Source organism: Aeromonas sp. QDB20 (assembly GCF_027707805.1).
In the GTDB taxonomy this organism is placed as follows: Bacteria; Pseudomonadota; Gammaproteobacteria; order Enterobacterales; family Aeromonadaceae; genus Aeromonas; species Aeromonas dhakensis.
This window is the reverse complement of sequence record NZ_JAPCJC010000011.1, coordinates 1-57,068: the sequence shown is the minus strand read 5'-3', so window position 1 is coordinate 57,068 and position 57,068 is coordinate 1. Positions and strand designations below refer to the sequence as shown.

Genomic DNA, 57,068 nt, shown 5'->3' with positions numbered 1-57,068 from the left:
GCTGCGTCCCATCATCTTCACCCTCGGGCTGGTGCTCTCCAAACTGGCCCTGTTCATGTGGCTGCCCACCCTGCTGGCCCTGCTGACCGGCTCAGAGGGGTTCGTCGAGTTTCTCAAGTCGGTGCTGATCACCCACGGCGCGGCCCTGCTCTGCCTTCATTACGGCCGCAAGGCGGAGTTTCACCTCGGCGTGCGGGAGATGTTCCTGCTCACCACCTCGGTCTGGGTGGTGGCCTGCATCTTTGGCGCCCTGCCCTTCTTCTTCATCACCCACATCAACTTCACCGACGCCTACTTCGAAACCATGTCGGGGGTAACCACCACAGGCTCCACCGTGCTGTCCGGGCTCGACAACATGGCCCACAGCATCCTGTTGTGGCGTTCCATCCTGCAGTGGCTGGGCGGGGTGGGTTTCATCGTGATGGCGGTAGCGGTACTGCCCTACCTCAACGTAGGGGGCATGAAGCTGTTCCAGACCGAGAGCTCGGACTGGTCGGATAAAAGTGCCCCGCGCGCCAAGACGGTGGCCAACAACATAGTGCTGGTCTATCTGGTGCTCTCCATGCTCTGCTTCCTGGCCTACTGGGTGAGCGGCATGACCCTGTTCGAGGCGGTCAATCACGCCATGACCACCCTGAGTACCGGCGGCTACTCCACCTCCGATCAATCCATGTCCCACTTCTCCAACTCGGCGCACTGGATCGGCACCCTCTTCATGTTTCTCGGCGGCCTGCCCTTCCTGCTCTACGTGCAGAGCCTGAGCCGGCGCGATCACAGCCTGCTCAAGGATGCCCAGGTGCGGGGCTTCTTCTGGCTGGTGGTCTGGGTCACCCTGGTGGTCACCGTCTATCTCTGGTTGCGGGGCACCTACGACTTCACGGATGCCCTGCGCATCAGCAGCTTCAACATCGTCTCCGTGCTCACCACCACTGGCTATGGCCTCGGCGACTATGGCACCTGGGGCCCGCTCACCAGCATCATCTTCATCGTGCTGCTGGCGCTCGGCGCCTGCTCCGGCTCCACCGCCGGCGGTCTCAAGATCTTCCGGGTGCAGGTGGCGTTCGCCCTGTTCAAGAAGCAGATGCGCCAGCTGATGCACCCCTCCGGGGTCTTCCCGCAGAAGTACAACGGCCGGCCGGTCAACGACGCCATCATCCGCTCGATGATCTCGTTCGTGCTGGCCTACTTCGCCATCATCTTGCTGATCGCCGCCCTGCTCGGCGCCATCGGGCTGGATCCCCTGACCGCCATCTCTGGCTCCATCACCGCCGTGGCCAACGTAGGCCCGGGCATGGGCCCGGTCATCGGCCCCAGCGCCAACTTCGCCTCCCTGCCGGACTCGGCCAAGTGGATCCTGTCGTTCGGCATGCTGCTGGGGCGTCTCGAGATCCTGACCGTGGCGGTGATCTTCTTCCCCTCCTTCTGGCGGCAATAACCGACCAGGGCAACAACCCGCATGCCGGTGAGTTCACACGTTCGAAGAGCAAAGCCTGTGCGGACGCAGAAATACAAAAGGGCAGCCACTGGCTGCCCTTCTTGTTGCATGAAGCATGAGGCCCTGCCTCACTCGGCCGGGTCTTCCCGCTCCAGCGCCCGGTTGACCAGCGGCTCGGGCAAGGTCTTGGTCACCTCCACCCCCAGCTCGCGAAAGCGCTCCACCTGGGCGATCAGGTTGCCGCGCCCGTTGACCAGCCGCCCCATCGCCTTGTCGTAGCTCTCCTGTGCCTTGTGCAGGCTGCCCCCCAGTTGCTGCATCTCCTCCACGAACAGACGCAGCTTCTCGTAGAGGCGGCCGGCCCGCTCGGCGATCTGGCGGGCATTCTGGTTCTGCCGTTCGTAGCGCCACAGATTCTCTATGGTGCGCAGCGCCACCATCAGGTTGGTGGGGCTCACCAGCAGTATGTTGTTGTCGAGACCGTAGCGCACCAGCGAGGGGTCGGCCTCTACCGCGGTGAGGAAGGCAGGCTCCACCGCCACGAACATCAGCACGTAATCGAGGGTGCGCACCCCGGGCAGCTGCTGGTAATCCTTGCGGCCCAGCTCGCGGATGTGGTTGCGCACCGAGGCGACGTGCTCTTTCAGCGCGACCGCCTTCTCCAGCTCGTCAGCGGCGTTGTACCAGCGCTCGTAGGCGGTCAGCGACACCTTGGCATCGATGATGATGTCTTTGTCCTGCGGCAGGTGGACGATGACGTCGGGCTGATAGCGCTTGCCCTTGTCCACCTCGATGTTGACCTGGGTGTGGTACTCGTGACCCTCACGCAAGCCGCATTCGCTGAGGATGCGCGCCAGCACCACCTCGCCCCAGTTGCCCTGCTGCTTGCTGTCGCCCTTGAGGGCGCGAGTCAGCGCCGCCGCCTCCTCGGTCATGCGGGCGTTGAGTTCGGCGAGGCGCTCCAATTCGAACTTGAGGCTGTGGCGCTGGGCCGTCTCCTGGGCGTGGGTCTCCCCCACCTGACGGCGAAAGCCTTCCAGCTGCTCTTTCAGCGGGGTGAGCAGCAGATCCAGGCTGTTCTGGTTCAGTTCGCGGAAGTTGCCCGAGTTTTGCTCGAAGATGCGGTTGGCGAGGTTCTCGAACTGCTGGCTGAGGCGAGCCTCCGCCTCCTGTTGCAGTTGCAGCTTCTCGGCGGCGGCCAGCCGCTCGCTGCGCAGGGTGGCCTCGGCATCCTTGAGACGGGCGGTGAGCTTGATCAGCAGGGTCTGCTGCTGATCCAGCTTCTGCTGGCCCAGCAGCCGCTCATCCTGCAGCTCGTCATAACGTTCCTGCAGCGCCTGCAGGCGCTCCTGGCTCAGCAGCAATTCCCGGGCTTGCGCCGTACCGCTGCGCCGCCCGATCCCCCAACCAATGCCGATGGCCAGCAGCGCACCCGGCAGCAGCAGGGCCCAGAGCCCGGGCTCGATCATTTGCGACCCCGTTGGCGCAGGAACAGCTCGAGATAGCGGTTGAGCAGCAGCCAGATCAGCACGTAGAGCAGATAGGCGGCCAGCACCACCCACTTGTGGCTGTTAACCCCGGTGTCGAGCTCGACGAATTCGATCCCCTTGATGCGGCAGTAGCCCCACATCAGCAAGGGGAAGATATAGAGCAGAGAAGCACGCCACAGAAATAACCACATGAGTTCATTCAATCCTGCAAAAAGACCCGCCTAGCTTACACAAGGGCAACCCGGCTTGCGATCCTGGCCGGCGCTATTCTCTGGCTTGCAAAGGGAAACTTGGATAAAATTAACCCCTAATAGGTATCAGGGGTGGGCATGACGCATTTTTTCTGTCGCTGGCTGACGCAGGCATTGGGAGGCTCCCGCAAACCCGAGGTGGTTTGCCATGAAGCCCGTCCCCCCTGGGCCATCGAAGAGTCCCAGTTCCTCTCCCTATGCTCCCGCTGCGGCGAATGCTTCAAGGCCTGTCCCAACGGCCTGCTCAAGCCGGCCACCCAGCCCGAATACGATGGCACCCCCATCGCCGGCACGCCGCTGCTCGATCTCGCCTGCGGCCAGTGCAGCTACTGCGGCAGCTGCGCCAGAGCCTGTCCGACCGGCGCCCTCGACCTGCAACTTGGCCGTCAGGTGCAGACCCGGGTGCGGATCGAGGCAAGCTGTCAGGCCCGCCAGGGCTTCTACTGCCTGCTCTGTGAAGATGCCTGCCCCCAGCAGGCGATCAAGGCCTGCGCCGACGGCGTCAGCATCAACATGGCGGCCTGCGACGGTTGCGGCGCCTGCGGCCTCGCCTGCCTGCACGGCGCCATCACCCTGATCCCCCAACCCTGATCCCGCGTCCGGCGCAAACGACAAAGGGGCCCGCGGGCCCCTTTGTCGTGCTTACCTGGCTTATGCCATGGCCAGGATGGAATCCTGTTCGATGCCGAGCAGGTGGCAGAGCCGGGTCGGGTCGCGCACCGCATCGGCCAGGGTGTATTCACCCAGCACCTCGAGGAAGGCGTTCATGGCGCGACGCAAAATGCCCTGGATGCGGCAGCCACCGGAGAGGCGGCAGTTTTCACGCTTGCAGTCCACCGGGCAGAGCACGTGCTCCATGTCCATCACCACGTCGCGCAGGTTGATGGAGACGGCGGAGCGACCGAGCCGGATGCCGCCATGCTTGCCACGCACCGTCTCTATGTACCCCTTGATGCCGAGCTGGTGGACAATCTTGACCACATGGTTGCGGGAGATGCCAAAGGTATCGGCCACCTCTGTGATGGTCGACAGGCGATCTCCCGGCTGGACGGCCAGAAAGGTGAGGGTACGCAGGGCATAGTCGGTAAATCGTGTCAGTTGCATGGTCGCACTTGCCTCTTACTACAAGCCAGAAATCAGGACGACGACCTAAAGCTAAGAGGTAGGGGAACCCCTGCGCCCGCGCAGCGTCCGCCTCTTAATCTGAGTCGTGGAGGTCAAGGTTAAGAGCAGCTCAGGCGGGTGTCGATGAAGATGCACATAAATCGACACTTTCTTTGATTGATCGCAAACTTGCAGGGTTAGCCCAAGGTTTTGGCGGGTTTTGACGGTTAAATTCGCCGGTTTCCTCCCTCGCCCCCGCCGATGCTGCCATGTGTCATTCGCAACCGTTTTTGCCGATTCAATGGGGCTGCTTGAGCCAGTTCTTCAGAGCGCTGGAGGGGATGGAGCTCTCGGAGGCGACCGCAAAGGCGCCCCAGTCCACCGCGCACTGCAGCGCCTCCCGGATCGCCATGCCCCGCGCCAGTCCGTGGATCAGGCCGCCGGCGAAGGCATCCCCCGCCCCCGTGGTATCGACCACCGACACCGGCCGCGCCGCCACCCGGATCTGCTCCTCGCCATGAATGGCCACCGCCCCCGCCTTGCCTTCGGTCAGTACCAGCCAGGCCAGCTGCTCGCCGGCGATCTGGCGGGCATGCTGCCAGAGGTCGTCCACCTCGCCGAGATCGGAGCGGGAGGCCACCAGCACGTGGCAGGGGCGACGCGCCTGGCCGCCCTTGGGATACTGGGCCACCACGAAGCTCTTGCCGAGCATCTGGCGCATGTAGCCGATGATGGCGGTGCCGGGGTAGTTCACGTAGAGGCAGTCCACCCCCTCGCTCGGCAGATCCCCTGGCAGATCCGGACGCCGTGGCCGCCTGAGGATGGTGCGCTCGCCGGTGGAGTCCACCAGGATCAGCAGCTCGCCGGTCTCGCCGCCGAAGCGCTCCACATGGCTGCAGTCCAGGCCGTAGCCCGCCGCCTGCTCCAGCAGCCAGTCGCCGGTTTCGTCCAGCCCGATGCGCGACGCTATGGTCACCTGGTGGCCGGCCCACACCAGCCCGATGCCGGTGTTGGCGGCGCCACCGCCGAGCCGGCGGCCCTGATCCACGTATTGCAGGCGGGCACCGGCCACCAGGGGTTCGGAGAGGGAGAGCACGTGATCACAGTTGAGATTGGCGAGCAGCAGAATGCGGGACATGAAGAGACCTCACTGACAGGAGAGCCCAGTATATGAGAAAGGGCCACAGCGGCCCTCCCTGAAATCGCGGGGTTTGTGAGCCCGCTCGACGTTTGCCGGGCGGGCCCGCGACGGCTGCGTCAGTCCAGTACCGCCTCGGCGCTGACGTACTCGTAGCCGAGCGCCTGCGCCACCGCCGCCTGGGTGATCTTGCCCTTGAACACGTTCAGACCGGCCCGCAGGTGGCGATCCTCCTGCAACGCCCGGGCATAGCCCTTGTCGGCCAGCGCCAGCACGAACGGCAGGGTGGCGTTGGTCAGCGCGAAGGTGGAGGTGCGCGCCACCCCGCCCGGCATGTTGGCCACGCAGTAGTGGATGATGCCGTCCACCACGTAGGTGGGCTCCTCGTGGGTGGTCGGGTGGGAGGTCTCGAAACAGCCGCCCTGATCGATGGCCACGTCCACCAGCACCGAGCCCTTGCGCATCAGCTTGAGCATGTCGCGGGTCAGCAGCTTGGGCGCCGCCGCCCCCGGGATCAGCACGGCACCGATCACCAGGTCAGCCTGGGCGATGCAAGCCTCTATGTTGGTGCGGGTGGAGTAGAGGGTCTTGAGGGCCGGGCCGTAGAGGCTGTCCAGCTCCCGCAGTCGCGGCAGGGAGCGATCCAGGATGGTGACATCGGCCCCCAGTCCCAGCGCCATGCGCGCCGAGTTGACGCCGACCACCCCGCCCCCCAGCACCACCACCTTGGCGGGTGCCACCGCCGGCACCCCGCCCAGCAGGGTGCCGTTGCCCCCCTGAGCCTTCTCCAGGCTGTGGGCGCCGGCCTGGATCGCCATCCGCCCCGCCACCTCGGACATGGGCGCCAGCAGCGGCAGGCCGCCGCGATCGTCGGTCACCGTCTCGTAGGCGATGGCCACCGCCCCCGAGTGCACCAGCAGCTGGGTCTGCACCGGATCTGGCGCCAGGTGCAGGTAGGTGAACAGCAGCTGACCCGGTCTGAGCAGCTCGCACTCCTCCGGCTGGGGCTCCTTCACCTTCACTATCATCGCGGCCCGGGCGAAGATCTCCGCCGCGCTGGCCACCAGTTCGGCACCGGCTGCCTGGTACTCGGCGTCGGACAGCCCGATCGCCTCGCCTCCCTGCTGCTGCACCAGCACCTTGTGTCCCCGGGCCGTCAGCTCCTGCACTCCGGCGGGAGTCATGCCGACCCGGTATTCATGGTTTTTGATTTCCTTGGGTACGCCAATAATCATGCTCGCTCTCCTGCTGTGATCCCGCCGGCGGCCGTGTCGGCGCCGGGCAGGATGCCCAAAAATTGCAACAACCACTGCATCATGGTGGCCGAATCCACCTCTCCCTCCAACGAGGAGAGGCTGCGCTGATAGCGGTCATCGGACAGGAAATCCCGCCGCCGCTCGATCAGCGCCCGGTTGTACGCCACCGAGAATTCCGGATGTCCCTGGATGGCCACTATGTGGTCACCCTGCAAAAACATGAAATTGGGACAAAAATCATTGCCCGCCAGCCGGGTGGCTCCCGGCGGCAGCTGCTCCACCTGATCCTGGTGACTGGCCAGGATCCGGATGGTCTCGAGCCCCGGCTCCATCCAGGGTTGCCTGGCCAGCATGGGATGGACCGACACCCCCAGCCCCCAACCCTTGGTGGACTTCACCACCTCGCCCCCCAGCGCCTGGGCGATCACCTGGTGACCGAAGCAGACCCCCGCCAGCTTGACGTCGGCATCGTGGGCGCGCCGGATCCAGTCGCGCAGCGCCTGGATCCAGGGAATGTCGCTGTAGGCATCGTGGCGCGAGCCGGTGATGAGCCAGGCATCGCACTCGTGCAGATCGGCCGGCAGCTCGCCATCGAGCGCCGACCAAACCCGAAATTCCAGCCCGGGGGCCAGTGCCCGGAAGCCCTTGATAAACATCTCGGAGTAAACGGGGCCGAAGTCCCCCGCCAAATCGGGGTCCAGCCGGTCACAATCGAGAATTCCCAGTCGCATCTGTTACTCCTTCACAGTGATAGCGGCGAACGAAGGTGGATTCCTGCCACCGGGCCATGTCCGGGCTAGCTGCTGCATGGTTGATTACTTCATGGTCGGCATGGAGAACTCCGCGCCCGCCCGCAGGCTCTGGGGCCAGCGGGCAGTCACCGTCTTCATCCGGGTATAGAAGCGCACCCCATCCGGCCCGTGCATGTTGAGCGGCCCGAAGATGGACCGCTTCCAGCCGCCAAAGCTGTGAAACGCCATGGGCACCGGGATGGGAACGTTCACCCCTACCATACCGACCTGCACGCGAGCGGTGAAGTCCCGCGCGGTGTCGCCGTCACAGGTGAAGATGGCGGTGCCGTTGCCGTACTCGTGTTCGTTGATGAGCTTGAGCGCCGTCTCGTAGTCCGGCGCCCGCACGATGGCCAGCACCGGGCCGAAGATCTCCTCCCGGTAGATGCGCATCTCCGGGCTCACCCGGTCGAACAGGCTGCCGCCGATGAAGTAACCCTCGCCGTGGCTCAGGCCCCGGCCGTCCACCACCAGTTCGGCCCCCTCGGCCACCCCCTGATCCACATAGCCGCGCACCTTGGCCAGGTGCTCGCGGCTGATGAGGGGCCCCATCTCGTTCTCCGGGCTCTGGCCCAGCCCCGGGCCCACCCGCAGCGCCGCCACCAGCGGCGACAGCCTGGCCACCAGCGCATCGGCGGTGTCGTCACCCACCACCACGGCCACCGAAATGGCCATGCAGCGCTCGCCGGCGGCGCCGTAGGCCGCCCCCATCAGGGCGGAGACCGCCTGATCGAGATCCGCATCCGGCATCACCACCATGTGGTTCTTGGCGCCGCCCAGCGCCTGTACCCGCTTGCCGTGGGCCGAGGCGGTGGCATAGATGTACTGGGCGATGGGGGTGGAGCCGACGAACGACACGGCGCCGACCCGCGGGTCGGTCAACAGCACGTCCACCACCTCCTTGTCGCCGTTGACCACGTTGAGCACCCCGTCCGGCAGGCCGGCCTGCTTGAGCAGCTCGGCCATCCGCAGGGAGAGGGAGGGATCCTTCTCGGAGGGCTTGAGAATGAAGGTGTTGCCGCAGGCGATGGCCACCGGGAACATCCACAGCGGCACCATGGCCGGGAAGTTGAACGGGGTGATGCCGGCGCAGACGCCCACCGGCTGCATCATGGAGTGGCTGTCGACCCCGCGGCCCACGTTAAGGGAGTGTTCCCCCTTGAGCAGATGAGGAATGCCGCAGGCGAACTCCACCACCTCGAGACCGCGGGTCAGCTCGCCCTGGGCGTCAGAGAACACCTTGCCGTGCTCGCGGCTGATCAGCCGCGCCAGATCGTCCCTGTGCTGCTCCATCAGCTCCTTGAAGCGAAACAGCACCCGGGCCCGCACCAGCGGCGGGGTCTGCGCCCAGTCGGCCAGGGCGCGCTCGGCGCTGGCGATGGCATCCTGGCACTCGGCGGCGGTGCTGAGCACCACCTGGCCCTGCTGCTGGCCGGTGGCCGGGTTGAAGATGGCCCCGAAGCGCTCGCTGCGGCTCTCGGTCGTCTCGCCGTCGATGAAGTTGCTGACCCTGTATGTCATAAATCCTCCGTGATGGGTTATTCGTGCCTGCCCGCGCCGCCCGGGGAGCAGGCACGGGCAAGTGGCGCCGCGGCGGGCGCCATCAATCGGTTAAAAGTCAGTCCTGGGCCTGCAGGGCGTCCTGCAGCAGGGTGAAGAGGTCGTCGATCTGGCTGCGCTCTATGATGAGGGGCGGCGACAGGGCGATGATGTCGCCGGTGACGCGGATAAGCGCTCCCTTCTCGAAGCAGCGCACGAACACCTCGTAGGCGCGCTTGCCCGGCGCATCCGGCATGGACTCGAGCTCGATGCCCGCCACCAGCCCGTAGTTGCGCACGTCCTTCACGTGCTTGCAGCCCTTCAGCGAATGGGCCGCCTCCTCCCAGTAGCCCGCCAGATCGGCGGCGCGACTGAGCAGGTTCTCGTTGCGATAGATCTCGAGGGTCGCGAGGCCCGCGGCGGCGGCCACCGGGTGGCCGGAGTAGGTGTAGCCGTGGAACAGCTCGATGGCCCCCTTGCCGGCCGCCATCATGTCGTCATAGATGTGGTTCTGTACCAGCACGGCGCCCATGGGGATGGCCCCGTTGGTGAGCCCCTTGGCACAGGTGATCATGTCGGGGATGACGTCAAACTCCTGGGCGGCAAAGGGAGAGCCGAGGCGGCCGAAGCCGGTGATCACCTCGTCGAAGATCAGCAGGATGCCGTGTCTGGTGCAGATCTCCCGCAGGCGCTTGAGGTAGCCTTTGGGGGGCATCAGCACGCCGGTACTGCCGGCGATGGGCTCGACGATCACCGCCGCTATGTTGCTGGCATCGTGCAGGAAGACGATCTTCTCCAGCTCGTCAGCCAGGCTGAGATCTTCCTCCGGCAGCCCCTTGGTGAAGGCATTCTTGGCGATGTTGAGGGTGTGGGGCAGATGATCCACCCCGGTCAGCAGGGAGCCGAACCACTTGCGGTTGCCGGGAATACCACCCACCGAGATGCCGCCAAAACCGACTCCATGGTAGCCGCGCTCACGGCCGATGAGCCGGGTACGGGTACCCTGACCTCGCGCCCGCTGCCAGGCCAGCGCGATCTTGAGCGCGGTATCCACCGATTCCGAACCTGAGTTGGTATAGAAGACGTGGCCGAAGCCCTTGGGGGCGATCTCCACCAGCCGGTTGGCCAGCTCGAATGGCAGGGGGTGCCCCATCTGGAACGTGGGGGCAAAATCGAGGTGGGAAATCTGCTGGGAGACCGCCTCGGCAATCTCGCGCCGACCATGACCCGCGTTGCAACACCAGAGTCCGGCGGTGCCATCCAGTATCTTGCGGCCATCCTCTGAGTGATAATACATTCCCTCGGCCGACTTCAGGATGCGCGGCGCCGCCTTGAACTGCTGGTTGGCGGTAAACGGCATCCAGAAGGCGGACATGTCGGAGGGCGTATTGATGTCGCTGATCGGTTTCATGGTCACCTCATCCTTAAGGTGTTTAGTAACTGTCGGCCAATGCCTATTAAATTAAACACCTAAAATCTTAAAAAAGGGCTCAAACTTGCCCCATATGGTGTCACCCGGCTAGCTGCTCTGAGCGGGGTGGTATAAGATATTTAACACAAATTTAATAATAGTAAACAGTCAAGGAGTGTCTATCGATGGATATCGGTCACCGCCTCAAGGCGGTTCGCACCAAAGCCGCCCTCTCCCAGCGCGAGCTGGCCAAACGCTCCGGTGTGACCAACGGCTTTATCTCCCAGATCGAGAAAAATCAGGTGAGCCCCTCGGTCGCCTCCCTGCGCAAGGTGCTGGAAGGCATTCCCATGTCGCTGGCCACCTTCTTCACCGATGAAACGGAGATGGACTCCGAGGTGATCTTCCGCGCCGCCGACATGCCGGATCTCGGTACCCACCCCATCAGCTACCGCCTGGTGGGCCACAGCCGCGCCAACCGCGCCATCGGCATGATGCAGGAGATACTGCCACCGGGTGCCGACACCGGCGACGACATGTTGAGCCACGAAGGTGAAGAGTGCGGCATCGTCATCCAGGGCCAGGTGGAGGTCACCGTCGGCGAGCAGGTCTACCTGCTGGCGCCGGGGGACGGCTACTACTTCGACAGCCGCACCCCGCACCGTTTTCGCAATGTGGATGAGCACGAATGCGTGCTGATCTCGGCCAACACCCCCGCCAGCTTCTAAGCCATGAGAGGGGAGCTCCTCCCCTTTGGCGGACCCAGCAGCACGACCAGCCCCTTAGCGCCGGCCTCCGGTTTGGCAGGCGTCGACGGCCCGCACTTGCGGTGCGGTTTGCCCCGCCGGATACCCTCGCCGGGACGGATTCCGGATGAGGCCAAACCGGCAAAGTGTTTAACGAATTGTTACAGGATGGATTTACAAGCGGCAGGATGTTTAGCATATTGATACGCGGAAACTGACTTTTTGCCGGTTCAAGGAGTGAACATGAGTGACCTGACCCTGGCCCAGTGGCAACACAAGGCCTCCCACCTGACCCTGCCCTCGCAAGCCTTCATCGACGGCAGCTACCGGGACGCCATCAACGGCGCCACCTTCGACTGCATCAACCCGGCCAACGGCAAGCTGCTGACCAGGGTCGCCGCCTGCGACGCCGCCGATGCCGAACTGGCAGTGCAGGCTGCCCGCGCCGCCTTTGACGACAAACGCTGGAGCGGTCTGCCGCCCAAGCAGCGCAAGCAGATCCTGCAGCGCTTCGCCGAACTGATGCGGCTCAACAAGGTGGAGCTGGCGCTGCTGGAGTCCCTGGACATGGGCAAGCCCATCGGCGACGCCATGGGCTATGACGCCCCCGCCGCCGCCAACTGCATCGCCTGGAACGCCGAAGCCATCGACAAGATTTACGATCAGGTCGCCCCGGTCGAGGAGTCCGCCCTGGCGCTGGTGACCCGCGAACCGCTCGGGGTGGTCGCCGCCATCGTGCCGTGGAACTTCCCGCTGGTGATGGCCTGCTGGAAGCTGGGGCCGGCGCTCGCCACCGGCAACTCGGTGATCCTCAAACCCTCCGAGAAATCCCCCCTCACCGCCCTGCGCATCGCCGGTCTGGCCAAGGAGGCCGGCATCCCCGACGGCGTGTTCAACGTGCTGCCCGGCTTCGGCCACACGGTCGGTGAGGCGCTGGCCATGCACATGGACGTGGACTGCATCACCTTCACCGGCTCCACCAAGATCGGCAAGCATCTGGTGCAGTGCTCCGGCAAGTCCAACCTCAAGCGCGCCTTCATGGAGTGCGGCGGCAAGAGCCCCAACATCATACTGGCGGATGCGCCGGATCTGGACGCCGCCGCCCGCAGCGCGGCCGGTGCCATCTTCTACAACCAGGGCGAGGTGTGCACCGCAGCCTCCCGCCTGCTGGTGCAAAACAGCATCAAGCCACAGTTCATGGAGCGGCTGCTGGCCCATGCCCGCGAGTGGATCTCGGCCAACCCGCTCGACCCCACCACCCGCATCGGCGCCATGGTGGATCACATCCAGATGGAGCAGGTGCTCAACTACATCGCCATCGGCCAGCAGCAGGGTGCCAAGCTACTGCTGGGGGGCAAGCGCACCAATACCGAGAGCGGCGGCTTCTATATCGAGCCCACCATCTTCGATGAGGTGACCCCAGAGATGCGCATCTTCCGCGAGGAGATCTTCGGCCCTGTGCTGGCGGTGACCGGCTTCGATACCCTGGATGAGGCCATTGCGCTCGGCAACGACACCGACTACGGCCTGGCGGCCGCAATCTGGACGGCGGATCTCAACAAGGCGGTGAAGGGCTCCCGCGCCCTGCGCGCCGGTACCGTGTTCGTCAACAACTGGGATGGCGGCGACATGACCATGCCGTTCGGCGGTTTCAAACAGTCCGGCAACGGTCGCGACAAGTCACTGCATGCGCTGGAGAAGTACACCGAGCTGAAAAGCACCTGGATCCAGCTCGAATAGCATCAGAAATAACGCTCATTTATCGAAAAGGGGGAGAAATCCCCCTTTTTCATTTTTACCCTTTCATCGCCGGCCTCAATCGATATAATCATCAAATAGACAAGCCCTTAAATATAAAGATAAAAATGTTATTTTTTCTGGGAAGTGTACTGTTTCTGGTAATAGGACTGCCGCTGCTGTTCTACATACTGGGACACGGTGAGGCCTACGTGACCTGGGGTCCGTGGATCTCTGCCATCGCACTCATGCTGTGGCTGCTGCTGGACGTGGACAAGATCCGCCGCGGCGGAGGCCGCTGAGCCGGGCAGTACGCCGTTAAAATCCGCTGATCACCATTTATTCGCTTCTTTCCCCGCAAAAGGATCGCTACACTGATTTTTTGCGATGCGTTCCAGCATCCGCCTCTCCAGTGAAGGTTATCCGCATGCAGCAACACGTTCAGCGCCAGGGCGTCATCTACGCCTTGTGCGCCTATACCCTTTGGGGCCTGGCGCCCATCTACTTCAAGACCATCGCCGCCGTGCCGGCCGCCGAGATCCTGACCCATCGCATGATCTGGTCGTGCGCCCTGCTGCTGGTGCTGACCCTGCTCGGCCGCCAGTGGCACAAGGTGCAGGCGGTACTGCGCCAGCCGAAAGTGCTGCTCACCCTGGCCTTTACCTCCATCACGGTCGGCGGCAACTGGCTGCTGTTCATCTGGGCCATCAACAACGGCCACATGCTGGATGCCAGCCTCGGCTACTACATCAACCCGCTGTTCAACGTGCTGCTCGGCATGTTGTTCCTGAGCGAGAAGCTGCGCCGCCTGCAGTGGTGGGCGGTGGGACTGGCGGCGATCGGTGTCGCCATCCAGATCATCGCCTTCGGCTCCCTGCCGTGGATAGCGCTGGTGCTGGCGTCGAGCTTCGCCATCTATGGCCTGATCCGCAAGAAGCTGGCCCTCGACGCGCTGACCGGCCTCTTGATCGAGACCCTGATCATGCTGCCGCCGGCCGCCATCTATTTGTGGGGGGTTGCCGACAGCCCCACCAGCCATCTCACCCAGAATGACTGGCACCTCAACCTGCTGCTGATCGCCGCCGGTGCCGTCACCACGGCGCCGCTGCTCTGCTTCACCGCCGCCGCCACCCGGCTCAAGCTCTCCACCCTGGGTTTCTTCCAGTACATAGGGCCGAGCCTGATGTTCATCCTGGCGGTCACCCTCTATGGCGAGGCGCTGGCGCTGGACAAGATGATCACCTTCGCCTTCATCTGGAGCGCGCTGGTGCTGTTCAGTCTGGACGGGCTGCGCAGCGGCAAACGCCGGCAGGCTGCGGAGCAGGCTTGACGGGACGCCGCCCGGCGCTGCAATAATCTACAAGCCCATGCCCGGGTTTCAGGTTATCAATAGCCGATGAGCGCACCCCAATCCCGCATCCACTACTGGCAATCCCGGCTGCTGCCGGGAGTTGAACTCTCCCACTCCCACCACAGGGAGTTCAGCTATGGCCGCCATGTTCACCTGGACTACCACATAGGTCTGGTGCAGCAGGGCGGCCAGAAATTCATCCACAAGGGCAACAGCCACCACCTGGTGCGTGGCGAGCTCTCCACCGTCAACCCGGACGAGATGCACGACGGCCTCAGCCTGCGGCCGGAAGGGTACGAGGTGCGGGTGTTCGCCATCGCCCCCGAGCAGCTGGCCCGCTGGCTGCCAGACAGCCCGGAACCCTTCTTCGACAAGGGGTTGCAGAGCCGCCCCGACCTCTATCAGGGCTTTGCCCGGCTGCACATGTACCTGGACAACCCCAGCCCCGACGGCCTGCTGGCGGAGAGCCAGCTGCTGGCCCTGCTCGGCGAGCTGCTGCACATCGCCCCCGAGCGCCACGCCCTGGCCGACCCTCAGCTCAGGTACCTGCGCGACTATTTGATGGCCCGGCTGGATCAGCGCCACAGCCTGGAGGATCTGGCCGCCCTGTTCGGACTGGATCGCTTCGCCTTCCTGCGCCAGTTCAAGAAGAAGACCGGCATGACCCCCTATGCCTGGCTCAAGCGACTGCGACTCGAGCAGAGCAAGCGCCTGCTCGGCAGCGGCCTGCCGGTGAGCGAGGTGGCGCTGGCGGTCGGTTTCTTCGATCAGAGTCACTTCCACCACGGCTTTCGCCAGGCGTTCGGCCTCACCCCTGCCGACTTTCGCCAGCAGATGCTGGCCGCCAGCGGGCGCGTCGACTAACTCCGCACTGCAATCTTTTACAATCCGGCGACTCCACAATCCGCCATGCTGTGAACTCGATACTGTCCCAGAGGTTTCCATGTTCACCAGCCTGTTTCTGACCATAGGTCTCATCCATCTCATCGCCCTGGCGAGCCCGGGCCCGGATTTCGCGTTGATCCTGCGCACCAGCCTGCACAGGCCCACCGCACTGGGCGCAGCGCTCGGCATCGCGCTCGCCATCCTGGTGCATGCCACCCTCAGCCTCACCGGCATCAGCCTGCTGATTGCCGAACACCCCTGGCTATTCATCACGGTGAAGGTGGTCGGCGCCCTCTATCTGGGCTGGCTCGGCTGGGGAGCGCTGAAGGCGGCCTGGCACAGCTCGGCCGAGCTCGCCCTGCACGCCGGCGGTGAGGCGCAGGGCTGGCGCAAGGGGGTGCAGCGCGGCATTGCTACCAACCTGCTCAACCCCAAGGCACTGCTGTTCTTCATGGGGCTACTGGCCGCCATGGTGACGCCGCAGGTGGACGGCCTGACTCGCGGCCTGCTGGTGCTGGAGCTGTTCCTGCTCTCCCTGATCTGGTTCGGGGTGCTGGCCTGGAGCCTCTCCACCGTGCGGGCCCAGCGCCTGCTCGGCCGCGTGCAGCGTCCGCTCAACCTGGTCACCGGCCTGCTGTTTGGCGCGGTCAGCCTCTCCATCCTGACCGGCATGGCCGGCGAGGCCTATGCCCTGGTCCTGCACTGACACCCGTGTTCCTGCCATGAAAAAGAGGGATGGCCCGGGCCATCCCTCTTTGCGTTCATTGCTCCTGGCCGGGTAACCGGCCCTCTCACTCACCCTTCATCAGAACCACTGACCGTGGCGCTTGATGTAGAGGGTCTTGACGGTCTGGGTCAGCCCCATGTAGGCCAGCATGGTGATCACCAGCCACATGAAGTACTTGGGCCCATCCAGAGTGATGAAGCCGAAGTGCTCAGCCAGCGGCGAGAACGGCAGGTAGCAGCCGATGGCGATGGCGATCGAGGTGGAGAGCAGCACCGGCAGGGTAGCGGTACTCTGCAGGAAGGGGATCTTGCGGGTACGCAGCATATGCACCACTAGGGTCTGCGACACCAGCCCCTCGATGAACCAGCCTGAGTTCATGATGGCCTGACCGTTGACCAGCGGATCCATGCTGCCGTTGGCGGTGGCATAGAGGGCGCCGGCGCCGAACACGAACCACATCAGGCAGTAGGTGCTGATGTCGAACACCGAGGAGGTCGGGCCGAGCCACAGCATGAAACGCTTGATGTTGCTCGCCTCCCACTTGCGCGGGCGCTTGAGGAACTCGGGGTCCATCTTGTCCCACGGCAGCAGCATCTGGGAGACGTCGTACACCAGGTTCTGGATCAGCATCTGCATCGCCAGCATTGGCGCCCAGGGCAGCCAGGCGGAGGCCACCAGCACCGAGAATACGTTGCCGAAGTTGGAGCTGGCGGTCATGTTGAGGTACTTCAAGATGTTGCCAAAGGTCTCGCGCCCCTTGATCACCCCCTCCTCCAGCACCATCAGGCTCTTCTCCAGCAGGATGATGTCGGCGGTCTCCTTGGCGATGTCGGCACCGCTGTCCACCGAGATCCCCACGTCTGCATCCCGCAGCGCCGGCGCATCGTTGATGCCGTCACCGAGGAAACCGACGGTGTTGCCGTTGGCCTGCAGCGCCTTCACCACCCGCGACTTCTGCAACGGGGTCAGCTTGGCGAAGATGGTGGTCTGCTTGACCGCCTCGCACAGCGCCACGTCGTCCATCCCCTCGATATCCTTGCCGAGCAGCGGCACGCCGGGCGCCAGCCCCACATCACGGCACACCTTGCTGGTGATGATGGGGTTGTCGCCGGTCAGCACCTTGACCGCCACCCCGTACTCGTTCAGCGCACGGATGGCCGGTGCGGCCGAGTCCTTGGGCGGATCGAAGAAGGTGAGGAAGCCGCGCACCACCAGTTTGGCCTCGTCGCGGGTCTGATAGCTCTGCTTGCACTCGTCAGCCGGGATCTCGCGGGTCGCCACGATCAGCACCCGATAGCCCTCGGCGTTGAACTCCTCGCTCTGGCGCAGCAGAGCGCGGCGATCCGCGTCGGTCAGCTCCCTAACCTCCTGGCCATCGGCGATCTCGCTGGAAACGGCCAGCATCTCTTCCACCGCCCCCTTGGAGACCATCAGCTGCTGGCCCAGATCGTCCTGCACAATGACTGACAAGCGGCGGCGCACGAAGTCGAACGGCAGCTCGTCCACCTTGCGGTAGTTGGCCGGCTTGCAGCTCTCCCCCAGCGCATCGGCGTGCTCGACCACCGCGATGTCCATCAGGTTCTTCATGCCGCTCTGGTGAAAGCTGTTGAGCCAGGCCAGCTGCAGGATCCGGTCGTCCCGGTTGCCGCGCACATCGTAGTGGTGCTCGAGGATGATCTTGTCCTGGGTCAGGGTGCCGGTCTTGTCGGTGCAGAGCACATCCATGGCGCCGAAGTTCTGCACCGAGTTGAGCCGCTTCACCACCACCTTGCGCTTGGCCATGGCCACCGCGCCGCGCGCCAGGTTGGCGGAGACGATCATCGGCAGCATCTCGGGGGTGAGCCCCACCGCCACCGCCAGCGCGAAGGTGAGCGCCGACATCCAGTCGCCGCTGCTGACCCCGCTCAGCATAAAGACGATGGGCACCATCACCAGCATGAAGCGGATCAGCAGCCTGGTGACGCTGTTCACGCCGCGATCGAAGCTGGTCTCGATGCGCTTGTGGCTCACCACGTTGCGGGCCAGCGAACCGAAATAGGTGTCGCTGCCGGTGGCCACCACCACGGCGCGGGCGGTACCGCTCACCACGTTGGTGCCCATGAAGCAGATGTTGGGCAGATCGAGCAATCCTGCCTCCCCTGCGCCGGTACCGTCCGCCGATTTGCCGGCCACGGCGCCCAGGGTGTCGTACTTCTCCACCGGCAGCGCTTCGCCGGTCAGCACCGCCTGGCTGATGAAGAGATCGCGCGATTCGATCAGCTTGATGTCGGCCGGGATCATGTCTCCCGCCTGCAGGTGCACTATGTCACCAGCCACCAGCTCGGTCATCGCTACCTCCTTGCGCTGGGGGGCGACTCCCGGCGAGGGGCGACGCTGCACGGTGGCGGTGTTGCGCACCAGCGACTTGAGCGCCTCTGCCGCCTTGGCGGAGCGGTACTCCTGCCAGAAGCGCAGCAAGCCGCTCAGCCCCACCATGACGCCGAGGATGATCACCTTGACCCAGTCCTCGTCGCCCGGCTCGGCCATCAGCACGTCCATCACGTAGCTGACCAGCCCGAGCACGATCAGCACCATCACGAAAGGGTTCTTGAACGCCTGCAGCAGCTGGATCAGCGCGTGGGGCGGCTTGTCGTGGGTCACCTCGTTGGGACCAAACTGGATCAGGCGGTTGGCGGCCTCGGTCGCGGTGAGGCCGTCGATGTTGCCGCGCACGGCAGTGAGGGTGTACTCGAGGGATTTGTCGGCCTCGTCGAGCACCCGGGAGGAGAGCTTCTCCTTCTGGCTGCCCGGGGCGACGAACCCTCTCTGCTTGTGCCGGCTGGCGGTATGTTGTTGCTTCATGACTCTTTATCCTGATTTTTACGCGCAGGCGGGCGCTGTCGCGGGCCGGGCCTGGCGTCAGTACTGAAATCGAAGGCTGTGAACCCAACACAATGCCGGCACGGTCAATCGCCGCGCGCAGGGCGGCCCGTCAGACACATGTCTGCCGTCGTGCCAACCGGCATGGTTAGGTCGGATCAGGGGTCAGGACACCGCATCCCGTCCCGCAGGGATCAGGAGTGGGCTGGCGTGGACCCCGAGGGTCTAGGTTTGGGCTCTTCGGTCATGGCGGTTCCTCCGAGTTGGGCTGCAGCAAGCCGGCCCGACATCTCGAGGGCACGGCTGGTCATCACCGGCGGGCAAATCCGCGCGGCGCGCATTATCGACAGGGCATGAATCGCGACGACGGCGACTCATTGCACAAAAGAAGATCTGGATAACGGCAAGCAACCATAACGGCATGATGGTCGAACAATAACGAGCGGCGGCTCATGGGCCGGTTAAGCAGGGAAACAACCGCACCCCATGAATATATTTCAAAATCGCCAAGGCATATTTTGAAATATATATGACAGAAACTTTCATTATTTAAATTCGCAACCCGCCCTATCGAAAACAATATTGTTTTCAATACACACGGTTCATCCTGTTATTTCACGCCAGCCTGGCTGACCATGCTCACGAAGAAACCTTCGAGCGGCCATGACGGGCAGACACGTACCCATTACCAAGGGCTCACGTGACAAGGCGTGCAATTGCTGGGGCGCGAGGCGGCATGGCTCGCAGAGGGAGTGGAACAATCCGGGGAGCAACGCAGGTCCCGGCGGGACTGGGTTGCAAGAGTCGGGATGACTCGCTAGATGCCACACTCTGAGCGATCAGAGTGAGGGAGAAGAAGGGATATCAACCTCAGTTCTGATTAGCCCACATCGCGCTGTGCAATCGGCTACAACTGTCGCTGTCCATAATATCCTTCCACCTGTTGATAACACGCCAAGATTCTACCCAGAAATATGGGGTGGCGCAAAATATAAATTCATCTTTCGTCATCAAATTCCAATTAAGGATGGCAGAGATATTAATTATTGCGCGAAAACGGATTCATCCTCATTTCGCTCTGCAACGCAGGGTTAATTGATCTGGATGGGGTTTTGCCCGAATTTTCCGGCCATCCACCGGATCCGGGCTGGAATCGGACTCAATGTGGGAATAGGATGCACGGCTTCCATCCATGACGCACAGGAAACAACAGGCATGAATCGAAAATGGTCGCTCCCCATCGTGGCAATCGCGGGGGGAGCGTTACTCTGGCTCGGCAACACCTTTGGTATGAAATGGGCTCTGATGGCCCTGATCGGATTCGGCTTCGGCTTCACCCTCTCCTTCAGCCGCTTCGGCATCGTGTTCGGTTGGCGCGAGATGCTGACTAAGCGCAACAGCTACTACGTGCGGATTCACCTGCTCACCATCGCCATCGAAATTCTGCTGTTCACCTGCTTCCTCTCCTTTAGCCACGCCCTGTTTGGCGATGCCATGGTGGGCAACGTGATGGCCATCGGCATTCCCTTCATCGTCGGCGCCTTCCTGTTCGGCATCGGCATGCAGCTGGCGGGCGTCTGCGCCACCGGCACCCTCTACTGCTGCGGCGAGGGGCAACCCCGCTTCTGGCTGGTGCTGCTCTGCTACGGCATCGGCACCCTCATCAGCAACCAGTTCCGCCCCGAGCTGGAGACCACCTTCTCCAGCCATGTGGTGCTGGCAAAAGACCTGACCGGCAATATCTGGAGCGGTATGCTGCTCAACCTGGCGCTGGTCGCCGCGCTGTTCCTGCTGTTTCGCAAGAGCGAACTCAAGCGCACCGGTGAGCTCAAGCCCCTCTTCAGCGGCGGCAACCTGTTCTGGCGCGATGGCCGCTTCACCGTGCTGACCGGCGGCATCATCATAGCTCTGCTCAACTCGTCCGTGGTCGCCCTGCACGGCTCTGCCTGGACCATCACAGGCGCCGTCTATGACATGGCGCTGCGCGGTGCCTCCCTGTTCGGTCTGTTCGAGGGGCACCCCAAGCTGGCCCAGCCGCTCTTCATCAACCCCATGGTCGGCATGTTCTGGCTGGGGATCCTGGGGGCCATGCTGGCGCGCTGCATCAGCGGTGGCGGCCAATTCGCCCCGATGCGGCTCGGCAACAGCCTGGCCTCCATCCTCGGCGGCCTGCTGATGGGGATGGGCGCCATGTACAGCGCCTGCAACCTTGGCGGCTTCTTCGACGGCACGGCATCGGGCAGCCTGCACGGCTGGGTCTGGATGCTGATGGCCCTCGCCGGCAGCCTGATCGGCATCCGCCTGCGCCCGCTGTTCAAGCTCTGATAAAACAACGGGATGGCGCGGTTAAACGCCATCCCGCCACTATTCCCCTTCCACGCCGGTGCGCCGATCCCACGCAGCCCCCCAACCCCCTCTTCTCTATCTCAGTCCTTTAAACAACAGCAACAGGGCAAAACCGGTGAACATCACCGCCGACAGCCGGTTGATCCCCCTGGCGAAGCGTTCGCCATAGCCTTGCGCCCCTACCCAGTGGAACACCAAGCAGTAGCCGCCATGCACCACCAGCACCACGGCGCTGAAGGTGACCGCCAGCAGCATGCACTGACCCAGCGCCCCGTGTTGAAAGTCGATGAACTGGGGGAACAGGCTGGTGAAGAAGATGATCGCCTTGGGGTTGAGCAGGCTGATGAGCGCCCCTTTGATGAAGCTGCGACGGCAATCCCGATCCGGCCCGGCCCCCGGCACCGGGCTCACCGCCCGCTGGCGCCAGGAGTTGAGCCCCAGATAGAGCAGGTAGAGCGCACCGCCCAGGGTGAGGATCTGCTGGCCCGCGGCCAGCCAGCGGGTGAACCAGAGCACCGCCAGCGAGGCCAGGCTCGCCACCAGCAGGATGCCCACCGCCACCCCGCAAAAGCCGGCGATGGCATGGCGAGCACCCCGGGTCAGGGTGTTGCCTATGGTGTAGATCACGGCGGGCCCCGGGCTCAGCACTGTGCCGATGGCGAGCAGCAGATAGAGGGCGTAATAGTCGAGCGTCATCGAGAGAGATTCCAGCGTGGATTGGCTGCCGCCCAGTATATTGACAGCCGCGACGCCAGCCAGACATAGTGGCGCCGGGCTTTATAAACCAGGAGTTTAGAGTGGACCGCTTGACCGCCATCGAGATCTTCGTCGAGGTTGCCCGCGCGGGCAGTTTCGCCGCCGTGTCGGAGCGCTTCGCGATGACGCCGGCCATGATCGGCAAGTACATCAAGTGGCTGGAGGCCAGAGTCGGCTCCCGCCTGCTCAATCGCAACACCCGTTGCCAGAGCCTGACCGAGGCGGGCCAGGAATACCTCGCCGGCTGCCAGAGCCTGCTGCAACACTACCGGGAGCTGGAGCAGAACACCCTGGCCAATACCGGCCAGGCGGCGGGCAGGATCCGCATCAATGCACCCGTTACCTTCGGCAGCTACCGGCTGACGCCGCTGCTGTGCCGCTTCATGGAGCGCTACCCGCAGATCCGCATCGAGCTGGATCTGTCGGATCGGCTGGTGGACGTCATCGGCGACGGCTTCGACCTCATCTTCCGGATCGGCCAGCCCAAGGATGCCGGCTACATCGCCCGGCCACTGACCAGCACGGGCTCGGTGTTTTGCGCCTCGCCAGACTATCTGCAACGCCACGGCACTCCCCTCACGCTGGCGGATCTGGCCAGCCACCACTGCCTGGGATTCAGCCCCTGGCTCGGCCAGTCGCGCCTGGCCGAAGCCTTTCCCCTCGAACAGCTGCACCTGTGGGACAGCCCCTTCATCAGCAACCACGGCGGCGCCCTCAAGGTGGCCGCCCTCAACCACGCCGGCATCCTGCTGCAGCCACGCGCCCTGCTGAGCGAGGAGCTGGCGCGCGGCACCCTGCAGGAGATCCTGGCGGATGCGCTGCCCGCCCCGCGCCCGGTCAACCTGCTCTACCCGGCCAGGGAGCCGCTGCCGCTGCGCCTGCGGTTGCTCATCGACTACCTGATCGAGCTGCGCCACCAGCTGTAGGGCGCAGCCCTACTCGCCGCGCTGCTTCACCCGGCGCAGATAGACATAGCCCTCCCCCGGGCTGCCCCAGCGCTGATGGGCATCGGTGTCATAGGCCCGATCCAGCAGTCGCACACTGTGGGGGCCGATCCAGAGGTATTGCACCAGGGTGCTGGCACCGCCGAAATTGGTGGAGCAGCTGCCCACCTTGCTGTGGCCGGCGTATTCCCCCGACGGCTGGCGAGTCAGCCAGATCTCGCAGCCCTGGCGCAGGGAGAGCTGTTGCGGGGTGAGGGAGTCGAGCAGTTCGGGCCGGCGCCAGGCACCGGCAAAGTCGATGGCTCGCGGCATGGTCAGCTCGGCCATCAGGATGCGGCCATCGGGCACCAGCGAGAAGCGATAGATGCGCTGGCGAAACGGGCGCACCGCCCGCTCGGTCAGGAACTGCTCGGCATAGACCCAGCGAAAGCCCTTGTAGCCGGGCCAGATCTCCACCAGCCGCAGCTCGGCACTGGTAAAGCGGCTGTCGTAGCTGGCCTGCTCGCGGCTGGAGAACTCGCCGGTAAACCAGGAGAGCAGCGGCTCCATGCTGGCAGGCTGCGTCGTGGTGGTGCTGTCAGGGGGCGTGGTGACGAAGGGGCCGGGTGCCGCCCAGGCCAGGCAGGAGAAGAGCAGCCCCCACAGGGCCGTCATCAGGCTGGTCATCGAATCCTTCCGAATCAGTGTCATGGCGGCGATTATATGAGCGAACGGCGTCAATATCCGCAACCTTGATCAAATGATTGCCGATCCGAAGCAAAATCATCGTATTAGCGTCATGTCCCGGCAATCGGGTAGCCATCGACGCCAGGCTGGACCCTGCCTGAACACCCCGCATTCTGTCCTTGTGGGCGCTCTTTGAATCGGTTATCTCTCTTGCCATGCCCTGTGCAGCGGATGCCAGGGTCGGACAAGCAGCGCAATCAGGAGCAAGAGATGAAGAGAGCCGTAATCGCGGGCATGGTGGCCATTCTGCTGAGTGGCTGCGCGGTGAAGAACCAGGTCTCCCACAGCCTGCAGGCGATCCCGCTGACCGCCTTCCAGCAGAGTGAAAGCAACCCCAACCAGCGCATCTACAAGGAGCCCGGCGTGGATCTGCGCCAATACAATGAGGTGCTGCTCGATCCGCTCCAGTTTATCCGGCAGGAAAATGGCCAGTGGTATCTGCTGACCGCCAACGAGCAGAACGAGATCGGCCGCTACTACCACGCCACCTTCCAGCGCGAGCTGATGAGCCACGGCGTCAAGATTGCCACCGCCCCCGGCCCCGGCGTGCTCCGGGTGCAGGCCGCCATCACCAACTTCGACCTGACCCGGCCCGACCCCAAGCTGCGGGATCTGCTGCCCGCCAAGATCGCCATCAACGTCACCCGCGAGGTGATCGGCAAGGAGCCCTATCTGCTCAGGGTGGGCAGCATGGCCCAGCTGCTCGACTCCCAAAGCGGCAAGCTGCTGGTGCGGGTGATGGATGCACGCGAGAGCCCGGACACCACCCACAAGGAGAGCCCCATCACCGCCGGCGAGATGGCGAAAATGATCGACCAGTGGGCCGCCGGCCGCGCCAAGCAGCTGGCCGACAACCTGGGTCGCTGAACGGGCCGGCCGCCTCCCAAAAGGGGGGCTTTTGGAGCCATGACAGCTGCGTTATCGCCTGAATGTTGATAAGGTCATTACTTTATTGGCTGGAGAAAAAGATATGAAAAAAGCGCTGTTTCCCATTCTGGTTGCCGGCCTGCTGAGCGCCTGCAGCATGGCTCCACAGCAGCAGGAGTGCGCCCCCATGGCCGGCGGATGGCAGAGTCAGCCGTTGCCGAACGCCGGCGCCGAAGCGGCGCTGGCCAGCGTGCTGGCGCGCATGAACACCTCCGCCAGGCTGGAGCGCATTCTCGAGGTGCGCAGCCAGGTGGTCTCCGGGATCAACTACGACATCGCCTTCCAGCTCGACAACGGCGAGGTGTGGAATACCCGCGTCTATCGGGATCTCGCCGGCCACTACCAGATGGCCCGGCCGGCCGCCCAGGGGGAACTGCCCGCCATGCCTTGCGTCAAGGCCAAATAGCCGCGACCATCGGGTCCCTCGCCAGAGGGGCTCATCTGACCAGCAAATCTCTGCTGTTCTCCCCGCACTCCGGCAGTCAGGATGACCCTTCCCGTGACCACATCCCCATAGAAAAGGAACCACTATGACCCGTCACCCCAGCATCAAGCACTGGCGCGAGCTGCAGGAGCCCGAACCCGGCCGCTACTCCGGCAGCGAGGAGCCGCTCTCTCTGGGCAGTGCCCTCGGCAGACACTACGGCTTTGCCCGTCTCGGCATTCACCACGAGCTGCTGCCGCCGGGCCGGCGCACCAGCTGGCCTCACGCCGAGGAGACAGAGGACGAGTTCGTCCACGTGCTGGAAGGCACTCCGGATGTCTGGCTCGACGGCGTGCTCCATCGGCTGCAACCCGGTGACTCGGTCGGCTTCAAGGCGGGAGACGGGCTGGCCCATACCTTCATCAACAATACCGATCAGCCGGTGCGGCTGCTCTGCGTGGGCGACACCGATCGGGCGGACAACCACATCCACTACGCCCTGCACCCTGAGCGCAACCGCTTCATCGGTGCGCGGCACTGGGATACGGTACCCGAGCGCGAGCTGGGGGATCACGACGGCCTGCCCGACCAGCTGCGCGAGCGCAACGGCCCCTTCTAGGCCGCCGCGGCCGGCCCCTGGTCGGCAAGCGGACGCAACCGACTATCCTTGATGGACCCAAGGCAACGAGGAAGAGAGATGAAGACAGGAACAGTGCGACTGCATCGGGTGCTCAAGGCGCCGCCGATGCGGATCTACCGGGCCTTTATCGAGGCCGATGCGCTGGCCAAATGGCTGCCACCCCACGGCTTCACCTGCCAGGTGGAACAGCTGGAGGCCAGGGTCGGCGGCCACTTCCGGATGGCGTTCACCCAGTTCGGCAACGGCCACAGCCACGCCTTTGGCGGCGAATACCTGGAGCTCGAACCGGGCAAGCGCATTCGCTACACCGACAGCTTCGACGACCCCAACCTGCCGGGGGTGATGCACGTGACCGTGATCCTGACCGGGGTGGTGTGCGGCACCGAACTCGTCATCGTGCAGGAGGGGATCCCCGCAGCCATCCCGGTGGAGATGTGCTATCTCGGCTGGCAGGAGTCCCTGGCCCAGCTGGCGGCCCTGGTGGAGCCGGAGATCCCGCCGGGCTGAGTGACGCCCACGAAAAAGCCTGCCAGCCGGCAGGCTTTTTTTATTGCTGGCGGCCTGTGCGCCAAACCATCATCCGGGCTCAGCGGCCGGGGGCCTTGTCCAGCGGGAAGGCGAAGAGATCGCGGCGAAAGGTCTCGACCACCAGGCTGAACGGCACGCCATCCCCCCGTGAGAGGATGGCCCTATGCTGCAGCACCCGCTCGGGGATCACCAGCGGCTGGTCACTGCTGGTGAGGGTGGGCATCTGCATCTCCCAACCGGTCGGCAGGGGGGCCCACAGCAGGGTGGAAGAGAGGGTCCGGCGGCTGAAGTTCAGCGCCTTGACGGCCAGGCCAAACGGGGTATCGCTGGTGTCGAGGAGCCGGTTCATCTCGGGTGTGAGGCGGCTTTGCACGTACCAGTTGTCCGCTTCGGAGAAGACATGATCGCCGCAGGCGAGCTGTACCCGGCGATAGCCGACGGGCTCGTCGGCCGCGATCTTGAGCTGCTCGCGGACGGCGGCGTCGGCCGGTTTGCGGGTATCCTGATCACGCAGGGCGCGGATGCGCGGCTCACCGGCCATCCGGTGGTCGGCGCACCAGTTCTGCAGGGTGACGGTGGCGCTCGGGTTGCTGAGCAGGGTGGCATTGAGGGTCTGCAGCAGCGCCTGCGCCTTGAGACGGGTGACGGGGGTGTCGGGCCAGCTTGCGGCGACGCTTTCCTGCGCCTGCACGGCGCCATGGCACAGCAAGGCCGCCAGCATCATTACTCGGATCTTCATGTTTCTCTTACCCTTTCTACTTTGACGCCGGATTGTAACCGCGCGAGGGCCGAAGACCACGCCTTTATGCCCAGAGCCGTCGCCAGCAACCATGCCGCTAGATCCGGCTCGTCCCCCGTTCGCGGATAAAAAAGCCTGCCAGCGGGCAGGCTTTTTCGCACCAGAGTCCGGCTTATTGCAGCTTGATGGCGCCCAGGTAATCCCCCTTGCCAAGCTCGACCCCGGCCTGGCGCAGCAGGGCATAGGTCATGGTGAGGTGGAAGTAGAAGTTGGGGATGCCGTACTCGTGCACGCAGGTGTGGCCGTCCATTCCCTTGCCACCGGCCCAGTAGGGGGTGTAGTGGCCGCTCGCATACTGGCTGAAGTCGGCATCCAGCTTGCTCTGCAGATAGGTGAGGGTCTTGGCCACATGGGCGCGCAGATCCGCCATGGTCTTGGGGTCATCCCCCAGCACCGGCGGCTCGCTCAGGCTGGCAGTGGCCACCACGGCACGGGCGCTGTCGCAGCAGATCAGCACCTGCTTGGCCAGCGGCAGCATGTCGACGATGAGCCGCTCATTGAAGAAGTTCTCCACGTTGAACTTCTTGGCGGCGGCATGGGCCTCGGCCTTGGCCAGACAGTGGTCGAGGTTGGTCAGCATCTTGATAAACTGGGCGGCGATCTCACGATTCATAATGCGCTCTCGGTTGGTTGAAGGCGGTTGCACGAGCGGCATCCACTATAGCGTATCCCCCCGTTTGTTCGAGCCCGCCCCCGCAAAATGCCGGCCCCGGCCAGTTGCCCAGCGACAGGATTGGACGACCCCTGCGGCTGCCGATATGCCGAGGCCCTCTTTGGCTCTTTTTTGATCTGTGACATGCATCACTCTTTTACAGGGGCGTAGGCTGATTCGCGCAGCCCGGGCATGTCGCCGGGCACCACAAAAGGAGAGTGCCATGAAAATCTATGACCGAAACCGCAATGCGCTCACACCGGGTCAGCGGGTGATGATCGCCGCCACCGGCGCCGTCGACGTACTGAAAGAGGCCCACACCGACAACCTGACCCCCTATCAGGCCGAGCACCAGCAGTGCGTGCTGCTGGCCAACTCCCGGGAGCGCTACGCCCCCATCGAGTTGATTAGACTAGGCTGATACCCCGCGTTACCTGTCACCCTACTCTTTACAATTCACCCGGCCGCCGCGCCCCGTCAGTGGCCGGGTTTCTGATCTCCCTTCCCTATGTGACCCCAGCTTCTACGCAGGTTCGAGCAAGGATGCGTCAATCAACCTTGGCCCCTGCGGATCCGGGCGACAGGATGGAGCCCTCCATGCGATTGATTACCAGCAGTGAATTTTGATATTCATTTGATGCTATTTCAGTGCACTTTCTACCGCCCTAGACTGCTTCTCGAACCTTAACGAGGAGTCTTGTATGAAACTCATCCATATTACTTTGCTGGCCGGCACCATAACTTCGACCCTCTCTTTCAACACCTTCGCCGGTGACCTGGTCTCGGTGCAGTTCAGCGATGGTCGCCCCGCCGTGACCGGAGTCGAGGCGGTCAATAAAGCGCTCAACCCCATCGGTGTCAACGTGGTCACCGTCGACATCCCAGACGCCGCCAGGCCGCTGCTGGAGGCCTCCCACCGCCGCGCGTTGACCCGGGCGGAGCACGGCGCCCTGATTGCAGCCTTCAACCTGAGTCAGGGGGAGCTGCTGGAGCAGGCCAGGCTCGCAGGGCGCGAGCCCGCGGTGCAAGGGGGTGGCGTCGCCACCGAAGAGACAGGCGTCGGCCCCTACCCCAAGGTCTATGACCTGATGGCGCTGGACGAGCGCACCCGCAGCGCCGTGCTCGGCAAATATGGCCGCATGCACGTCAACTCTGCGGAAGACGGCACCGATATCGACGAGGTGATGACGGTGGTCAGCGGCGGGCCGTTCCGCTGGGGCTTTACCCTCAAAGACGGCAGCATCGCCCGCTTCCAGATCGACAAGGTGGGCCTGGAGGACAAGGCCGTGCGGATCAGCTATCACGGGCTGGGCATGCACGCCGGACTGATGGATGCCAAACAGGGGCTGCTGGTGGCCTTCGCCCACGGCCCCAGGGAGTTCACCATGCGCTACCAGGCCGACGTGCCCCACGCCCAGCTGCTCGGCACCAACCCCTGGGCCGATGTCGGCATCAGCCTGCCCCCCGCCCCCAGCAAGGTGCAATAAGCCTTCGCGCGGCACCGGGCGGTCGGGTCAAGGCCCTGCCGCCCTTGTTGCATATCTCTCTTTCCTGGCGCCCGGCGAACCGGATTGGGTGAATTCACCGCGCCATGATGGCACCATCATTTACCAGTGGTGAATTATCGGGGGCAGGATGAACAAGATCACGGCGCTGAACGTCTTTCGCCGGGTGGTGGAGATGGGCACCTTCAGGGCGGCGGCAGATGACCTGCACCTTTCACAGGCGGCGGTCAGCAAGAACATCAACGAGCTGGAAGCCTATCTCGGCATCGCCCTCATCAACCGCACCACCAGGCGGCTGAGCGTCACCGAAGCCGGCATGACCTATTACCGCCAGATATGCGCCGTGCTGGACGGCCTGGAGGCCGCCGACCAGTCCATCATGGCTACCTCCTTCACCCCAAGGGGCCGGCTGAGGATCGGCATGCCCATGTCCTACGGGCTGATCCGGCTCAACCCCCTGGTCTGCGAGTTCCAGCGCCGCTATCCGGCGATCGGCATCGAGGTGATCCTGAGCGACGCCTACATGGATCTGGTGGATCAGGGGCTGGACGTGGTGATCCGGGGGGCAGGCGCCCTGGATGACTCCACCCTGCGTGCCAAACCCCTGTGCCAGGTGCAGCGGGTGCTGTGCGCCGCCCCCGACTATCTCAAGGAGGCGGGTCAGCCCGCCCACCCGGAGGATCTCAAGGCCCACAACTGCCTGCGCTACAGCCTCTCCTCCTCCCCCGACAAGTGGTTCTTTACCCGAGACGCGGAGAGCCTGACGGTGGATGTGCGCCCTGCCAGCTTCACCGCCAACAACGGCATCGCCCTGAAACAGGCGGCGGTGCAAGGGCTTGGGGTGATCCTGGTGCCGCATGAGTTCGTAGCAAGCGAGCTGGCGGACGGCACCCTGGTGAAACTGCTTCCCGACTGGCAACCCGACCCCCACGCCCTGTTCGCCGTCTACCCCTTCCACAAGGAGCAGTCCCCCAACGTGCGGCTCTTTATCGAATTTATCGTCAAGGCGTTTCAGCCGAGGTGAGCCCGATAGGCGGGATCTTGGTTTTTTTGCCTCTCGGGCGAAACGCCGATACCCAACTGTATGCGGCATGTAGGTTCGATTAGCGAAGCGTAATCGGACGTTCGTGGAATCGGACGATCGCATCATCGGACATTCGCGTGATTGGGTATATAGCGGCAAGGCTATGCTTGGCTTTTCGGTCTCAACAAGGGAAAGAGGATGGCAAACTGGCGGCGGGCATGGTGGCTCGGCGGAACCTGGTTCTTTACCGTCAACCTGCTGGAGCGGCGCAACAACCGGTTGCTGGTGGAGCAGATCGACCTGCTGCGCCACAGCGTTGCCAAGGTGCAACAGGCTCACCCCTTCGCCATTCACGCCTGGGTGGTGTTGCCCGACCATCTTCACTGCATTCTCTCATTGCCGGAGGGGGACACCGACTTCCCCCTGCGTTGGCGGCTGATCAAAAGCCACTTTTCTCGCGCCTTGCCGGTGAACGAGCGCCGCAGCCAGACCCGGCTACGCCACGGGGAGCGGGGCATCTGGCAGCGCCATTATTGGGAACACCTGATCCGGGGTGAGCAGGATTACCGCCGCCATATGGATTACGTCCATATCAACCCGATCAAACATGGTCATGTCACGCGGGTGGCCGATTGGCCGTATTCCACCTTCCATCATTACGTGGCGAGCGGCGTCTATCCGCAGGATTGGTGCGGGTCGGTGGAGGGGGTGTTGGGGGGATTGGAGTAAACCTCTCAAGGATTGTTCCGTTGTAAGCGTCCGATTACGCGATCGTCCGATTACGCTTCGCTAATCGAACCTACGGCCCTGGTTAAGTAATCTGATATCTGTGCCGAACAAACAGGGCGTAGCCTCATCAGCTACGCCGCTGTCAGAAAGGTGGGTGCCCCATATTTTCGTTCAATAACGCGTCATACCGCCCTTACGTATTTATAAGTTCAAGTTCTTAGGTGGGTCTTCTGAATGCATTAATAAATGTTCTTCAAGGTCATCAACAAATCTATATAATAAACCCCAATGTTCACGGGATGGTTCGATACCTATAGCGAAATTTTCTCCATGTACGGCACATCTGACATAATATCCAAACATATAAAATGCCACCTCTTTATTTAATTGTCCTGAATACACTAAGAGTGCCACTTCTTCGAAAAAAACTAATAATTTCCTCTTGCTATCCCATAGTTTCTCATTTCTAAGTCGAATATCATCAGAGTCAATCAAGTTCATTACTTGAGAAAGATCAAAATCATCAAATAGTCGACGATGTTGCCGGAGGAAAAACTCTGTTCTAGTTAACTTAGCTGTATCTTCATCATCTTTTAATTGCTTTGCTCTCTGCCGGTTCAACTCCTTGAGCTCAAGATATATTTTGTAGAAGCCAACGAGTCCAATTGCTATTGATGCAAAGACCCCTACTGACTGCCATATAACACCCCACTCAGAAAGTGAATAGCAGTAGTCCGTAGTATTAAAAAGACAATATAAAATTTCTTTTTTCATTATACTGGCTACACATCATGAACAATATAGCGTCTTAAAATACCACTTTTATTTGTAACTTTACTAACGGTAAAAACCACTTTTCCTGGTAGCCTTTTCGTAAAGTCATTCATGGATTTTGTCGCAAGATCTCGAATTCTATCTTTAGGTTCAGACAAATTGAATGATATTAATTTTTTATCTTGGTCGGAATACATCCGTCCAAAGTCACTAAGGATATTAAATGTAGTTACATTCCCAATGATGTTGAATTTTCTTGATTCGACTATTGTTTCAGACACATAATTGAATGTGGCGCTATCCAAAGATAAAATATCACCAACCATTGGTCTTTCAATATATATTTTTGCATCTGGATTATTTTTAATAGTCTTCTGCATATATATAAAAGGTTTTTCAAGAGTAAATGCTATATCATGTATAAAACCTTCTTTTTTCTTATTCGAACATATCTTTTTTACGAATGGAGTGCTCGGTGTATAGGAAATTCCTACAGCTTCCGACCAGCACCAAGTTAAGTAATCAAAAAAATTTTTATTTATTACTGAATGACCTATTTTTTGTGTGACCGTAGATGAAAAAACAATTTTAACTTGTTCTTCAAAACATCCTTTCCGAGAGGGATGAATGAATATTTTTACACCAATAGCAGAATCGCCTTTCTTTTTAACCTCGTCATTATTACTGAACGCATGAGACACAAGGTTTGTTGCTCTTGCTAAGCCATACATTGTATTGGCCGCGTCATAGATATCTAGGATACCTTCATCAGCATCACCACCCTCAATTCTAAGAGTAAAACTTAAATCTTTCTCGGACACCTGAAGTTTCTCCAACATTTACACACATATGAATCAACTAACATAAATATTCCTCGTCTATAATGCATACATTACTAATTCTATTTGATAAGCCGGTCACATATTTTAAAGTCATTGGGCGATGCATCATCCTCTTCTAAAGAGATTTGGTGTGAATAGAAAATAAATTTCCAACGCTCCAGACATTCTGTCTGACCTGTAGTTGTATTGGAATGATGGATGAAGCCCGATCTAAAGCAGGGTTAGTGAGGTCAGGGGCAATTGAAATAAGAGCTATTCCAATCTGACATTGGCGTTTACCGGCCCCTTGACGCCGAAAGTCTCGCTCTCTTCGTTTCCAAGCCAAGCTTCGATAAACAAAAAAGGAGCCAACGGCTCCTTTTGCTCTTTATGGCGGGAGCTCTGCGCCTCAAGGCGGGCATACGCCGCCACCAGCCACTTGGCGCCGACGTCGTCGAACTGGATCTGCTCCTGGCTCTGCCGCACTTCGTTCTGACTAAAGCGGCTGTATGTGCTGTCCCAAAAAGCACAGGTGGTCTTCCTTTTGGTGACTTTTCTTTGGCCACGCAAAGAAAAGTTACTCGCCCCAGCCCGAAGGGCGGGCGAATCCCTGTCGAGGGCACAGCCCTCGCGTCCTGCACGGCGCCAGCCGTGCCAAGATCCAAAGCCATTTCCGAACCCCTCATCCCCAACCCTTCTCCCACAAGGGGAGAAGGGAGCGAAGACGATCACGGGAACAGGCCCCCTCTCCCGCCATGGGAGAAGGAGACCAAGGCTATCTCGGGGATGATCCCCTCTCCCGTTGGGAGAGGGTCAGGGTGAGGGGATTAGAGCGCTTCCAATCTGGCGTAGGCCGTCACCAGCCACTTGGCGCCGACGTCGTCGAACTGGATCTGCACCCGGCTCTGCTGGCCGACCCCTTCGAAGTTGAGCACGACCCCTTCGCCAAATTTTGGATGCAGCACCCGCTGGCCGAGCTTGATGCCGCTGGCGTCGAAGCTCTGCTGCACCTCGTTCTGGCTGAAGCGACCGTACTGGGTGGGGCGGCTGACCTGAGTGCGCAGCCGGATCTCTTCCAGACACTCGGCGGGCATTTCGCGGATAAAGCGGCTCGGCTTGTGGAACATCTCGCGGCCGTAGATGCGGCGGCTCTCGGCATAACAGATGTAGAGCTTTTCCATGGCGCGGGTCATGCCGACGTAACAGAGGCGCCGCTCCTCTTCCAGCCGGCCCGACTCCTCGGTGGATTGCTGGCTGGGGAACATGCCCTCCTCGACACCGACCAGCAGTACCAGGGGGAACTCCAGCCCCTTGGCGCTGTGCAGCGTCATCAGCTGCACCGCGTCGGCATATTCGTCCGCCTGATTCTCACCGGATTCCAGCGCCGCGTGGGCGAGGAAGGCGGAGAGATCGCTCATGTCTTCCAGCTCGTCCGGGCGCTGGTACTGGCGGCAGGCGGTGACCAGTTCGTCCAGGTTCTCTACCCGCGCCTGGGATTTCTCGCCTTTTTCCGCCAGATACATCGCCTTGAGGCCGGAGTGCTGGATGGCGATATCCGCCTGCTGGTGCAGGGGCAACAGGGAGACCTGTTCCTCCAGCGCGTCGATCAGCTCGACAAAGCCGCGCACCGCATTGCCGGCGCGACCGGTCAGCACCTTGTCATTGAGCAGTGCCTTGGCCGATTGCCACAGGTTCTGCCCCTGATCGCGAGCGTTATTGCGCAAGATCTCCAGGGTGCGATCGCCGATGCCGCGGGTCGGCGTGTTGACCACCCGCTCGAAGCTGGCGTCGTCGCCACGGTTGTTGATAAGGCGCAGGTAGGCCATGGCGTCCTTGATCTCCTGGCGCTCGAAGAAGCGCAGGCCGCCGTAGATGCGGTACGGCATGGCGTCCTGCATCAGCGCCTCTTCCAGCACCCGTGACTGGGCGTTGGAGCGATAGAGGATGGCGCAGTCGGCGAGCAGACCCCCCTTCTCTTTCCAGTCCTTGAGACGGCCGACCACGAAGCGGGCCTCGTCCACCTCGTTGAAGGCGGCGTAGAGCGAGATCGGCTCGCCCTCGGCCCCCTCGGTCCACAGCTCCTTACCGAGGCGCTCGGCGTTGTTGGCGATGACGCTGTTGGCAGCCTTGAGGATATTGGCGGTGGAGCGGTAGTTCTGCTCGAGGCGAATGGTCTCGGCCCCCTGATAGTCGGTCAGGAAGCGCTGGATATTCTCGATCTTGGCGCCGCGCCAGCCGTAGATGGACTGGTCATCGTCACCGACGATCATCACCTTGCCGGTGTCGCCGGCCAGCATCCGCAGCCAGGCGTACTGGATGCCGTTGGTATCCTGGAACTCGTCCACCAGGATGTTCTGGAAGCGATCGCGGTAGTGCTCGAGGATGTGGGGCTTGTTGAGCCACAGCTCGTGGGCGCGCAGCAGCAGCTCGGCGAAGTCCACCAGACCGGAGCGATCGCAGGTCTCCTGATAGGTCTTGTAGATCTGCTGATAGGTGCGGGTGACAGGGTCGCCGTAGAGGTCGATGTCGCCGGGGCGCAGCCCCTCGTCCTTCTTGCCGTTGATGTAACCCATCACGGCGCGGGGGGCCCAGTGCTTCTCGTCGAGGTTGAGCGCCTTGAGCACCCGGCGAATGAGACGGTACTGGTCGTCGGAGTCGAGGATCTGGAAATCCTGCGGCAGCCCCGAATCCAGATGGTGGGCCCGCAGCAGGCGGTGGGCGATGCCGTGGAAGGTGCCGATCCACATGCCGCGCACACCGTCGCCTATCACCTTCTCGACCCGGCCGCGCATCTCGGCCGCCGCCTTGTTGGTAAAGGTCACCGCGATGATGGAGAAGGGTGAACAGCGTTCCACCTGCATCAGCCAGGCGATACGGTGCACCAGCACCCGGGTCTTGCCCGAACCGGCACCGGCCAGTACCAGCAGGTTGCAACGGGGGGCCGCCACCGCGTCTCTTTGCTTGTCATTGAGCCCGTCGAGCAGGGTTGAAACGTCCATCACCACTCCTGTTTATTTATACAGGCGGGGATTATACGACCTGCGGCGCCGCAGACCAAATCGGCGTAGGGGTGATCACCATGGCCCGGTTTCTTGTCACCCCGGCCGAGGCGTTCCAACCTAGAAAAATCCATCAGTTGGCACCATTGGAAGCCACTTTTTGGCCGATTTCAGGAAAACGCTTGCTTATAACCTCATGAATACAAACAGAAATGTCATTTGGAACCAATTATTCACAGAATTTAAATCTAAAAACAGGCATCAAAACAACAACTTATAAAGTCATTTGCTTATATTTCAAACCGTTAACGCAAACGTTTTTCCTTTATGATCTCCTTGACCCGTACCACGGCTCACTTACAGTTAGCCGGCGTGCTTTATGGCCTGCCCCGGCAGGTTGTGGACCCTCACATAACAATCAAGGATACGATCGTGACTAAAGTGCTCAAGCTGGCCACCGTTGCCGCCCTCACTCTCGCTGCCCTTTCTGCCCAGGCAGCCTCCCAGCCCGCCGTCATCTACGACACCGCAGGCAAATTCGACAAATCGTTCAACGAAGCCGTGTTCCGCAATGGCGTCGAAGTCTACAACAAGGACAAAGGCGTCAAGGTCAAGGAGTTCGAACCCCAGAACGAAGCCCAGCGCGAGCAGGGTCTGCGTCGTCTGGCCAGCCGTGGCAATGGCCCGATCGTGGCCGTCGGCTTCAACATGGGTTCCGCGGTAGAGAAGGTGGCGACCGAGTTTCCGAAAACCCAGTTCACCATCATCGACATGGTGGTCGACAAGCCGAACGTCCAGTCCGTCATCTTCAAGGAGCATGAAGGTTCCTTCCTGGTGGGCGCCCTGGCTGCCATCGCCTCCAAGAGCGGCAAGGTCGGCTTCGTGGGCGGCATGGACATCCCGCTGATCCGCAAATTCGAGTGCGGCTACGAGCAGGGCGCCAAGTACGTCAATCCGAAGATCGAGGTGTTCCAGAACATGACCGGCTCCACCCCGGCAGCGTTTGCGGACCCGGCCAAGGGTGCGGAACTGGCCAAGTCCCAGTTCGCCAAGGGCGCCGACGTGGTCTATGCCGCCGCCGGCGGTACCGGCATCGGTGTTTACCAGGCCGCCAAGGACGAAGGCAAGCTGGCCATCGGCGTGGACTCCAACCAGAACCACCTGCAACCGGGCACCATGCTGACCTCCATGGTCAAGTCGGTGGGCCTGGCCGCCTACCAGACCTGGGATGACGCCGCCAAAGGCACCTGGAAACCGGGTATCAAGAACCTGGGTCTGGCCGAGGGTGGTGTGGATTGGGCACTCGACAAAGACAACGAGAAGCTGATCACCCCCGAGATGAAAGCCAAGGTGGAGGCCATCAAGGCCGAGATCATCTCCGGCAAGGTCAAGGTGCACGACTATATGAGCGACAGCACCTGCAAATACTGAGTAACCGCTACTACTCTCAACCCAACGACCGGCCCGCACGGGCCGGTTTTTAGTCTCTTTTCATGACCCGCAAGGACTGCATCATGGACCAGACAGATCGCTATGCCATCGAATTAAGGGGTATCGATAAGCGGTTTGGCGAAGTGTACGCCAACAAGCAGATCGACCTTAAGGTTCGTAAAGGCAGCATTCACGGTATCGTCGGCGAAAATGGCGCCGGCAAGTCGACCCTGATGAGCATAATCTACGGTTTCTACCACGCCGACAAAGGCGAGATGTTCATCGACGGCAACCCCTTCAAACCCCATGGCTCACAAGATGCGATCGCCGCAGGCGTGGGCATGGTGCACCAGCACTTTATGCTGGTGAACAATTTTACAGTGTTAGAAAACGTCATTCTCGGCGCGGAAAACGGCTGGCACCTGGGCCAGAGCCTGGCGGCGGCCGAAAAACTGCTGGGCGAGCTGGCACGGGACTATGGTCTCGAAGTGCCGCTGCACGAGAAGGTCGAGGATCTGCCGGTGGGCCTGCAACAGCGGGTCGAGATCCTCAAGGCGCTCTATCGTGGCGCCCGCATCCTGATCCTGGACGAGCCGACCGGGGTACTGACCCCGCAAGAGGCGGATCACCTGTTCGAGGTGCTCAAGAAGCTGCGCGATCAGGGCGCCACCATCATCCTCATCACCCACAAGCTGCGCGAGATCCTGGCCATCACGGATCAGGTCTCCATTATGCGCCGGGGTGAAATGGTAGCCCACGTCGCCACCAAGGATACCGACAAGGAGCAGCTGGCCGAACTCATGGTGGGCCGCAAGGTGCGCCTCAAGGTCGACAAGGGGCCGACCCAGCCAGGCGACGCCAAGCTCAAGGTCAATGGCCTCAGCTATGTGGACGACGCCAAGGTGGAGCGGGTCAAATCCGTCAGCTTCGAGGTGCGAGCCGGTGAAGTGGTCGGCATCGCCGGCGTCTCCGGCAACGGCCAGTCCGAACTGCTCAGCCTGCTCGGTGGCATCCTCAAGCCGAGCAAAGGCAGCTTCACCATCACCGGCAACGGTCAGGCCCACGAGGTGAGCGTGAGCCACCCGGCCGACCCGGAGCGGGTGCGCAACTTCGGTCTCGGCCACGTGCCGGAAGACAGACACAAGATGGGTCTCATCAACCGCTTCGAGGCGAAAGAAGCCTTCATCCTCGGTTATCACCGCCGCCCCCAGTACAACAAGGGCTGGCTGCAGAACAAGGAGGCGATCCTGCAGGATTGCCAGGCCAAGATGGACAAGTGGGACGTGCGCCCGCCCCATCCCGAGCACAAGACCGCCAACTTCTCCGGCGGCAACCAGCAGAAGCTGGTGATCGCCCGGGAAGTGGAGCAGGACCCGGACGTGCTGCTGATCGGCCAGCCGACCCGCGGGGTCGACATCGGCGCCATCGAGTACATCCACCAGCAGATCATTGCCATGCGCGACAAGGGCAAGGCGGTGTTGCTGGTGTCGGTGGAGCTGGACGAGATCATGAGCCTCTCTGACCGCATCCTGGTCATCGCCGACGGTCGCATCGTCGGTGAGCTGGATGCAGCCAAGGCGGATGAGCGCACCATAGGTCTGATGATGGCGAACATAGTTCCTGACGAGGTGGCGGCCAGCCAATCACAAGGAGCCACATCATGAAGGTCACATCCACTTGTAACGGATTCGGTCTGCTGATGGTCAACAACCCCGTCTTCGACCAGATTGCCAAGGAGGCTCGCCCATGAGCCAAGCACGTATCCCTGCCTGGATCTCCGTGGGCGTACTGCCCGCGGTCAACATCCTGCTGGCCTTCCTGGTGTCGGCCATCCTGTTCTACTACCTCGACATCAACCCGGTCGATGCCGCCGAGATCATGTGGTACGGCGCCTTCGGCACCGGTGAAGGGGTCGGTTTCACCCTCTACTACGCAACCGGCTTCATCTTTACCGGTCTGTCGGTGGCGGTGGCCTTCCACGCCGGCCTGTTCAACATCGGTGGCGAGGGGCAGGCCTATATCGGCGGCCTCGGCGTCGGTCTGGTCTGTCTGCTGCTGGGTGACTCCCTGCCGTTCGCCCTGCTGCTGCCGCTGGCCATCATCGCCGGCGGCCTGTTCGGCGCGGCCTGGGCCTTCATCCCGGCCTGGCTGCAAGCCAAGCGCGGCAGCCACATCGTCATCACCACCATCATGTTCAACTTCATCGCAGCCTCCCTGATGGCCTACCTGCTGGTCGAGGTGTTCAAGCCGGCGGGCTCCATGGCCACCGAGAGCAAGGTGTTCGCCGAGGCGAGCTGGCTGCCGAAGATGAGCGAACTGGCGGGGGCATTCGGCATGGAGATATCGAACAGCCCGCTCAACATCAGCTTCTTCTGGGCACTGCTCTGCGCGGCCCTGGTGTGGGTCTTCATCTGGCACACCCGCTGGGGCTACGAGATCCGCTCGGTCGGCGCCAGCCAGAGTGCGTCCGCCTATGCCGGCATCTCCTATCCCAAGGTGGTGATCCTGGCCATGGTGATCTCCGGCATGCTGTCGGGCTTCTTCGCCCTCAACGTACTGCAGGGTGAACTGCACCAGATCAAGCTCAACTTCGTGGAAGGCTTCGGCTTCACCGGCATAGCAGTGGCGCTGATGGGGCGCAACCACCCGGTCGGCGTCATCATCGCCAGCCTGCTGTTCGGCTTCCTCTATCAGGGCGGTGCCGAGCTCAGCTTCGAGTTCGGGGTGGACCGCAACATAGTGGTGGTGTTGCAGGGTCTGGTGATCCTGTTCTGTGGCGCCCTTGAGCACATGATGCGTCCGCGCATCGAGCAGCTCTATCTGGCGTTTGCCAACCGCTCTGCGCAAGTCAAGGGGGCCTGATCATGTTTGAAATTCTGATCCTGATGCTGGATGCCACCATCCGCACCGCGCCACCGCTGATCCTGGCGGCCATGGCCGGCATGTTCTGCGAGCGCTCCGGGGTGGTCAACATCGCCCTGGAGGGCAAGCTGCTGGCGGCGGCGTTCGCCAGCGCGGCAGCGGCAGCCGTCTCCGGCTCTGCCTGGATTGGGCTGGGTGCCGGGGTGGGTGTCTCCATCCTGTTCGCCCTGATGCACGGCTTTGCCACCATCACCCACCGCGGTGATCAGGTGGTGAGCGGCATGGCCATCAACATCCTGGCGGCCGGCCTGACCGTCACCCTGGGCCGTTACTGGTTCGATCAGGGCGGTCAGACCCCGGCGCTGTCCGGCGCGGCCCGCTTCGCCCCCATCGACCTGCCCTATGCCAAGGAGCTGTATGACGTGCCTGTCGTTGGCCAGCTCTACAGCGAGCTGCTGAGCGGCCACTCCCTGCTGGAGTACGTGGCGTTCGCCGCCGTGCCGCTGGCCTGGTGGGTGCTGTTCCGTACCCGCTTCGGCCTGCGCCTGCGGGCGGTGGGCGAGGCACCGGCAGCGGTCGATACCGCCGGTATCTCTGTGGTGCGCATGCGCTACACAGCGCTCATCATCGGCGGCCTGCTGGCCGGCATCGGCGGCACCTACCTGGCGGTGGCCCAGACCGCCCAGTTCATCCCCAACATGAGCGCGGGCAAGGGCTTCATGGCGCTGGCGGCACTGGTGTTCGGCAAGTGGCGTCCCTGGAACGCCATGGCGGCCTGCCTGCTGTTCGGCTTCCTCGATGCGGTCGCCATCCGGCTGCAAGGGGTCAGCATCGGCAGTTTCCCGATCCCGGTGCAAGCCATCGAGGCACTGCCCTACATCCTGACGGTGTTCCTGCTGGCCGGCTTCATCGGCAAGGCGGTGGCACCCAAGGCGCTCGGCACCCCCTACGTCAAGGAGCGGGAATAACCCCCTTCATGCCATGCAAAAGGCCCGCACAAGCGGGCCTTTTTTATTGAGCTGAGCTCAGCTCAGCCGACGGGGCGCACCAGCGCGGGTTGGTGGGGATCGCTCAGCCGCTCCGCCAGATAGTCCACCAGCAGCCGCACCTTGGGAGAGAGATGGCGGTTGTGGGGATAGAGGGCCCAGATCCCCTCCGCCGGCGCCCGCAGCTCGGGCAGCAGCTCGATAAGCTCGCCTTGGGCCAGGTGGTCGCTCACGTAGTAGTCCGGCAGCTGGATGATGCCGATCCCCTTGAGCGCCGCATCCAGCAGGGCGTGGCCGCTGTTGCAGTGCAGCAGGCCGTGCACCCGCACGCTGTGGGGGCGGCCATCCAGGGTGAAGTGCCACTCGTCGCTGTTGCCCACCAGGCAGGTGTGGCGGGTGAGTTCGGAGAGGCTGTTGGGCATGCCGTGGCGGGCGGTATAAGCCGGCGAGGCACACACATAGGGCACCCGCTGCGCCAGCTTGCGCGCCACCAGGCTGGAATCCTTGAGGTGGCCGAGTCGCAGCGCCAGATCGTAGCCCTCGTGCACCAGATCCAGCAGCTGGTTGGTGAGGTTGAGGGTCACCTCCAGCTGGGGAAAGCGCACCATGAAGTCGTTCACCAGCGGGGCGATGCGGCTCTCGCCGTAGGAGACCGGGGCCGTGATGCGCAGGGTACCCTGCGGTACCGCCTGATGGCGCCCCACCGCCAGCTCCGCTTCGTAGAGGTTGTCCAGCAGCTGGCGACAGTGGCGATAGTAGATCTCGCCGAGCTCGGTGAGCCGCACCTGGCGTGTGGTGCGCAGCAACAGCTTGGCCTGCAGCCGATCCTCCAGCTGTGCCACCTGCCGGCTGACTTGCGCCACCGACACCCCCAGCTTGCGCGCCGCCGGGGTAAAGCCCCCCTGCTCCGCCACGCTGACAAATTCACAGATCCCTTCCCAGCCGAACATTATTACCTGTCAGTAAAAGTGATTTCAGATTTCGCCTTATTATCACCAAATAAGCGGGAAACTACACTGGATGTCCGAACCCATTCTCCTCACCCTGCTCAACAATAAGGACATCCGTCATGGCACAGGTTCAAAGCATCAAGTGTAAGGCCGCCATCGCCTGGGGCCCGGGCCAGCCCCTCTCCATCGAAGAAGTCGAGGTCATGCCGCCCCAGGCGGGTGAAGTGCGGGTACGCATCGTCGCGACCGGCGTCTGCCACACCGATGCCTTCACCCTCTCCGGTGAAGATCCGGAAGGGGTCTTCCCCTGCATCCTCGGCCATGAGGGGGGCGGCATCGTCGAATCCGTCGGCGAGGGCGTCACCAGCGTCAAGGTGGGGGATCACGTGATCCCGCTCTACACCCCCGAGTGCGGCGAGTGCAAGTTCTGCAAATCCGGCAAGACCAACCTGTGCCAGAAGATCCGCGCCACCCAGGGCAAGGGGCTGATGCCGGACGGTACCACCCGTTTCTCCAAGGATGGCCAGCCCATCTATCACTACATGGGCACCTCCACCTTCAGCGAATACACTGTACTGCCCGAGATCTCCATCGCCAAGGTGGACCCGGCCGCCCCGCTGGAAGAGGTCTGCCTGCTCGGCTGCGGCGTCACCACCGGCATCGGCGCCGTGATGAACACCGCCAAGGTGAAAGAGGGTGAGAGCGTCGCCATCTTCGGGCTGGGCGGCATCGGCCTCTCCGCGGTGATCGGGGCTCGCCTGGCCAAGGCCGGCCGCATCATCGCCATCGACATCAACGAGAGCAAGTTCGAGCTGGCCCGCAAGCTGGGCGCCACCGACTGCATCAACCCGAACGACTACGACAAGCCCATCCAGGAGGTGATCGTCGAGCTCACCGACGGCGGCGTCGACTTCTCGTTTGAATGTATCGGCAACGTCAAGGTGATGCGTGCGGCGCTGGAGTGCTGCCACAAGGGCTGGGGTGAGTCGGTCATCATCGGGGTGGCCGGCGCCGGCCAGGAGATCAGCACCCGTCCGTTCCAACTGGTCACCGGCCGGGTCTGGCGCGGCAGCGCCTTCGGCGGCGTGCGCGGTCGCAGCGAACTGCCGAGCTATGTACAGCGCTACATGCAGGGCGAGTTCAAGCTGGACGACTTCATCACCCACACCATGGGGCTGGAGCAGATCAACGAGGCGTTCGATCTGATGCACGAAGGCAAGAGCATCCGCACCGTCATCCACTACTGAGCATGATCACCCCGCCCGCCACCGTGGGCGGGGTGCAGGAGTTCCCCCGATGAATCTGGACATAATCAGCAGCAACAAGAGCTTCGGCGGCTGGCACAAGCGCTACAGCCACGCCTCCGAGGTGCTGGGTTGCGAGATGCGCTTCGCCATCTATCTGCCGCCCCAGGCCCTCACCGGCCAGAAGGTACCCGTGCTCTACTGGCTCTCCGGCCTCACCTGCACCGATGAAAACTTCATGCAGAAGGCGGGCGCCCAGCGCATCGCCGCCGAGCTCGGCATCGCCCTGGTGGCGCCGGACACCAGCCCCCGCGGCGAAGAGGTGGCGGACGACCCCGGTTACGATCTCGGCATGGGCGCAGGCTTCTACGTCAACGCCACCCAGCACCCCTGGCGCGATCACTACCAGATGTACGACTACGTCACCCGCGAGCTGCCCGAGCTCATCGAGACCCACTTCCCGGTCTCGACGAAACGCGCCATCAGCGGCCACTCCATGGGTGGCCACGGGGCGCTCATCGCCGCCCTGCGCGAGCCCGGTCGCTACCGCTCGGTGTCGGCCTTCAGCCCCATCAGCCACCCGAGTCGCTGCCCCTGGGGCCAGAAGGCGCTCGGCGCCTACCTCGGCAACAACCCCTTGCTGTGGCAGGAGTGGGACGCCTGCCAGCTGCTGCGCAATGAGTCGGTCAAACCACTGCCGACCCTGGTAGACGTGGGGCTGGACGATCCCTTCCTGGCCGAACAGCTGCACATCGATGCCCTGGCCGATGTGGCCGCCGGCAAGGAGTGGCCGCTGGAGCTCAACCGCCACCCCGGTTACGATCACAGCTACTACTTCGTGGCGAGCTTTATCGAGGCGCACCTGCGCTTTCACGCCCGCCACCTCTGATCGAAACAGGCCCGTGACGGGCCTGTTTTCTTCTGGTCGGTGGACAAGACCATTCAGCTGCCCTGCCGGCTCACCTCGCCGGAGCCGGCAATCTCGCTCTGCAGCACGGGATCGCCCCAGTAGCTGACCGAACCCGAGCCGGCGATGCCCACCTTGAGCCGATCCTGCGCCCTGACCTCCACGTCGCCGCTGCCGGCGATATTGACCTCCACCTCGCGCCCCTTGAGCCCGGCCCCCAGCACATCCCCCGAGCCGGCGATGTTGAGTTCGACGGCCCTGGCCGTGCTGTTCCCCAGATCCAGACTGCCCGCTCCCGCGATGTTGCCTTCCAGCCGATCCAGTTCGAGCCCGTCGGCGACTATGTCACCGACCCCGGCCACCGACAGCACCAGCGCCTCCCCCTTGAAGCCGCGCAGCTCGCCGTTGGCAACCCCTGCCAGCGCCAGCTCATGGAGTGCGGGCAGGGTGATGGTGATCTCCAGCGGTTCGGTCGGGTCGAGCCGGTAACCGTCCTTCACCTCGATCTCCAGCTTGTCGCCCCGCTCGCTCAGCACCAGGTAAGGCAGCAGGTTCTCCTGCCCGCGGATGCGCACCCCGCGCGGCTCGCCGGCCACCAGATGGACACTGGCGGGCACCCCGGCCAGCACCCGGGTCACCTGCCGGCCCATCCCGTGCTGCTGCTCGATCAGGGCCCCCGCCCCGCTCACCCGGGTATCATCCAGCCAGCTGCACCCGCTGAGCCCGACCGCCAGCACCGCGCCCATCATCCATTTCATCGCCACTCTCCTCATTGTGTATTGGCCAGTCGCGGCCCCTTGATCAGCATCCATCGCAAAGCCTGTGCCAGTTAATCAACCACATGATTTACAAGAAGATATCCATTTTCACTCCACATGGGTACAGCAAAGAGAGAGTCATTCAGACCATAAACTGGCGAATCTGACCATCCCCGAACGGGCAGGCGGAGGGTTGGCTGGCGAGCCGTTCGCGGGGTCGCTATGCTGACAAGCCGTGGAAGTTTTTGGTTGCCGAGCCGGTCTGTTGAGCCAATAGTGATACTTTGTGCGTACAAAGCTCTCCATTGCGGTAATGCCATTACCACTGTCTTGTCAGTCTTCACTGCCAACAAGGAGTCAGAGCGTGACCCAAGCCACTCTTCTCTATTCCACCGCCACCGGCCTGCCGGAACCGACCCGAACCCCGCTGCTGACTGGCAGCGATCCCGAACAAAAACGCCGCGAGCTGCTCACCTACTTCTGCCAGACCTTCGATCTCTACGACTCGCTGTTCGACTGCCTGGCCGACGAGCGGGCCTGGTTTGACAAGGCGATCCCCCTGCGCCACCCGCTCATCTTCTACTACGGCCACACCGCCGCCTTCTTCATCAACAAGCTGCTGGCGGCACGCCTCATCGAGGGCCGCCTCGACGCCCGCATCGAGGCCATGGTCGCCATCGGGGTGGACGAGATGAGCTGGGACGATCTGGACGAGACCCACTACGACTGGCCCTCCGTCAGCGAGCTGCGCGACTATCGGGGCCGGGTGCGCGCCCTGGTGTGTGATTTCATCGAGCGGATGCCGATCGAGCTGCCCATCCATTGGCAGAGCCCGGCCTGGGTCATCCTGATGGGGATAGAGCACGAGCGCATCCACCTCGAAACCTCCAGCGTGCTGATCCGCCAGCTGCCGCTGGCCTGGGTGCGCAGCCAGCCCCAGTGGCCGGTCTGCCTCGAGGCGCGCCATCGCCGTGACGAGGTGCCCGCCAACAGCCTGCTGCCGGTGGCCGGTGGCCGGGTGCGGCTTGGCAAACAGGACGCCACCTACGGCTGGGACAACGAATATGGCGAGCGCCACATCGAACTGGCCCCCTTCCAGGCCAGCCGCATGCTGGTGAGCAACGCAGAATTTTTCGACTTCGTGCAGGCGGGCGGCTACGAGACCCGTGACTGGTGGGATGACGAAGGCTGGGGCTGGCGCCAGTATGCCGGGGCCCGCATGCCCACCTTCTGGGTCGGCGACCCCCTCGAGCCCGAGCAACTGCAACTGCGACTGATGACAAGGCAGGTTCCTATGCCCTGGGACTGGCCGGTGGAGGTGAACCAGCTGGAGGCCGCTGCCTTCTGTCGCTGGCAGGCGGCCCAGACCGGGCTGCCCATCCAGCTGCCGAGCGAGGCGGAGTGGATGCTGTTGCGGGAGCAACTGGCCGGCGATCAGCCGGACTGGATCGAGGCCCCCGGCAACATCAACCTGGCCCGCTTCGCGTCGTCCTGTCCGGTGGATGCCTGCCCGCAGGGCAGCTTCTTCGATCTGGTGGGCAACGTCTGGCAGTGGACCAGCACCGCCATCGACGGCTTCGAGGGGTTCAAGGTGCACCCCCTCTACGACGACTTCTCCACCCCCACCTTCGATGGCAAGCACACCCTGATCAAGGGGGGTAGCTGGATCAGTACCGGCAACGAGGCGCTCAAGTCCTCCCGCTACGCCTTCCGTCGCCACTTCTTCCAGCATGCGGGCTTCCGCTATCTGGTCTCACGCCATCAGGAGCCCGTCATCGTGAATCCCTATGAAACCGACACGCTCGTCGCTCAGTACCTCGACTTCCAGTACGGTCCGAGCCACTTCGGGGTCGCCAACTACGCCCAGGCTCTGGCCAGCCTTGCCAGCGAGCTGTGCAGCCGCCATGAGCGGGCGCTCGACATCGGCTGCGCCACCGGCCGCGCCAGCTTCGAGCTGGCTCGCCACTTCGCCCACGTGGACGGGGTCGACTACTCGGCCCGCTTCATCGACGTGGCGCTGGCGCTCGCCAACCAGGACAGCTTCCGCTACGCGGTGCCGGTAGAAGGAGAGCTGGTGGAGTATTGCGAGGCGCGCCTCTCCCGCCATGAGCTCGGCCGCGAGCAGAGCGAGCGAGTCCACTTCAGCCAGGGGGATGCCTGTAACCTCAAGCCCAAGTATGCGGACTACGATCTGGTGCTCGCCTCCAACCTCATCGACCGGCTGCGGGAACCCGCCCGCTTCCTGCGGGACATCGCTCCGCGCCTTCGCAGCGGTGGCCTGCTGGTGCTCACCAGCCCCTACACCTGGCTGACCGACTACACCCCCAAAGCCAACTGGCTCGGCGGTGTGCGCGAGAACGGCGAGGCCCTCGGCACCTATCAGGCGCTGCAGCGGCTGCTGGCGGCGGAGTTCGAGGAGCACATGCCCCCGCGGGACGTCCCCTTCGTCATCCGCGAGACCGCCCGCAAGTACCAGCACACGGTGGCTCAGCTCACCGTCTGGCGCAAACGCTGACGAGGCGGCAAACGAAAGAGGGAGGCCCATGGCCTCCCTCTTTTTTATCCGGGCGTCTTACCCCTCCTGCACCTGGGGCACCGCCTCCTGCTCGCGGTAGCGACGGGCCAGCACGGCGCACACCATCAGCTGGATCTGGTGGAAGATCATCAGCGGCAGCACCATGACCCCGACGCTGGCGGCCGGGAACATGACGTTGGCCATGGGCACCCCGTTGGCCAGGCTCTTCTTGGAGCCGCAGAAGACGATAGTGATCTCGTCCGCCTTGCCAAAACCGAGGCGGCGGCTGATCCAGACGTTCCAGCCCAGCACCAGTGCCAGCAGCACGCAGCTCAGCAGCACTATGCTGGCCAGATCGTACCAGCCGACCTGGTGCCAAATCCCCTGCACCACCGCCTCGCTGAAGGCCACATAGACCACCAGCAGAATGGAGCTCTGATCCAGCTTGCCAATGAGCGGCCGGTGGCTGTCGACCCAGCGACCGATGAGCGGGCGCGACAAATGGCCCACCACGAAGGGCAGCATCAGCTGCACCATGATGGCCTGAATGGAGTGCCAGGTGTCGACCCCCTCCCCCTGCACATTGATCATCAGCCCCACCAGCACCGGCGAGAGGAAGATGCCGAGGATGCTGGAGGCCGAGGCGCTGCACACCGCCGCCGATACATTGCCGCCGGCCATCGAGGTGAAGGCGATGGCCGACTGCACGGTGGCGGGCAGGGCGCAGAGGTAGAGGAAACCGAGGTAGATGGCCGGGCTCAGCCAGTGGGGCACCAGTGGCGTAAGCAGCAGCCCCAGCAGCGGAAACAGCACGAAGGTGCTGGCCATCACCACCAGATGCAGCCGCCAGTGGCCGAGGCCCGCCAGCAGGTTCTGGCGCGACAGCTTGGCGCCATGCATGAAGAAGAGCAGCGCCACCGCCAGCTTGGTCAGCAGACCGAACCAGACGGCCACCTGCTCCTCGCAGGGGAAGAAGGAGGCCAGCGCGACCACCACGATCAGTACAGAGGTAAAGGGATCCAGACGCACGAGCGGTCTCCGGTGAAAGCAGATCCCGTCCCCTCGCGGGGCCGGTGATCGGGGACGACAGGAAACACAACAGGAGCTGTGGCACAGCTCCTGTTGAAACGGATCCCCAGCTTACCCCGATAAGCGGGAGGCGCAAAGTTGAGCGACCCCCCTTTATCTGCCGGAAATTAAGCAATCCCGGCTGGCCACCGGAGCCGGCCAGCCTTGTACTTCAGCTCTGTTTGGCCAGCTTGCCGCTGGCTGTACCAGTTGCCTGCTTGCGGGCCTGGCGCTTCTCGAAACAGGAGATCCACCAGTAGGCCAGCGCCGAGAAGACCGCCGTCATAAAGACGTTGATGAAGAAGGCGCGCACCAGATCCACCCCGCTCGGGAAGGCGGAGGCGCTCATGCTCACCACGAAGATGGCGATCAGCACCGACACCACGCCCATCCCGAAGGTGCGCGACCCCATGCGAAACTCGCGCGGGGTGTCGTCATGTTTCCAGCGGAACACGAAGTAGGCCACCATGATGAAGATCGGCGGCAGCATGGCAGTACCGGCGGTGAGATTGATGGCGGTGTTCATCATCTGCTGCACGGATTCCGAGCCGAAGCCGTTGACCACCAGCATCACGAACACGAAGGCAAACTGCCACCAGGCGGCGCGCACCGGCACGCCGTGCTCGTTGAGCTGGGTGGTCTTCTCGCCGTAGACCCCCTGCGGGATCTCGGAGAAGTGGATCTTCACTGGGGCCGAGGTCCACATCATCATGGAACCGAACATGGCGATGAACAGCACCACGCCGACGAAGCGGCCCACCAGCGCCTCGGAGAGCCCAAAGTACTGGGCCATGCCGGTGAAGATCTCCACCATGCCGCCGGCATAGGTGAGGCTCTCGCGCGGCACGAACACGTTCACCAGCAGGGAACCTACCGCATACATGGCGCCGATGACGATGCCGGCGCTGATGATCACCTTGATGAAGGACTTCTGGCCGCCCTTCACGTCATTGAGGTAGGCCGCCGCCGTCTCGGCACCGCCCGCCGCCTGGAAGATCCAGCACATGATGCCCAGCGTCGCCCAGTTGACGGTGGGAGTCATCGCCTCCAGGGTGATGGGCTGGGCCGGTACATGATCGCCACCGAGGGCCATCAGGGCGCCCAGCACATAGATGGCGAACAGGGCAAACACGCCGTAGGCCACGATCTCGGCAATCTTGCCGAGCCAGCTCGCCCCCTTGGTGGAGATGTGGGTCGCCGCCGCAAACAGCACGATGGAGATGATCGAGGTGACCATGGGCGAGAAGCTGTACTCATAGCCCAGCATGGCGTAGGAGGCGTAGGCGATGACGTTGGGCAGCAGGGAGACGAACCAGAACAGGTTCACGAACCAGTAGAGAAACGAGCCCAGATAGGCCATCCGGGTGCCGAGCGGTTTTTTCAGCCAGTCGTACATGCCCGACTCGGAGTTTTTGTTGGCCGAGACGAACTCGGCGATGATGAAGACGAACGGGATGAAGTAGACCAGGGTCGCCAGCAGGAAGATGGGAGCGGAGCTGAGCCCCAACTCGATGTTGTTGTTGACGATGTTGCGCACGTTGAACACGGCGGCAAAGGTCATCGACAACAGGGCGAACTTGCCTATGGTGCCGCGTACGGATTCAGACATGGTGTCCTCCAGTGGACTCGCGCTCCCCGCGGGTAACGCTGTGACTCTGTGATGTGTTTGGCAAGGGTCTGTCGGCCCCGCCCTTTACTCTCTTGTTATGATCGGCCCGCTTGGACGGCCTCGTTGGTGAACCAGTGCAGTCTCCCGCACCGGCTCGCAATCTCAGTCAGACGATCGGAGTGCCCGGCGCCATCGGCACCCGCGGTTGCAACAGCACGCTCTGGCTCTCGTCCGGGGTCTCGGCGCAGAGCAACATGCACTCGGAGCGTTCGCCGCGCATTCGGGTGGGCTTGAGATTGGTCAGCACCACCACCTCGCTGCCCATCAGCTCCTCTTCGCTGTAGTAAGGCACCAGACTGGTGACGGTCTGCAGCGGTCGCTCGCCCCCCACGTCAATCTGGACGATGTAGAGTTTGTCAGCCCCGGGGTGGCGCACCACCTCCAGCACCGTGCCCACCTTCATCTCGACCCGCTTGAATTCGGCAAACTCGATCGTCTCGCTCATGCTCTTTTCCTTTTCTGGTTCAACGGTTTGCGGGTGGCCAACGGCCACCCGGTCTGATTGGGAGTCAATGCAGTGCCTATGGCGCCTGCATGGCGACCTGCGCCGCCGGCTGGGCCTCTTTCGCGCGCGCCTCGGCGCTGAGGGAGGCCTCGTATCTGTTGTATTTCCACCAGGCGAAGCCGAGGAAAATCAGGATCCCGCCGACGTTGTAGAAGATGATGGTCATGATGTCGGCGCCGGTCGGGAAGGTGGAGGCGAGGAAGCCCACCGAGAAGATGGCGATCAGCACCGACACCACGGCGATGCCGATAGTGCGCGAGCCCATCTTGAACTCCCGCGGCAGGTGGTCGAGCTTCAGCCGCAGATTGAGGTAGGCCAGCATGATGAACAGCGGCGGCAACATGGAGGCGGCAGCGGTCATGTTGATGACGGTGTTCATCAGATCCTGAGCGGTGTTGGAGCCCAGAGTCGGGATCACCATCAGCGGCAGCACGATGAGGTACTGGATCCAGGCTGCACGGGCGGGCACGCCGTTCTCGTTCAGCTCGACGGTCTTCTTGCCGAAGATGCCGGCCGGGATCTCGGAGAAAAAGATTTTCACCGGGGTCGCGGTCCACATCAGCAGGGAGCCGAACATGGCGGTGAAGGAGACCAGACCCACGAAGCGGTTCATCAGGATCTCCGGCAGGCCGAAATGGGCCGCCAGCCCTTCAAACACCTGCACCGAGCCGCCGGTATATTTCAGGGTATCGCTGTGGACGAAGACGTTTATCAGCAGAGACGCGATGGAGTAGAGCACCCCGATAAAGATCCCGGCGACGATGATCACCTTCACGAAGGATTTGGAGCCCCCTTTCACATCATTGACATAGACCGCCACCGACTCGGCGCCACCGGCCGCCATAAAGATCCAGGTGGTGATACCCAGGAAGGCCCAGCTGAAATCGGGGATCATGGCCTCGACCGTGATGGGGTCGGCTGGCTGTACGCCGCCCACCAGAGCCGCACCCGCCAACAGGATGTAGGAGAGGGTCAGCAGCAGCATCAGGGACGAGGTCACCGAGGTGATGGGGCCCAGCATCTTGGCGCCGTTGGTGGAGACGTAAGTGGCAAAGGCAAACAGCACCATGCTCAATGCCGTGGTCGCCACCGGGGTGAGGATGTACTCATAGCCGAGGAAGGCATAGGAGGCGTAGGCGATGACCCGCGGCAGCAAGGAGGTGAAGAAGAAGAGGTTCACGAACCAGTAGGTGTAGGCGGAGATAAAGGCCCAGCGACCGCCGAGGGAGCTCTTCACCCAGGCATACACCCCCGCCTCGGAGTTTTTGTTCAGTGACACGAACTCCGCAATGATCAGGCAAAACGGAATGAAGTAAAAAATAGTGGCCAGAAAGAACATCGGGGCCGAGGCCAGACCGATCTCGATGTTGTTGTTGATGACGTTGTTGAAGCTGAATACCGCCGCGAAGGTGAGCGACAGCAGACCAAACTTGCCTATCGTATTGCGTTTGGAATCAGACATGGTGCATCTCCAGACCTGTAGTTATCTCGCGAAAGAGCGGGGCATGATTTGTAGGGTGAGCCCCGCTCTTCCGGCTTTGTCAGTGCAGAACCGGCGGCTTGTTATTTGTTCTTGAAGTAGCCGCCTTCCACGGTGACCTTGATGATCAGCTTGCGCACCGGCCCGTCGCCGACAAACCGGTAAGCCTCGCCGTTCTCGAAGATCACCACCTGACCGTTGCCCACCTGCTGACGCTCACGCACCTCGCCAGCCAGCCACTCGCGATCCGTGGTGTCGTCATAGGCCTGCTCGGCCCGCAGATCCGACTTGGGGGCCCACTCCACCGTCTCTTCCCCTTCCAGGTAGTAGTGGACGTCGAAGTAGCGGCGCTGCCCCTCGAACAGGGAGGTGGCCGGGCTGGCCCCCTCCTGCAAGCGGTAGGTGAGGGAGTCACCGATGGAGTGGCAGATGCCGGGTTTGAGGTTGGCCAGGTTGTCGATGGCCTCCACGCAGCGGCCCCACTTCTTGCCCTCCCGGTAGATGTTTTTGAACAGGGTCAGGTTGTCCAGGGTGATCATGCGAGGTTCCTCCCGCCGTTGATGGTGAGATCGAGCCCGGCCAGCGCAGCCGGATTAAGGTTGCCGCGAGCGATGGGCAGCAGAGTCAGGCCGAAGCTGAACGGCTCGAAGCGCACCCGCCAGGAGTCCAGCACCTCGGAGCCCCAGGAGTTGGAACCCAGCCCCAGCACCTTGTGATCCAGATTGAGGGTGAGATAACCACAGGGCTCCAGCTCGTTGATGTGCTGGGCGGCGTGGATATGCTCCCAGCTGTAGGGCCAGACGCTCAGGTTGATGGGGGCATCGGGCCGCACGTAGAGACCGGCGCCGTGACGGTTGGTCAGGGTCGCCCAGCGCACCTGCTGGCGGTTGCCGTTGTCCTGCGGGAAAGGGTAGTGCTCCCACATCTCGCCCACTGTGCTCTGGAAGCTGTCGATCCAGTTGCTCTGGCGGCTGTCCTGATAGTTCTCGCCCGGACCCATGCCGTAGTAGTGCACCCGGTCGAGATCCTGACGAATACCCAGCTCGAAACCGATCTTGGGAATGATGTCGTCATAACCGCCGTAGGGCTGACCGGACAGGGCCACGTGCAGCTGACCGTTCGGACTCAGGGTGTAGACGTAGCGGCAACGCATACCGAAGTCGAACACCGGCGGGGCGATCAGGCTCTCGACCGTCACCTCGACCGCCTCGCCCAGCTGACGCCAGCTCAAGGTACGGAAGTGCTCCTGCATGATCTGCAGGTGGTTCGGGTGCCACAGGCTCTCGTACTCCTGCTTGTGGTTGTCGATCATCGGCTTGAAGAAGGTGAGGCGGGGCGAGCGCTCGATAAGCTCATTGCCATCCTGCTGCCAGCTCACCAGCTTGCCGTCGAGGCGCGAGAAGCGCAGGGCAAAGCCGCTGCCGCTCAAGGTCAGCGCGAGGCGCTCATCGGCAATGTGCAACGGGGTCGCGTTGGGGTTGGCAAAGGGTCGCAGCTGACGAGTCGATGCCTTCAGCTGGAACTGGTACTGGCCCAGCTCGTGTTCCGCCGCGCTGTAGCGGGTCGCACTGGCCTTGATGACCCGCAGTTGGACGAAGGTTTCCCGCCCATCGAGAGCGGGCAGTTCGAGTTGCAGATCTGTGGTGGCACCGGGGGCCACCCCTTCCAACCGGATCTGCTGGCTGGCCAGCAGCTCGCCCTCGGCCTTCACCTCGACCAGCAGACGGATGTCGTCCAGATTGGAGAACCAGTAGCGGTTTTCCAGCTCAAGCTTGCCGCTCGCCAGATCCAGTGCGCGCACCTTGACCGGGCAGAGCACCTGCTTGTATTCGCGCAGGCCCGGCCCCGGGGTCTGATCCGGGTAGATGAGGCCATCCATGCAGAAGTTGTAGTTGTTGGGGTAGTCGCCGTAGTCGCCGCCGTACTTGTAGACCGGGCGCCCCTGCTCGTCCTGATCCAGGATGCCGTGATCGCACCACTCCCAGATGTAGTGACCCTGGATATGGGGATGACGGTCAAACACCTGCTGGTATTCGCTGAGGCCACCCGGGCCGTTGCCCATGGCGTGGGCGTATTCACAGAGGATGCGCGGCTTGGTCATAGGGAACTCGCCGAAGCAGTTCATCTGGGAGACGCGCGAGTACATGGTGCTCACCACATCCACCACCTCGGCATCGCGATCCTCTTCGTAGTGCACCAGCCGGGTCGGGTCGATCGCCTTGCAGCGCCGGTACATGGCTCTGATGTTGCAGCCGTAGCCGGACTCGTTGCCGAGCGACCAGATGATGATGGAGGGGTGGTTCTTCTGGGCGTGCACGTGGCGCTCGATGCGATCCACGAACACCGGCTCCCAGAAGGGGTCGTCTGTGATGCGGCTGAGATCGCCGACGTTGGCAAAGCCGTGGGTCTCCACGTCGGTCTCCGCCATCACGAACAGACCGTACTGGTCGCACAGCTCGTAGAAGCGCGGGTCATTCGGGTAGTGGGCGGTGCGCACCGAGTTGAGGTTGTGCTGCTTCATCAGCACGATATCGCGTTCAACACGGTCCATGCCGACCGCGCGGCTCTTGAGGTGGTCGTTGTCGTGGCGGTTCACCCCGTGCAGCTTGAGGTAGTGGCCGTTGACGTAGAAGAGGCCATCCTTGACGGTGATTTCACGCACCCCGACCCGCTGCGGGATCACCTCCAGCAGCTCGCCCTGACTGTTGTAGAGGGAGAGTTGCAGCTGATAGAGGTACGGGTCTTCGGCGCTCCACAGATGGGGGTTGGCCAGATCCAGCGTGAAACGGCAATCACACTTGCCGTCGATGGCGAGATGGTCGAGCGAGCCGCTCGCGATCTCGTAGCCCTGATCCAGCAGCGACCAGACCAGACGGTGATCACGGACGAGCGCTCCCAGATTCTCCAGCTGGATGTCGCAGCTCAGGGTCGCGCTTTGATTGTCATCAGCCAGCGCGGTGCGGATGAAGAAGTCCTGCACATGGGTGGCCGGTTTACCCACCAGATAGACGTCGCGGAAGATCCCCGCCATCCACCACATGTCCTGATCTTCGATGTAAGTGGAGTCAGCCCACTGCATCACCCGCACCGACAGCAGGTTTTCGCCAACCTTGGCGTAGGCGCTGATATCGAACTCGGCGGTGAGGCGGCTCCCCTTGCTGAAACCGACGTAGTGGCCGTTCACATAGACCTCGAAGTAGGTCTCCACCCCGTCGAACTTGATGATCACCTGCTCGCCATCCCAGGCCGGGCTCAGCGTGAAGCTGCGCTGATAGGCGCCGGTGGGGTTGTTGGTCGGCACGAAGGGCACATCGATGGGGAAGGGAAAACCCTCGTCGGTGTACTGCAGATTGCCATGCCCTTCCATCTGCCACATGTTGGGCACCGTGACCTGGCCCCACTCGCTCATGGGGCTGTGATAGAAGGCCTCCGGCACCTGCAAGGGATGGTCGAAGTAGTGGAACTGCCACTGACCGCTCAGGCTCAGAAAACGGCGGCTCAGCTCCCGCTGCATGGTGGCCGCCAGCGCGTGGTCGGTATAAGAGAAGAAGTAGGCACGCGGGGCCAGCCTGTTTTCACCAACGAATTGGACGTTTTCCCAGTTATTCACATGTCCTCCCGGAACAAGGCAACGTTAACTGGGTAAACTCTAGATAAACATTTACTAAATATCAGTTTTAGATCGGTAAAGTTTTAACCTGATCACAGTGAGTGGATGGTTTTGTGAGCGAGATCAGAAGCTGGAGACAAAGGAGGGCAAGGTATAGATGGGTGGCATGGATGTTGATAACAGCAGGCCATGATGTAATTAAATTAACTATAAAACAATATGATATGAGTTTATTAGAAGATATGGGAAAGCGGTTTACTTAGGAGAGATGTCGCACCACCGCAAGGTGGCGCGACTAAAAACATAGGTATTTTACTAAAACTATCGTGTAGTACCGCGCAGAGTCAATTTGCTCGGTACCAGCACCCGCAGCGGAATGTCCCGCTCGTCACGCAGCCGTTCAACCAGCAGATTGACCCCCTGGGAGCCCATCAACTCGGAGTGGATCCGCACAGTGGAGAGGGGCGGAAAGGTGAACTTGGCGGTCGGGATATCGTTGACGCTGATAAGCTCGATCTGCTGTGGAATCGCCAGCCCCTTCTCGTGGATGGCACGCAGCACGCCGATGGCGATGGAGTCGGAGGCAACGAACAGTGCCTTGGGCCAATCTCCCGCCAGCATCTCTTTGGCCAACTTGTAGCCGGAGGCGCTGGAGAAATCCCCGCGATAGAGATCGCTCTCCTGCACCACACCAAGGCGCTGACCGTAGTCGAGGAAAGCCAGTTCGCGCAGATCCGGGCCATCATCCTGACCGCCGATATAGCCGATGCGCTGGTGCCCCTGAGCGATGAAGAACTCCACGACCTGCTGACTGATCAGCGCCAGATCCACGTCAATCGAGTCAAAGTCCCCCTGAGAACGGCAATCCACAAACACCAGCTGGGCAGAGAGGGAGTGAAGCGCGGCGAGACGCTCTGCGGGCAGATGGCCGATGACCAAGATACCGTCGACGGCAGAGAGCTCACGCCCCTCGGCACCATTGTAGAAGTGGGTCAGTTCGATGTTGAGGCGGGCACACTGGGTCTCGATGCCGTAGCGGATGGCCAGATAATAGGGGTCGTTGACCTCGGTGCTCTGCGGGTAGGCATAGACCGCCAGGAAGTGCAGTTTGCTCTTGTGAACCCCCTTGCGGGCACCGCTGGTCTTGTACTCCAGCCGCTCGGCGATCTCGAAGATCTTCTGCTTGGTCTCTTCCTTGACGCTCAGCGTCGGATCTTCATTGAGCACCCGCGACACGGTAGCCTGGGATACCCCCGCCTCCTGTGCAATTTCCTTCAACGTGGCCATGCATACTCCTCTGGCAATGACGCGCGACAACACCAGACAAGAGTAACGGGCAACGTGCTGACATCCCAGCATTTTTACTAAAAGAAACCCATCAGAACGGCAAATTTCCAATGCAAAAAGGCCTCCCGAATGGGAGGCCTCTTCTAAATGGGAGCCTGACAGTGTTCTACTCTCGCATGGCGAATGCCACACTACCATCGACGCTACCGCGTTTCACTTCTGAGTTCGGCATGGGATCAGGTGGTTCCACGGCGCTATTGCCGTCAGGCAAAAGCTGTACTACTTGAAAATGGTGCTGATACCCAGAATCGAACTGGGGACCTCATCCTTACCAAGGATGCGCTCTACCGACTGAGCCATATCAGCACACTAACCGGTAAAGACCACGCTCACCGCGTAATCTAAAATTGGGTGCCTGGCAGTGTCCTACTCTCGCATGGCGAATGCCACACTACCATCGGCGCTACAGCGTTTCACTTCTG

The 57,068-nt window shown here is 62.3% G+C and carries 51 protein-coding genes, 1 tRNA gene and 1 rRNA gene (1 of these 53 running past the window's edge); 25 read left to right on the top strand and 28 right to left on the bottom strand.

Going from position 1 to position 57,068, the window contains the following annotated elements; genetic code table 11:
- A protein-coding gene (locus PG897_RS14120; protein ID WP_005307750.1) for a TrkH family potassium uptake protein crosses the window boundary here: on the top strand, window positions 1-1,435 show its 3' portion. The gene continues 8 nt to the left of window position 1, outside the view; only the last 1,435 of its 1,443 coding nucleotides appear in the window; its start codon lies beyond the left edge, outside the window; its stop codon occupies window positions 1,433-1,435.
- A 128-nt stretch (window positions 1,436-1,563) separates the two neighbouring features.
- Here PG897_RS14120 and rmuC read toward each other — a convergent pair whose 3' ends face one another.
- Window positions 1,564-2,904 (bottom strand): DNA recombination protein RmuC, encoded by a 1,341-nt coding sequence (gene rmuC, locus PG897_RS14115; RefSeq protein WP_048018446.1) that lies wholly within the window; start codon window positions 2,902-2,904, stop codon window positions 1,564-1,566.
- On the bottom strand, window positions 2,901-3,116 hold the full coding sequence (locus tag PG897_RS14110) for a hypothetical protein (protein WP_042005813.1): 216 nt from the start codon (window positions 3,114-3,116) through the stop codon (window positions 2,901-2,903). The genes rmuC and PG897_RS14110 overlap by 4 nt, the downstream gene beginning before the upstream one ends.
- A 138-nt stretch (window positions 3,117-3,254) precedes the next feature.
- Between PG897_RS14110 and PG897_RS14105 the strand changes: the two genes are divergently transcribed.
- The gene (locus PG897_RS14105) at window positions 3,255-3,767 is read left to right on the top strand and encodes a ferredoxin-type protein NapF (protein WP_005307741.1); all 513 of its coding nucleotides are present in this window, start codon (window positions 3,255-3,257) and stop codon (window positions 3,765-3,767) included.
- Between the two features lie 60 nt (window positions 3,768-3,827).
- On the opposite strand, the gene PG897_RS14100 is transcribed toward PG897_RS14105, so the two are convergent.
- The 6 genes from PG897_RS14100 to PG897_RS14075 form a co-directional block, all read right to left on the bottom strand.
- Window positions 3,828-4,280, bottom strand: a complete 453-nt coding sequence (locus PG897_RS14100) for an Rrf2 family transcriptional regulator (protein ID WP_005307739.1) — start codon at window positions 4,278-4,280, stop codon at window positions 3,828-3,830.
- Between the two features lie 298 nt (window positions 4,281-4,578).
- Window positions 4,579-5,418, bottom strand: a complete 840-nt coding sequence (locus PG897_RS14095; protein WP_017785243.1) for a PfkB family carbohydrate kinase — start codon at window positions 5,416-5,418, stop codon at window positions 4,579-4,581.
- Between the two features lie 119 nt (window positions 5,419-5,537).
- Window positions 5,538-6,653: an alanine dehydrogenase gene (gene ald, locus PG897_RS14090; RefSeq protein ID WP_201882213.1), complete on the bottom strand. Its 1,116-nt coding sequence runs from the start codon at window positions 6,651-6,653 to the stop codon at window positions 5,538-5,540.
- A complete protein-coding gene (locus PG897_RS14085) occupies window positions 6,650-7,405 on the bottom strand; it encodes a glutamine amidotransferase-related protein (RefSeq protein ID WP_010635457.1) in 756 nt (251 codons plus the stop codon). The genes ald and PG897_RS14085 overlap by 4 nt, the downstream gene beginning before the upstream one ends.
- Window positions 7,406-7,489: 84 nt before the next feature.
- On the bottom strand, window positions 7,490-8,986 hold the full coding sequence (locus tag PG897_RS14080; protein ID WP_201882215.1) for a CoA-acylating methylmalonate-semialdehyde dehydrogenase: 1,497 nt from the start codon (window positions 8,984-8,986) through the stop codon (window positions 7,490-7,492).
- A gap of 97 nt (window positions 8,987-9,083) precedes the next feature.
- A complete protein-coding gene (locus tag PG897_RS14075) occupies window positions 9,084-10,415 on the bottom strand; it encodes an aspartate aminotransferase family protein (RefSeq protein ID WP_201882217.1) in 1,332 nt (443 codons plus the stop codon).
- A gap of 185 nt (window positions 10,416-10,600) precedes the next feature.
- Here PG897_RS14075 and PG897_RS14070 point away from each other — a divergent pair, with 185 nt between their 5' ends.
- The 6 genes from PG897_RS14070 (at window position 10,601) to PG897_RS14045 (ending at window position 15,840) form a co-directional block, all read left to right on the top strand.
- On the top strand, window positions 10,601-11,143 hold the full coding sequence (locus PG897_RS14070; protein WP_005307724.1) for a cupin domain-containing protein: 543 nt from the start codon (window positions 10,601-10,603) through the stop codon (window positions 11,141-11,143).
- Between the two features lie 261 nt (window positions 11,144-11,404).
- Window positions 11,405-12,901, top strand: a complete 1,497-nt coding sequence (locus tag PG897_RS14065; RefSeq protein WP_201882219.1) for an aldehyde dehydrogenase — start codon at window positions 11,405-11,407, stop codon at window positions 12,899-12,901.
- Window positions 12,902-13,026: 125 nt separating this feature from the next.
- Window positions 13,027-13,200, top strand: a complete 174-nt coding sequence (locus PG897_RS14060) for a hypothetical protein (protein WP_005307716.1) — start codon at window positions 13,027-13,029, stop codon at window positions 13,198-13,200.
- 125 nt (window positions 13,201-13,325) lie between these two features.
- A complete protein-coding gene (rarD, locus tag PG897_RS14055) occupies window positions 13,326-14,228 on the top strand; it encodes an EamA family transporter RarD (RefSeq protein ID WP_201882221.1) in 903 nt (300 codons plus the stop codon).
- Between the two features lie 66 nt (window positions 14,229-14,294).
- On the top strand, window positions 14,295-15,113 hold the full coding sequence (locus PG897_RS14050; protein ID WP_095591811.1) for an AraC family transcriptional regulator: 819 nt from the start codon (window positions 14,295-14,297) through the stop codon (window positions 15,111-15,113).
- 79 nt (window positions 15,114-15,192) lie between these two features.
- Window positions 15,193-15,840, top strand: a complete 648-nt coding sequence (locus tag PG897_RS14045) for a LysE family translocator (protein WP_045790883.1) — start codon at window positions 15,193-15,195, stop codon at window positions 15,838-15,840.
- A gap of 99 nt (window positions 15,841-15,939) precedes the next feature.
- On the opposite strand, the gene mgtA is transcribed toward PG897_RS14045, so the two are convergent.
- Window positions 15,940-18,702 (bottom strand): magnesium-translocating P-type ATPase, encoded by a 2,763-nt coding sequence (mgtA, locus tag PG897_RS14040; RefSeq protein WP_201882228.1) that lies wholly within the window; start codon window positions 18,700-18,702, stop codon window positions 15,940-15,942.
- Window positions 18,703-19,935: 1,233 nt separating this feature from the next.
- Here mgtA and PG897_RS14035 point away from each other — a divergent pair.
- Window positions 19,936-21,045, top strand: a complete 1,110-nt coding sequence (locus PG897_RS14035; protein WP_201883108.1) for a YeeE/YedE thiosulfate transporter family protein — start codon at window positions 19,936-19,938, stop codon at window positions 21,043-21,045.
- A 96-nt stretch (window positions 21,046-21,141) separates the two neighbouring features.
- Here the strand turns inward: PG897_RS14035 and PG897_RS14030 are convergent, their stop codons facing one another.
- Window positions 21,142-21,762, bottom strand: coding sequence for a LysE family translocator (locus PG897_RS14030; RefSeq protein ID WP_005307702.1), 621 nt, complete (start codon window positions 21,760-21,762; stop codon window positions 21,142-21,144).
- A 101-nt stretch (window positions 21,763-21,863) separates the two neighbouring features.
- Between PG897_RS14030 and PG897_RS14025 the strand changes: the two genes are divergently transcribed.
- The gene (locus tag PG897_RS14025) at window positions 21,864-22,748 is read left to right on the top strand and encodes a LysR family transcriptional regulator (RefSeq protein WP_201883110.1); all 885 of its coding nucleotides are present in this window, start codon (window positions 21,864-21,866) and stop codon (window positions 22,746-22,748) included.
- Window positions 22,749-22,757: 9 nt separating this feature from the next.
- On the opposite strand, the gene PG897_RS14020 is transcribed toward PG897_RS14025, so the two are convergent.
- Window positions 22,758-23,432 carry a chromophore lyase CpcT/CpeT gene (locus PG897_RS14020; RefSeq protein WP_201883112.1) on the bottom strand — a complete coding sequence of 225 codons (675 nt, stop codon included), beginning with the start codon at window positions 23,430-23,432 and terminating at the stop codon, window positions 22,758-22,760.
- 270 nt (window positions 23,433-23,702) lie between these two features.
- Between PG897_RS14020 and PG897_RS14015 the strand changes: the two genes are divergently transcribed.
- The 4 genes from PG897_RS14015 (at window position 23,703) to PG897_RS14000 (ending at window position 25,990) form a co-directional block, all read left to right on the top strand.
- Complete coding sequence (locus tag PG897_RS14015; RefSeq protein ID WP_017788679.1) at window positions 23,703-24,359, top strand: DUF3313 domain-containing protein; 657 nt, start codon at window positions 23,703-23,705, stop codon at window positions 24,357-24,359.
- 103 nt (window positions 24,360-24,462) lie between these two features.
- Window positions 24,463-24,825: a cystatin family protein gene (locus PG897_RS14010; protein ID WP_201883114.1), complete on the top strand. Its 363-nt coding sequence runs from the start codon at window positions 24,463-24,465 to the stop codon at window positions 24,823-24,825.
- Between the two features lie 124 nt (window positions 24,826-24,949).
- Window positions 24,950-25,462, top strand: coding sequence for a cupin domain-containing protein (locus PG897_RS14005; RefSeq protein WP_117405644.1), 513 nt, complete (start codon window positions 24,950-24,952; stop codon window positions 25,460-25,462).
- Between the two features lie 78 nt (window positions 25,463-25,540).
- The gene (locus PG897_RS14000; RefSeq protein ID WP_005307686.1) at window positions 25,541-25,990 is read left to right on the top strand and encodes an SRPBCC family protein; all 450 of its coding nucleotides are present in this window, start codon (window positions 25,541-25,543) and stop codon (window positions 25,988-25,990) included.
- Between the two features lie 79 nt (window positions 25,991-26,069).
- Here the strand turns inward: PG897_RS14000 and PG897_RS13995 are convergent, their stop codons facing one another.
- Both PG897_RS13995 and PG897_RS13990 read right to left on the bottom strand, forming a co-directional pair.
- Window positions 26,070-26,735, bottom strand: coding sequence for a hypothetical protein (locus PG897_RS13995; RefSeq protein ID WP_333563746.1), 666 nt, complete (start codon window positions 26,733-26,735; stop codon window positions 26,070-26,072).
- 187 nt (window positions 26,736-26,922) lie between these two features.
- Complete coding sequence (locus PG897_RS13990) at window positions 26,923-27,423, bottom strand: DUF1993 domain-containing protein (RefSeq protein WP_017778633.1); 501 nt, start codon at window positions 27,421-27,423, stop codon at window positions 26,923-26,925.
- A gap of 262 nt (window positions 27,424-27,685) precedes the next feature.
- On the opposite strand from PG897_RS13990, the gene ydfZ reads away from it, so the two are divergent.
- The 4 genes from ydfZ (at window position 27,686) to PG897_RS13970 (ending at window position 30,720) form a co-directional block, all read left to right on the top strand.
- Complete coding sequence (ydfZ, locus tag PG897_RS13985) at window positions 27,686-27,883, top strand: putative selenium delivery protein YdfZ (protein WP_042050281.1); 198 nt, start codon at window positions 27,686-27,688, stop codon at window positions 27,881-27,883.
- Window positions 27,884-28,163: 280 nt separating this feature from the next.
- Entirely contained in the window at window positions 28,164-28,949 is a 786-nt protein-coding gene (locus PG897_RS13980) for a hypothetical protein (protein ID WP_201883116.1), read from the top strand.
- Between the two features lie 148 nt (window positions 28,950-29,097).
- Window positions 29,098-29,991: a LysR family transcriptional regulator gene (locus PG897_RS13975; protein ID WP_043170716.1), complete on the top strand. Its 894-nt coding sequence runs from the start codon at window positions 29,098-29,100 to the stop codon at window positions 29,989-29,991.
- A gap of 198 nt (window positions 29,992-30,189) precedes the next feature.
- On the top strand, window positions 30,190-30,720 hold the full coding sequence (locus tag PG897_RS13970) for an REP-associated tyrosine transposase (RefSeq protein ID WP_043170715.1): 531 nt from the start codon (window positions 30,190-30,192) through the stop codon (window positions 30,718-30,720).
- A 201-nt stretch (window positions 30,721-30,921) separates the two neighbouring features.
- Here PG897_RS13970 and PG897_RS13965 read toward each other — a convergent pair whose 3' ends face one another.
- From PG897_RS13965 to uvrD, 4 genes are all read right to left on the bottom strand, one after another.
- A complete protein-coding gene (locus tag PG897_RS13965; protein ID WP_080760895.1) occupies window positions 30,922-31,494 on the bottom strand; it encodes a hypothetical protein in 573 nt (190 codons plus the stop codon).
- Between the two features lie 8 nt (window positions 31,495-31,502).
- Entirely contained in the window at window positions 31,503-32,315 is an 813-nt protein-coding gene (locus PG897_RS13960) for a DUF7946 domain-containing protein (protein WP_270829125.1), read from the bottom strand.
- Window positions 32,316-32,588: 273 nt separating this feature from the next.
- Window positions 32,589-33,047, bottom strand: coding sequence for a hypothetical protein (locus tag PG897_RS13955; protein WP_270829124.1), 459 nt, complete (start codon window positions 33,045-33,047; stop codon window positions 32,589-32,591).
- Between the two features lie 95 nt (window positions 33,048-33,142).
- Window positions 33,143-35,314, bottom strand: a complete 2,172-nt coding sequence (gene uvrD, locus PG897_RS13950; protein ID WP_201883041.1) for a DNA helicase II — start codon at window positions 35,312-35,314, stop codon at window positions 33,143-33,145.
- Between the two features lie 432 nt (window positions 35,315-35,746).
- Between uvrD and PG897_RS13945 the strand changes: the two genes are divergently transcribed.
- The 4 genes from PG897_RS13945 to PG897_RS13930 all read left to right on the top strand — a co-directional run bounded on the left by PG897_RS13945 (window position 35,747) and on the right by PG897_RS13930 (window position 40,575).
- A complete protein-coding gene (locus tag PG897_RS13945; RefSeq protein ID WP_024943029.1) occupies window positions 35,747-36,745 on the top strand; it encodes a BMP family lipoprotein in 999 nt (332 codons plus the stop codon).
- Between the two features lie 83 nt (window positions 36,746-36,828).
- Window positions 36,829-38,409 (top strand): ABC transporter ATP-binding protein, encoded by a 1,581-nt coding sequence (locus tag PG897_RS13940; RefSeq protein WP_043170713.1) that lies wholly within the window; start codon window positions 36,829-36,831, stop codon window positions 38,407-38,409.
- An 82-nt stretch (window positions 38,410-38,491) separates the two neighbouring features.
- Complete coding sequence (locus tag PG897_RS13935; RefSeq protein ID WP_043170712.1) at window positions 38,492-39,607, top strand: ABC transporter permease; 1,116 nt, start codon at window positions 38,492-38,494, stop codon at window positions 39,605-39,607.
- Window positions 39,608-39,609: 2 nt separating this feature from the next.
- Window positions 39,610-40,575, top strand: a complete 966-nt coding sequence (locus PG897_RS13930) for an ABC transporter permease (protein WP_005307644.1) — start codon at window positions 39,610-39,612, stop codon at window positions 40,573-40,575.
- 62 nt (window positions 40,576-40,637) lie between these two features.
- On the opposite strand, the gene PG897_RS13925 is transcribed toward PG897_RS13930, so the two are convergent.
- A complete protein-coding gene (locus PG897_RS13925; RefSeq protein ID WP_005307641.1) occupies window positions 40,638-41,543 on the bottom strand; it encodes a LysR substrate-binding domain-containing protein in 906 nt (301 codons plus the stop codon).
- Window positions 41,544-41,662: 119 nt separating this feature from the next.
- Between PG897_RS13925 and PG897_RS13920 the strand changes: the two genes are divergently transcribed.
- Both PG897_RS13920 and fghA read left to right on the top strand, forming a co-directional pair.
- Entirely contained in the window at window positions 41,663-42,790 is a 1,128-nt protein-coding gene (locus tag PG897_RS13920; RefSeq protein WP_010635490.1) for an S-(hydroxymethyl)glutathione dehydrogenase/class III alcohol dehydrogenase, read from the top strand.
- Between the two features lie 49 nt (window positions 42,791-42,839).
- Complete coding sequence (gene fghA / locus PG897_RS13915) at window positions 42,840-43,676, top strand: S-formylglutathione hydrolase (RefSeq protein ID WP_024943034.1); 837 nt, start codon at window positions 42,840-42,842, stop codon at window positions 43,674-43,676.
- A gap of 53 nt (window positions 43,677-43,729) precedes the next feature.
- Here the strand turns inward: fghA and PG897_RS13910 are convergent, their stop codons facing one another.
- Window positions 43,730-44,452 (bottom strand): head GIN domain-containing protein, encoded by a 723-nt coding sequence (locus PG897_RS13910; protein WP_043170711.1) that lies wholly within the window; start codon window positions 44,450-44,452, stop codon window positions 43,730-43,732.
- A 364-nt stretch (window positions 44,453-44,816) separates the two neighbouring features.
- Between PG897_RS13910 and ovoA the strand changes: the two genes are divergently transcribed.
- Window positions 44,817-46,967 carry a 5-histidylcysteine sulfoxide synthase gene (gene ovoA / locus PG897_RS13905; protein ID WP_043170710.1) on the top strand — a complete coding sequence of 717 codons (2,151 nt, stop codon included), beginning with the start codon at window positions 44,817-44,819 and terminating at the stop codon, window positions 46,965-46,967.
- Between the two features lie 57 nt (window positions 46,968-47,024).
- Here ovoA and PG897_RS13900 read toward each other — a convergent pair whose 3' ends face one another.
- The 9 genes from PG897_RS13900 to PG897_RS13860 all read right to left on the bottom strand — a co-directional run bounded on the left by PG897_RS13900 (window position 47,025) and on the right by PG897_RS13860 (window position 56,952).
- On the bottom strand, window positions 47,025-47,996 hold the full coding sequence (locus tag PG897_RS13900) for a bile acid:sodium symporter family protein (protein WP_043170709.1): 972 nt from the start codon (window positions 47,994-47,996) through the stop codon (window positions 47,025-47,027).
- A 211-nt stretch (window positions 47,997-48,207) separates the two neighbouring features.
- On the bottom strand, window positions 48,208-49,644 hold the full coding sequence (locus tag PG897_RS13895; RefSeq protein ID WP_201883033.1) for an amino acid permease: 1,437 nt from the start codon (window positions 49,642-49,644) through the stop codon (window positions 48,208-48,210).
- 166 nt (window positions 49,645-49,810) lie between these two features.
- Window positions 49,811-50,149, bottom strand: a complete 339-nt coding sequence (locus tag PG897_RS13890; protein ID WP_043170707.1) for a tRNA-binding protein — start codon at window positions 50,147-50,149, stop codon at window positions 49,811-49,813.
- 76 nt (window positions 50,150-50,225) lie between these two features.
- Window positions 50,226-51,671, bottom strand: coding sequence for an amino acid permease (locus PG897_RS13885; RefSeq protein ID WP_043170706.1), 1,446 nt, complete (start codon window positions 51,669-51,671; stop codon window positions 50,226-50,228).
- 101 nt (window positions 51,672-51,772) lie between these two features.
- Window positions 51,773-52,228, bottom strand: a complete 456-nt coding sequence (locus PG897_RS13880) for a beta-galactosidase subunit beta (protein ID WP_043170705.1) — start codon at window positions 52,226-52,228, stop codon at window positions 51,773-51,775.
- Complete coding sequence (gene ebgA / locus PG897_RS13875) at window positions 52,225-55,299, bottom strand: beta-galactosidase subunit alpha (protein WP_216988819.1); 3,075 nt, start codon at window positions 55,297-55,299, stop codon at window positions 52,225-52,227. The genes PG897_RS13880 and ebgA overlap by 4 nt, the downstream gene beginning before the upstream one ends.
- Before the next feature lie 321 nt (window positions 55,300-55,620).
- Complete coding sequence (ebgR, locus tag PG897_RS13870) at window positions 55,621-56,586, bottom strand: transcriptional regulator EbgR (protein ID WP_043170703.1); 966 nt, start codon at window positions 56,584-56,586, stop codon at window positions 55,621-55,623.
- A 153-nt stretch (window positions 56,587-56,739) separates the two neighbouring features.
- Window positions 56,740-56,854, bottom strand: a 5S ribosomal RNA gene (gene rrf / locus PG897_RS13865).
- Window positions 56,855-56,876: 22 nt separating this feature from the next.
- Window positions 56,877-56,952 (bottom strand) — tRNA-Thr (locus PG897_RS13860).
- Between the last annotated feature and the right edge of the window lie 116 nt (window positions 56,953-57,068).

Excerpts from the sequence above, each read along its gene's own strand:
- PG897_RS13925 (WP_005307641.1), bottom strand. The coding sequence starts at position 41,543 with ATGTTCGGCTGGGAAGGGATCTGTGAATTTGTCAGCGTGGCGGAGCAG.
- PG897_RS14060 (WP_005307716.1), top strand. The coding sequence starts at position 13,027 with ATGTTATTTTTTCTGGGAAGTGTACTGTTTCTGGTAATAGGACTGCCG.
- ebgR (WP_043170703.1), bottom strand. The coding sequence starts at position 56,586 with ATGGCCACGTTGAAGGAAATTGCACAGGAGGCGGGGGTATCCCAGGCT.
- PG897_RS14095 (WP_017785243.1), bottom strand. The coding sequence starts at position 5,418 with ATGTCCCGCATTCTGCTGCTCGCCAATCTCAACTGTGATCACGTGCTC.
- rarD (WP_201882221.1), top strand. The coding sequence starts at position 13,326 with ATGCAGCAACACGTTCAGCGCCAGGGCGTCATCTACGCCTTGTGCGCC.
- PG897_RS14080 (WP_201882215.1), bottom strand. The coding sequence starts at position 8,986 with ATGACATACAGGGTCAGCAACTTCATCGACGGCGAGACGACCGAGAGC.
- PG897_RS14085 (WP_010635457.1), bottom strand. The coding sequence starts at position 7,405 with ATGCGACTGGGAATTCTCGATTGTGACCGGCTGGACCCCGATTTGGCG.
- PG897_RS13880 (WP_043170705.1), bottom strand. The coding sequence starts at position 52,228 with ATGATCACCCTGGACAACCTGACCCTGTTCAAAAACATCTACCGGGAG.
- PG897_RS13930 (WP_005307644.1), top strand. The coding sequence starts at position 39,610 with ATGTTTGAAATTCTGATCCTGATGCTGGATGCCACCATCCGCACCGCG.
- PG897_RS13895 (WP_201883033.1), bottom strand. The coding sequence starts at position 49,644 with ATGTCTGAATCCGTACGCGGCACCATAGGCAAGTTCGCCCTGTTGTCG.
- PG897_RS13995 (WP_333563746.1), bottom strand. The coding sequence starts at position 26,735 with ATGATGCTGGCGGCCTTGCTGTGCCATGGCGCCGTGCAGGCGCAGGAA.
- PG897_RS14070 (WP_005307724.1), top strand. The coding sequence starts at position 10,601 with ATGGATATCGGTCACCGCCTCAAGGCGGTTCGCACCAAAGCCGCCCTC.
- PG897_RS14045 (WP_045790883.1), top strand. The coding sequence starts at position 15,193 with ATGTTCACCAGCCTGTTTCTGACCATAGGTCTCATCCATCTCATCGCC.
- PG897_RS14000 (WP_005307686.1), top strand. The coding sequence starts at position 25,541 with ATGAAGACAGGAACAGTGCGACTGCATCGGGTGCTCAAGGCGCCGCCG.
- PG897_RS13970 (WP_043170715.1), top strand. The coding sequence starts at position 30,190 with ATGGCAAACTGGCGGCGGGCATGGTGGCTCGGCGGAACCTGGTTCTTT.
- fghA (WP_024943034.1), top strand. The coding sequence starts at position 42,840 with ATGAATCTGGACATAATCAGCAGCAACAAGAGCTTCGGCGGCTGGCAC.
- rmuC (WP_048018446.1), bottom strand. The coding sequence starts at position 2,904 with ATGATCGAGCCCGGGCTCTGGGCCCTGCTGCTGCCGGGTGCGCTGCTG.
- uvrD (WP_201883041.1), bottom strand. The coding sequence starts at position 35,314 with ATGGACGTTTCAACCCTGCTCGACGGGCTCAATGACAAGCAAAGAGAC.
- PG897_RS14015 (WP_017788679.1), top strand. The coding sequence starts at position 23,703 with ATGAAGAGAGCCGTAATCGCGGGCATGGTGGCCATTCTGCTGAGTGGC.
- PG897_RS14030 (WP_005307702.1), bottom strand. The coding sequence starts at position 21,762 with ATGACGCTCGACTATTACGCCCTCTATCTGCTGCTCGCCATCGGCACA.
- PG897_RS13920 (WP_010635490.1), top strand. The coding sequence starts at position 41,663 with ATGGCACAGGTTCAAAGCATCAAGTGTAAGGCCGCCATCGCCTGGGGC.
- PG897_RS13935 (WP_043170712.1), top strand. The coding sequence starts at position 38,492 with ATGAGCCAAGCACGTATCCCTGCCTGGATCTCCGTGGGCGTACTGCCC.
- PG897_RS14035 (WP_201883108.1), top strand. The coding sequence starts at position 19,936 with ATGAATCGAAAATGGTCGCTCCCCATCGTGGCAATCGCGGGGGGAGCG.
- PG897_RS13890 (WP_043170707.1), bottom strand. The coding sequence starts at position 50,149 with ATGAGCGAGACGATCGAGTTTGCCGAATTCAAGCGGGTCGAGATGAAG.
- PG897_RS14005 (WP_117405644.1), top strand. The coding sequence starts at position 24,950 with ATGACCCGTCACCCCAGCATCAAGCACTGGCGCGAGCTGCAGGAGCCC.
- ydfZ (WP_042050281.1), top strand. The coding sequence starts at position 27,686 with ATGAAAATCTATGACCGAAACCGCAATGCGCTCACACCGGGTCAGCGG.
- PG897_RS14020 (WP_201883112.1), bottom strand. The coding sequence starts at position 23,432 with ATGACCAGCCTGATGACGGCCCTGTGGGGGCTGCTCTTCTCCTGCCTG.
- PG897_RS13975 (WP_043170716.1), top strand. The coding sequence starts at position 29,098 with ATGAACAAGATCACGGCGCTGAACGTCTTTCGCCGGGTGGTGGAGATG.
- PG897_RS14110 (WP_042005813.1), bottom strand. The coding sequence starts at position 3,116 with ATGTGGTTATTTCTGTGGCGTGCTTCTCTGCTCTATATCTTCCCCTTG.
- PG897_RS13990 (WP_017778633.1), bottom strand. The coding sequence starts at position 27,423 with ATGAATCGTGAGATCGCCGCCCAGTTTATCAAGATGCTGACCAACCTC.
- PG897_RS13965 (WP_080760895.1), bottom strand. The coding sequence starts at position 31,494 with ATGAAAAAAGAAATTTTATATTGTCTTTTTAATACTACGGACTACTGC.
- mgtA (WP_201882228.1), bottom strand. The coding sequence starts at position 18,702 with ATGAAGCAACAACATACCGCCAGCCGGCACAAGCAGAGAGGGTTCGTC.
- PG897_RS14010 (WP_201883114.1), top strand. The coding sequence starts at position 24,463 with ATGAAAAAAGCGCTGTTTCCCATTCTGGTTGCCGGCCTGCTGAGCGCC.
- PG897_RS14050 (WP_095591811.1), top strand. The coding sequence starts at position 14,295 with ATGAGCGCACCCCAATCCCGCATCCACTACTGGCAATCCCGGCTGCTG.
- PG897_RS14065 (WP_201882219.1), top strand. The coding sequence starts at position 11,405 with ATGAGTGACCTGACCCTGGCCCAGTGGCAACACAAGGCCTCCCACCTG.
- PG897_RS14105 (WP_005307741.1), top strand. The coding sequence starts at position 3,255 with ATGACGCATTTTTTCTGTCGCTGGCTGACGCAGGCATTGGGAGGCTCC.
- PG897_RS14100 (WP_005307739.1), bottom strand. The coding sequence starts at position 4,280 with ATGCAACTGACACGATTTACCGACTATGCCCTGCGTACCCTCACCTTT.
- ald (WP_201882213.1), bottom strand. The coding sequence starts at position 6,653 with ATGATTATTGGCGTACCCAAGGAAATCAAAAACCATGAATACCGGGTC.
- PG897_RS13885 (WP_043170706.1), bottom strand. The coding sequence starts at position 51,671 with ATGTCTGATTCCAAACGCAATACGATAGGCAAGTTTGGTCTGCTGTCG.
- PG897_RS13940 (WP_043170713.1), top strand. The coding sequence starts at position 36,829 with ATGGACCAGACAGATCGCTATGCCATCGAATTAAGGGGTATCGATAAG.
- PG897_RS13980 (WP_201883116.1), top strand. The coding sequence starts at position 28,164 with ATGAAACTCATCCATATTACTTTGCTGGCCGGCACCATAACTTCGACC.
- PG897_RS13910 (WP_043170711.1), bottom strand. The coding sequence starts at position 44,452 with ATGAAATGGATGATGGGCGCGGTGCTGGCGGTCGGGCTCAGCGGGTGC.
- PG897_RS14075 (WP_201882217.1), bottom strand. The coding sequence starts at position 10,415 with ATGAAACCGATCAGCGACATCAATACGCCCTCCGACATGTCCGCCTTC.